Origin of the sequence: Pseudomonas sp. NA-150 (assembly GCF_044336365.1) — a bacterium.
GTDB lineage: Bacteria > Pseudomonadota > Gammaproteobacteria > Pseudomonadales > Pseudomonadaceae > Aquipseudomonas.
The window spans coordinates 581,212-637,567 of record NZ_CP172305.1 but is presented as its reverse complement, the minus strand read 5'-3'; the positions used below and the strand labels follow the sequence as shown (position 1 = coordinate 637,567).

Here is a 56,356-nt window from a genome sequence, read left to right as displayed (position 1 = left end):
TACTTTCTGGCTTCATCCGCGCTGTGTGCGGCTTACTTTGTGAAGTTGTACTGCGACACTCGCAATATTCCCACCGATAACATCCGCCTGTCGCAGAACAACATTGTTGACCCGGAAAACCGCTACAACCAGATTTTCAAGATTCAGGTCGAGTTGCCGGCGGATATCTCTGCCAAAGACCGCCAGGGCATTTTGCGTTCCATCGACCGTTGCACCGTGAAAAAGGTGGTGCAAGCCGGGCCGGAGTTTGTAATCGAGGAAGTGGAAAACCTGGACGCTGATGCCCAGGCGCTGCTGATGCCGAATCAGGGTTCAGACGCAGACACTTATATTGTCGGCAAAGACCTGCCGCTGGAGCAGACCATCGCCAATATGTCGGCCATTTTGGCGGGCCTGGGCATGAAGATTGAAATCGCTTCGTGGCGCAATATTGTTCCCAACGTATGGTCGCTACACATCCGCGATGCGCACTCGCCGATGTGCTTTACCAATGGCAAGGGCGCGACCAAAGAAGGCGCATTGGCGTCGGCGCTGGGCGAATTTATCGAGCGACTGAATTGTAATTTCTTCTACAACGATCAGTTTTGGGGGGAAGACATCGCCAACGCGGCGTTTGTGCATTATCCGAACGAGCGTTGGTTCCAGCCTGGCCCTAAAGACGAGCTGCCGGCGGAGATTCTCGACGCGTACTGCCTGAAGATTTTCAACCGCGACGGTGAGCTGCGCGGCTCACACCTGTACGACACCAACTCCGGCAATATCGAACGCGGCATTTGTTCGCTGCCGTATGTGCGCCAGTCGGACGGCGAGGCGGTGTATTTCCCGTCCAACCTGATCGAAAACCTGTACCTCAGCAACGGCATGAGCGCCGGTAATACGCTGGCCGAAGCGCAGGTGCAATGCCTATCGGAAATCTTCGAGCGCGCGGTAAAACGCGAAATTATCGAAGGTGAAATGGCACTGCCTGATGTGCCGCAGGAAGTGCTGGCGAAATACCCCGGTATTCTGGCCGGTATTCAAGGGCTGGAAGAGCAAGGCTTTCCAGTGCTGGTGAAGGATGCATCGCTGGGTGGCGAGTTCCCGGTGATGTGCGTCACCTTGATGAACCCGCGTACTGGCGGCGTGTTTGCCTCGTTCGGGGCGCACCCAAGCCTTGAGGTGGCGCTGGAACGCAGCCTTACGGAGTTGCTGCAGGGCCGTAGCTTTGAAGGCCTTAACGATTTACCGCAGCCCACTTTCGAAGGCCACGCGGTGACCGAGCCGAATAACTTCGTCGAGCACTTTATCGATTCCAGCGGCGTGGTGTCGTGGCGCTTTTTCTGTGCCAAGTCTGACTACGAGTTTGTTGAGTGGGATTTCTCTGGCCAGGGTGAAAACTCCAACGCCGAGGAAGCCGCGACCTTGTTCGGCATTCTCCAGGACATGGGCAAAGAAGCGTACATGGCGGTGTATGAGCATTTAGGCGCACCCGCTTGCCGTATTCTAGTGCCAGACTATTCGGAAATTTATCCGATAGACGATCTGATCTGGGATAACACCAACAAAGCGCTGTTCTTCCGCGAAGACATATTGAATCTGCACAGCCTGGACAATCGCGGCCTGAAAGCATTGGCCAAGCGTCTGGAAGACAGCGAGCTGGATGATTACACCGACATCACCACCTTGATCGGCATTGAGTTTGACGACAATACGGCCTGGGGTCAGTTAACGATCCTGGAGTTGAAGCTGCTGATCTATCTCGCCCTGCAGAAAGTTGAAGAGGCGAAAGAGCTGACGGAAACCTTCCTGCAGTACAACGACAACACGGTGGAACGCGGGTTGTTTTACCAGGCCGTGAATGTGGTGCTGGAAATGCAGTTGGACGAAGATCTGGAACTGGCCGATTACGAGGTCAATTTCCGCCGGATGTTTGGCAACGAACGGATGGACGCCGCGATCGGCTCGGTGGACGGCAGCGTGCGTTTCTTCGGCTTGACGCCTACGAGTATGAAGCTGGAAGGACTCGACAGGCACCTGCGCCTGATCGACAGCTACAAAAAACTGCACTCGACGCGGGCCAAGGTGACGGCTTTATCCCGTTAATCGCGCCAACACAAAAGCACCTTAGGTGCTTTTGTGTTGTTGGCGGCCAGCCACTCGTCCTGATTCATTCCCTCCCCCCGGGTTTAGTTCTTTTCACGCACTGCCAAATGGTGGTCCAGCGGCACTCGGCGCGTTGCTGGTGCGATGGCTGACCTGCGGAAACGATTAAGGTAGCCCTTAACCTGCATTTCCGGTCTGGCACGCATTTCGCTAAAAGATTGGATGCAGAAATCCAATGAGCTCATTGCTCAAACTCCCCTTGGCTTTTCGGGACGACCCGACCGTGCTGCTCCACTGGACGACCAGGTGCGGTCTTCGGGCTAAGTCGCGTCCAGACCCTGTACAAGATTCAGTTGCCCCAAGTGGTGCGCCTGACCTCACCGGCGCTCATCTCGAAGCTTATTGACGCGATCAAAGTGTCCTCGGTGGTGTCGGTGGTGTCGGTGGTGTCGGTGGTGCCACTACAACCCCGTGCCCATGAAAAGAAGCGACTCTGTGCACATACGTTTTTGCAGGTTCGCAGCAACGTGATCTGGAGTGCCCATACCTTTTAGGGAAGGCCCGTTACCTAAAGAGAATTGGTCAGCACCCCGCTGCAGGCGCTTCCATGAGCACAGACAGCTTCCAGTGGGAAGCTGAGTGTTCAATTGAGGTGTGTATGGCGAGTCAAATCAACAGTGTCGGTAAACTTAACGGCCGACGCGGTGCCGAGGTTCTTTTGGAGACCCTTGCCAGCGAGGGTGTCGAATACATCTTCGGCAACCCAGGCACCACCGAGTTGCCGCTGATGGACGCGCTGTCGACATCCCCAGGGCTGAGTTACATCCTCGCGTTGCAGGAAGCATCTGCCGTTGCAATGGCAGACGGCTACGCTCAGGCCGCGAAGAAGCCCGGTTTTTTGAACCTTCACACCGCCGGAGGCCTCGGGCATGGCATGGGCAACTTGCTCAATGCCAGCGTTGCGCATGTACCGCTGGTGGTCACCGCCGGGCAGCAAGACTCACGCCATAGCATCACCGACCCGTTGCTGCTGGGTGACCTCGTGAGCATTGCCCGCCCGGCAGTGAAATGGGCGTACGAAGTCACCCGTGCGGACCAGTTACCGGTGATTCTCAGGCGCGCCTTCCATGACTCGACGGCGGCCCCATCTGGCCCGGTGTTTCTTTCTTTGCCGATGAATGTCATGGAAGAGATGAGCACCGTGTGCATTGGTGAACCGTCCATCGTTGATGATCGCACCCTGGCAGGTTCACTGCCAAAGCTGGCGCAGCTTCTGGCCCAGGTCAAGCCGGGCCGGCTGGCATTGATTGCTGGCGACGAGATTTATCAGCATGGCGCCTCCCAGGAGGTCGTTGCCCTCGCCGAACTACTCGGCGCGCCTGTGTACGGATCATCATGGCCGTCGAGAATCCCGTTTCCGACCTCCCATGCCCTGTGGGCGGGCAACCTGCCGACGAAGTCCACGGAGATTGCTGCGACGCTGGCCAACTATGACGCCTTGTTCGCCTTGGGCGGCAAATCGTTGATCACGATCCTTTATTCCGAAGGGTCAGCGGTGCCCAAGGGGTGCGAGGTGTATCAGTTGTCGTCGGATGTCACCGACCTTGGCCGAACCTACGCCACTAAACTGTCGGTGATGGGGGATATCAGCCTCTCGCTAAAGGCCCTGTATCCGTTGCTGGCGGCAAACACCGAGGCGCAGCTGGCAGTGGTTCGCAACCTCAGGCAAAAAGCGGGCGTGCGCCGCGAAAATGTCTGGGCTGAACTCAATAACAAGGCTGATGCGGACAGTGATCTTGCAACCATTTCTCCGCTACTGGCGGCTCGCGAGGCAATGCGCGCAATCGGTCCGCGTGTGCCGATCGTGGATGAGGCTCTGGCTACCACGGCGCATATACGCAGCTTCCTGCGCAGTGGCTCCAGCGATCAGTACTCGTTTTTCCGCGGAGGTGGCTTGGGTTGGGGCATGCCTGCAGCGGTCGGGGTGTCATTGGGCCTTGGGCGCGAACCGGTGGTTTCACTGGTGGGCGACGGCGCCGCAATGTATTCGCCTCAGGCGCTGTGGACCGCAGCCCACGAACGCCTGCCGATCACGTTCATCGTCATGAACAATCGGGAATACAACGTCCTGAAAAAATTCATGAAGTCCCAGGCGCACTACCTGTCGACCCAAAGCAACCAGTACATCGCCATGGAGCTGAACGATCCGGCCATTGATTACGTGGCTTTGGCACAGTCGATGGGCGTTGAGGCCCGGCGGGTGGTGAGGGCCGGGGATGTGGCCCCGGCGGTGGCGGCCGGCATCGCCAGCGGGCGTCCGAACCTGATTGAAATCATGATCAGCAAGGACTGATGGTGGTCCCGTAACGCCCGGCACTAATCTGCGCACATGGCCTGGAAGTTACTCCGGCAGGGATTGGTATTGGTATTGCGCCAGTACAGCCACTGCTGGAGAACGGGAGGCTGTTCGACTGCCAGGAAACAAACGTTGGCCGGACTGGCGCGCTTTACCGAGCGCGGCACGAAGGCCACGCCCATTTCTTCGGCCACCAAATTGACCACGGTCTGCTGCAAATAGACCTGATACGCCACCCGCGGCTCGAAACCTGCGGCGTGACAGTGGCTGAGAATGGTGTCGTGCAGCCTGGGGGCCTGCTCCCGAGGAATCAGGATGAACTCCTCGGCAGCAAATCGCGCGGTGGTGAGTTGCGGTTCATTGGCCAGAGGATGTGATTGGCTGTAGATCAGGTCTAGCGGCTCTTCGAACAACAGCAGAGCCTCGACTTGAGGGTTTTCCAATCCGGCAAAACTGATGGCCAGATCAATTTCGCCAGCCTCCAGGGCTTCCTGCAAGGCCGGCGGGGTCATCTCCCGCAGCGTGAAGGTGACGGCGGGGTAGCGTGAGCGAAAGCGTTTTGCCAATTTAGGCAGTGTATTGAGGGCTGCATGCATGGTGAACCCCAGGCGAAACTCACCAGTCTCGCCCTTGGACGCGGCTTGCGCATTGAATTTAGCCCTGTGGACCAGGTGCTCGATTTCACTGACATCGGTCGCAAACTGCCGGCCAGACTCGGTCAAAAACACCCCTTGGGGAGAACGTACGAAGAGCGGAGTGCCCAGCTCATCTTCCAGTGAAGCGATGGCACGACTTAGCGGCGGTTGCGAAATATTGAGTTCATGGGCTGCCCGGCCAAAGTGCCGGGTACGGGCCAAGACGGAAAAGTACCGAAGTTGTGTCAATGAGATATTCATCCAGAACGGCACTTCGCTAGTCAGATGTCGAGTATTTGGGCATGCCATAGCCCTGCATGTCTATAAACGCCGCTATTTCAAACCCTGCCACGACTATTACCTTGGAAGCCGCCTCCCTCCCGGTCTTCAAGCAAATGCTCAACGCCCCGGGCGATGTGCTTGAATCCCGCCATGGCTCGGCAATGGCTGAAATCGCTGAGATGTTGGAGCTGCGAAAAAAGCGCAACGACTTCTTTGGGGGCATTAAATTATCAGTACGATTTTCCCAGGCGCATGCGGCTGCATCAATGCAGCCTGTGCCGCTGCCGCTTGGTCCAGCGGGTAAGTCGCCGCGATTGGCACCCTAAGGCTACCCGCCTCCATCATCTCCACGAGCCGCACCAAGATCTCCGCATCCAAACGCGCATAAACGGTTTTAATTCCTGGTCCCCCGTCCGCAATCGAACAGGTGCGCACGCGACTCGACCCCAATTCGGCGGTGGTTGCCAGAACTCCCTTGCCAACGCAGTCGAGCACCGCGTCGAGCCCGTTGGGGGCGAGCGCCCGTACGCGTTCCGCCATGCCGACTCCATGGGCGACCGGGAGAGCGCCGATGGATGACAGATAGTCGTGGTTTCGTAGCGATGCCGTGCCAATCACTCGAGCGCCCCTGGCTAGCGCGAGTTGCGCGGCCAATGCACCCACGCCGCCGGCAGCTCCGTGGATAAGGAGCGTTTCTCCAGGCTGTATGTTCAACGTCTGAATGATGGCGCGATAGGCTGTGAGACCCGCCAAAGGGAGGCCTGCCGCCTCCGCCCAGCTCGCGTTTTTCGGCTTCCTGACCAGCGTCTCAACGGGTGTGCTGACCCGTTCTGCATAGGCGCCATGATGGAGGATTTCCTGACGGATATAGCCGATCACTTCGTCGCCGGGCCCAAACTCGCTGACGCCAGCCCCCACGCGTTCAACAGTGCCCGCGACGTCCCATCCTGGAATAACCGGGAACCATGTGTCGGTGTGAGCCTCGCCCAGACCCGCTTGCAGCATAGGGTCGGCCGGGTTAAGCGCTGCCGCCCTGACGCGCACGAGTACACTGTTCTGGGCGACCTTCGGGTCTGGGACGTCGGTATATTCCAGCACTTCGGCACCACCGAAGCGGCGATAGACGATGGCTTTCATCTCAGTTCCTTCCTCAGAAAGCCATCGGCAGATTGTGGATAATCCGGAGCGCTTCGATCAACCACTGTCCATTGACGCGAACCAGACTCTGGCGGTAGTAACCTGACTCGATCGGGGTGATCGTGCCCTGCGCACCCGTGGCACCCTGAGGCCAGCCTGTATCGGGCCTCGCCGCACCGACAATGTTGAAGACCATGAACTGGGCGTCGACTGTTGCATGGTCGCCATCAATGTCGATTAGCAGCCCGTCGGTGGCGTTGTGGCTCCACCCCCGAGCCGGGTGCGGCTTCATCATGTGCGCGACCGCGTTGGCGATCGTCTCGCGCCCCACGAGCTCACCCATCGGCTCCAGCTTGCCCGCGTTGTTATATAGAATGTCTACACGCCCTTGGGGAGTAAAGAGCGCTGCCATTGCGACGCCATCGCGCTGGTCGTGGGCTCGGACATAGTGGGCAAGGACCTGCTGCACGGCCAGTTCTTGAGTCATCTGTATCTCCATTTCTTAAACTGTGATTTTCAAAGATACATATTCACCTCTTGATATGCAATAGTCACTATTGCATATTTAATTCCGGTTTCTAGAGAGTTCAAGGCAGACGCCACACCATGATCGACGTCAGGTTTCCGACAGCCCTACAAATAATGCTCAGCCTTGCCCTCGCCGAGGCCGAGGGCGTCGCGCAACTGAGCTCTTCTCAACTGGCCGATGGGGTCGGCGCGAATCCGAGTTTCGTGCGCAAACTGTTGCTTCCGCTTGCTGACGCCGGACTTGTTCACTCGACTTTCGGGCGCGGTGGCGGTACCCGTCTGGGTCGCCTGGCGAATCTCATTACCCTGCGCGACATCTATCGCGCCGCAATGGGCGAGAAGAGCCTTTGGACGCCTCGCGAGGTTCCTCATCAATGTCTCGTCAGTTCAAACGTCGAGAGCTTTTTCGTCAAACTGTCCGCCGAGGCAGATGACGCCGTCATGCGAGCGCTCGAACACCGAACGTTGGCTGACAGCCTTGCTGAGCTCCGGGTTATGCATGCCGCGCAGTAACGGATGCCCCTCCCCGATATCGGGGCCTTGATCTACGTCCAGGCTAATGTGATCACCCTGACGAAAATCGTAGCTGCGCGTGGTCTTTTTTACATCAGTTGGTTATAGCCAGTTTGGCACCGCCCGAGGACTCTATGCTCTGCCCGGTTACCCAACGGAAATCATCCGAGAGCACAGCCGCGATGGTGGCCCCCACATCATTCGCCTCACCGAGGCGACCCAGCGCTGTGTTGTCGACGATCCGCTGGATGGCTTGCGGATACTTGTCATAGGCGTCGTCAGCAATGCGAGTACGAGTCGCGCCCGGCGCGACCGCGTTGACGCGGATCCCGCGGCCGCCGAACTCCATGGCCATGTAGCGCGTCAACGTGGTCAGGCCTCCTTTCATCGATGCGTAAGCAGAGCCGCCCGGGCCCATACCGCTCTGATAGACCGAGTTGCTCGTCACGTTTACGATCGCGCCGCCGTCCGAGAGCACTGGAAGCAAAGCCTGGGTCAGGAAAAATGGCCCTTTGAGCAGGACACGCTGATAGGATTCAAACAGCTCTACTGTCGTGTCTTCAAAAGACGCCATCTGCAAGAAGCCCGCATTATTGACGAGGTAGTCAAAGGCAGTAGCCTTCCATTCTTGAACCAACAGTGCGATCACCTCATCCCGGAAGGTGAGGAAACTAGCGCTCACGCTGACATCGAGGCGTAAAGGAATTGCCTTGGCGCCCCTTTCCTTAACCGCCGCGACAACGTCGAGCACTCGATCTTCGTGGTTGTTAAACGTCAGGATGGAATCAACTCCACGCTCGGCGAGAGCAATGGCCGTTGCCGCGCCGATGCCTGAACTCGCGCCTGTAATGATTGCGATCTTGCTCATTAATGTCTCCCGATTGGACCGTTGTGATAGGTAGACTTTAGAGAGTCCAATCGATACGCTGAATAACCTATCGTCTCCAATACATTACGGACCGTCCTAGATATGGAACCGCTTGCTGACGTCATATCGTTGCTCCGCCCCCAGGCGGTCGCAAGCAAGCTTATGCAGGGCGCAGGCCGTTGGGGCGTGCGTCGTTCGCAAACGGCTTACGCCGGCTTTGGGCTCGTACTGAAGGGCCAATGCTGGCTGACCATCGACGGCCATGACCCCTTGCATCTCTGCGCAGGCGATTTCATCCTCATGCCTGCCGTCCCGGGCTTCACGATCGCCAGTGATCTTTCTTGCGAGATTGTTTCGCTCGACGCCCAGGCGCCACTGGCGTGTCAGGACAACGGGGCCTGGTACGGCGATCACGATCTTGAGGCTGACTTCAAGCAGCTCGGCGGCTATTTTCAATTGGATTCCGCCAACCGCAGCCTGCTTGGCGGACTGCTGCCGACCTTTATCCACATCCAGGCCTCCAATCCGGCGGCGGAACGGCTTAAGCGCACGATAGATTTGATCGTCGAGGAAGCGCTTGCCGACCGACCAGGCCGCGATCTTATCGTCGATCGACTTATCGAGGTTCTGCTCGTAGAAGCGCTGCGGTTCCGCACCGAAAGCGTTGACGCCATTGGACAACCCGGCCTCCTCGCGGGGCTGGCTGATCCGCTTCTCGCCCGAGCCCTGAGACGGGTCCACAACAACGTGGCTCACCCATGGTCCGTGGAGGAACTAGCCAGGGAAGCAGGCCTGTCCCGCTCGGTCTTCAGCGAACGCTTCACTCGCCAGGTTGGGGTACCACCGATGCAGTATTTAATCGACTGGCGCATTGCCTTAGCCAAAGCCATGCTCCAACGCGACGCCCCGCCCTTGGAAACCGTTGCGGCCGCGATCGGTTATCAATCGGCAAGCGCCTTTAGCACCGCTTTTCGACGGGAGGTTGGTAGCCCTCCCAGTCAATTCGCTCGAACCACCAATCGCCGAGAATCAACCAGTTCATCCCTATGAGTTAACTAACCCTGCGACTCAATGAAATCGAATTCCATGCCTGACTTGATAACTTCGAAACTCACGCCCGCTCCAAAGAACAGTCGAAGCATGCTTTGAGCATGCTGCCAGGACAACTCCGAGTTCTGACTGCACTGCTCAAAATACGGATTTCAATCTCAGGCATATACTTGGAGCACCCGTGTGCCCGGTAGATCCGCCTCAACCAACCAGTGAGTGCCACTGGCATTTCTCCAACGCCCGTTGGAGGCTCGATGGCACGCTCGTTTAGAATGTTACCGCCCGACAGTTTTTAATCCCGCCCGATAGCTTTTATTCTTTTTGATCATCGCTTTGAACGCTAAGCTAGGTCCATGGATGACTCAGACTATCTGCGCCTGCTCACGATCCAGGCCGAACAAGCCAACGCGTTTCTTTCCAATGCGCGAAAGTGGGAGCGTGAGCGTTGGGTTTGTGAGCGTCTGCTGCAAGGTCTGAACATCCCCCATCGCAACGAAGACTTCGCCCCCGCCGGGCAGGAACCACCGGATGTGCTGTTTCGCGACGCCAGTTTTGAAGTGTTCTTCGTGCTGGATGAAGGGCGTCGACTGAACGATGAGTGGCGCGAGGAATTGCAGCGTCGGCGCAGTGCCTTTTCCCTCAGTCAGTTAGTGCGACGCGAGGCCAAGCCAAAACGCATTGCGGCGATCGAATTATTGCAGCGCCTGGCGCCGACCTTGCGCAAAAAAGCACACAACTACCGCGAACGCGGGCTGGAATTGGGCGAACTGGATATCATCGCTTTCGCCAGCCTGAAACGTGAAGTGCTGGATTTGAATAGCTACTTTCCGCCGCCGACCGAATACCTGCGACAGGGCTGGCGCTCATTGTCGCTGGTGGGTCCGACCTTCGCCCGCGTGCTGTTTGCCCACCCGGATGCACCGGATTTTCTGCGAACCAACCTGGGACGTAGCGTGGTGTTCGATGTTGGTATCAGTTTGTGAGACTCTGGCGCTGGTTCTCTACCGTTTTTTCACGACATCCGGATTTAGACCTAAGCTTTCAGCCATCTATTTCGTCTTTTAAGGGAATTCGATGACCAGCCGCCTGAACCCTGATGATCAGCAACGTGTCGAAGAATACTTACGCGCGCCCCAGCACCAAGTCGAGCGCCGGCCTTTTCGGCCGTGGATGCTCCTGGTTCTGGTGACCGCCGTGACCGTGGGCCTTGGCCTGCTGAGCCGATTACTGAGTTATCTGACGCTATGAGCTGCCTGGCGCTCGCGCGGATAGCCGCAAGGATTCCCTAGCCTTATGAGATATCCCTATGACTCATCGTATCGTGATCGTTGGCGGAGGCGCTGGCGGTCTGGAACTGGCTACCCGTCTGGGTAAAACCCTGGGTAAACGCGGCACCGCCAGCGTGGTATTGGTCGACGCCAACCTGACGCACATCTGGAAACCACTGCTGCACGAGGTGGCCGCCGGCTCGTTGAACTCTTACGAGGACGAGCTGAACTACGTCGCGCAAGCCAAATGGAACCACTTCCAGTTCCAGCTCGGACGCATGACCGGACTCGACCGCGCCAACAAACAACTGCATCTGGCCGCGACGCAGGACGAGAACGGCAACGAGCTGGTGCCGGCGCGCAGCCTGGAGTACGACTCGCTGGTGATCGCCGTAGGCAGCACTACCAATGACTTCAACACTCTCGGTGCGGCGGAGCACTGCCTGTTTCTCGACACCCGCAAGCAAGCCGAACGCTTTCACCAGCAGTTGCTCAATCGCTACCTGCGCGCCCACGCCGGGCAATCCGATATAACTGAAGAAATCACCGTGGCCATCGTTGGTGCCGGAGCAACAGGCGTCGAACTGGCCGCCGAACTGCACAACGCGGCCCATGAACTGGCCTCTTATGGCCTGGGTCGGATCAAACCGGAAAACCTGCGCATCACCCTGATCGAAGCCGGTCCACGGGTGCTGCCTGCCTTGCCGGAGCGGATTGGCGGGCCGGTGCATAAGACCCTGGAGAAATTGGGCGTCACGGTGATGACCAACGCGGCGGTCAGTGAAGTGACGGCTGACAGCTTGATCACCGCCAATGGTCAGATAATTCCAGCGACGCTGAAAGTCTGGGCTGCGGGAATCCGCGCGCCGATGTTCCTCAAGGATCTGGACGGGCTGGAAAGCAATCGCATCAACCAGTTGCAAGTGCGCCCTACCCTGCAAACCACGCGCGATGACAACATCTTCGCCTTCGGCGACTGCGCGGCCTGCCCGCAACCGGGGACTGATCGCAATGTTCCGCCACGGGCACAGGCGGCGCATCAACAAGCGTCGTTGCTGGCAAAGGCGTTGAAGCTGCGGATCGAAGGCCAGACTCTGCCGGAATACACGTACACGGACTACGGCTCGCTGATTTCCCTGTCGAGATTTTCAGCGGTGGGTAATTTGATGGGCAACCTGATGGGCACCGTGATGCTGGAGGGTTGGCTGGCGCGGATGTTTTATATCTCGCTGTACCGCATGCACCAGACAGCGCTCTACGGGCCATTTCGCACCCTGATGCTGATGCTTAGCAGTCGGATCGGGCGCGGTACAGATCCGCGGATGAAGTTGCACTGAGTAGGAGCGGGCCTGAACGCGATGGTGGTATCTGACACACCGCTATCGCGGGCAAGCCCGCTCCTACAGGTGTTATGTATTTCAGAAACAAAAAAGGCGCCCCGAAGGACGCCTTTTTCGTTTGGCTTCAATGCGCAAAGCATCTGGCCTGTATTTTCTGATTCAAACAACACGAATCGAAAATGGTCGGGGTAAGGGGATTCGAACTCCTGACATCCTGCTCCCAAAGCAGGCGCGCTACCGGACTGCGCTATACCCCGGTGATAAAAAAGGCACCTCGTTAAAGGCGCCTTTTACTTGGGTGACGCTTGTGGCGTCACTCCCTAAGATTTAATCAAGACATCTGATCAAAAATGGTGGGTCGTGTGGGATTCGAACCTACGACCAATTGGTTAAAAGCCAACTGCTCTACCAACTGAGCTAACGACCCAAAAATGGTCGGGGTAAGGGGATTCGAACTCCTGACATCCTGCTCCCAAAGCAGGCGCGCTACCGGACTGCGCTATACCCCGATATGGCTACATCTGTAGTAAGTGGCTCCACGACCTGGACTCGAACCAGGGACCCAATGATTAACAGTCATTTGCTCTACCAACTGAGCTATCGCGGAACTATTCCTACTGATGCAACTTTTACTGCTCTGAACCCTAGCTATAACGCTTTAAATTCAGCCACTTCGACTTGTTTGCATCGCTGCGTTCGCGTCTCTGTGGCGCGCTATTCTACAAGTTTCAAAGAGGGTGTCAACCCTCAAAATTGCATTTAAGACAATGATTTGCGTTTTTTTTCACCGAGTCATAAGAACCGCCAAAACCACCGTTTCCTCAGCAAAATCATCGCAATAAAAAAAGGCCCTCTAGTCGAGGGCCCTTCTATATAGACAGCAGAATCGAATCAGGCGAAGACGATCTTGTCGTCGACCACCGATCCGGTCACGCTGGATCCCGGCAGGAACTGCCCGGAAAGGATCAACTGTGCCAACGGGTTTTCGATCCAGCGCTGAATCGCACGCTTCAGTGGCCGTGCGCCATACACCGGGTCATAACCGACAGCGATCAGCTTATCCAGCGCCTCGCTGGTCAGCTCCAGCTTTAGCTCACGCTCCGCCAGACGGCTGCGCAGCCGACCCAACTGAATCTCGGCGATGCCGGCGATCTGATCACGGGCCAATGGCTCGAAGATCACCACTTCATCGATCCGGTTGAGGAACTCTGGACGGAAGTGTGAGCTGACCGCGTCCATCACCGCCGCCTGCTGCGCCTCACGGTCGCCCATCAACTCCTGGATCTGCGTCGAGCCCAGGTTCGAGGTCATGACGATCACGGTATTACGAAAATCCACCGTGCGTCCGTGGCTGTCGGTCAGGCGGCCGTCTTCCAGCACCTGCAACAGGATGTTGAACACCTCAGGGTGCGCCTTCTCCACTTCGTCGAGCAGGATCACCGAGTACGGCTTGCGGCGCACGGCCTCAGTGAGGTAACCGCCCTCTTCATAACCAACATAACCCGGCGGTGCACCGATCAGCCGCGCCACAGAGTGTTTCTCCATGAACTCGGACATGTCGATGCGCACCATCGCCTCTTCAGTGTCGAACAGGAACTCGGCCAGCGCCTTGCACAGCTCCGTCTTACCGACACCGGTCGGGCCAAGGAACATAAACGAGCCGCTCGGACGATCCGGGTCAGACAACCCGGCACGCGAGCGACGCACGGCGTTGGAGACCGCCACCACCGCCTCGTTCTGCCCGATGACGCGCTGATGCAGCAGGCTTTCCATCTTCAACAGCTTGTCGCGCTCGCCTTCAAGCATCTTCGCGACCGGGATACCGGTCCACTTCGACACCACCTCGGCAATCTCTTCTTCAGTCACCTTGCTGCGTAGCAACTGATTTTCAGTCTTGCCGTGTTGATCGACCATCTGCAGGCTGCGTTCCAGATCGGGAATGATCCCGTACTGCAATTCCGCCATGCGGTTCAGGTCGCCTTTACGACGGGCCGCTTCCAGCTCCTGACGCGACTGTTCGATTTTCTGCTGGATCTGCGCCGAGCCCTGTACTTCGGATTTCTCTGCGGTCCAGATTTCCTCCAGATCAGCGTACTCACGCTCCAGGCGAACGATTTCTTCCTGCAGTTTTTCCAGGCGCTTGATCGCCGCTTCGTCGTCTTCTTTCTTTAACGCCTGGGATTCAACCTTGAGCTGAATCAGACGACGCTCAAGACGGTCGAGCACTTCCGGCTTAGAGTCGATTTCCATGCGGATACGGCTGGCCGCTTCGTCGATCAGGTCGATGGCCTTGTCCGGTAGTTGACGGTCAGTGATGTAGCGATGGCTCAACTTGGCCGCCGCAATGATCGCGCCGTCAGTAATCGCCACCCGGTGGTGGACCTCGTAGCGTTCTTTCAGGCCACGCAGGATCGCAATGGTGTCTTCCTCGCTCGGCTCATCTACCAGCACTTTTTGGAAGCGCCGTTCGAGGGCCGCATCCTTCTCTATATATTGGCGATACTCGTTGAGCGTGGTCGCGCCGACGCAGTGCAGCTCGCCGCGCGCCAGCGCAGGCTTGAGCATGTTGCCCGCATCCATCGAGCCCTCGCCTTTACCGGCGCCGACCATGGTGTGCAGTTCATCGATAAACAGGATGATCTGGCCTTCCTGTTTCGACAGTTCGTTGAGCAGCGACTTCAGGCGCTCTTCGAATTCACCGCGAAATTTCGCGCCAGCGATCAGCGCACCCATGTCCAGCGACAGCAGACGCTTGCCTTTAAGGCCGTCCGGCACTTCGCCGTTGATGATGCGCTGGGCCAAACCTTCAGCAATCGCGGTTTTACCCACGCCAGGTTCGCCGATCAGCACCGGGTTGTTCTTGGTCCGGCGTTGCAGCACCTGAATAGTCCGACGGATTTCGTCGTCACGACCGATCACCGGGTCGAGCTTGCCCTCTTCGGCACGCTTGGTCAGGTCGATGGTGTACTTGTCCAGCGCCTGCCGCGACTCTTCGACGTTGGGATCGTTGACCGCATTCCCGCCACGCAAGTTGGCAACGGCGTTCTCCAGGGCTTTCCTGCTCACGCCCTGCCCCAGCAACAATTTGCCGAGCTTGCTGTTTTCGTCCATGGCCGCCAGCAATACCAATTCACTGGAGATGAACTGATCGCTCTTCTGCTGTGCAAGGCGATCGGCCTGATTGAGCAGGCGCGCCAAATCCTGCGACATGTTCACATCGCCGGTCGGGTTCTGGATTTTTGGCAGTTGGTCGAGCTCTTTGCTCAACTCTTTGCGCAGGCTGTTGACGTCAAAGCCTACCTGCATCAGCAGAGGCTTGATGGTGCCACCCTGTTGATCAAGCAGCGCCTGCATCAAGTGCGCGGGCTCGATGGCCGGGTGGTCGAGGCCCACCGCCAGGGATTGGGCATCAGATAACGCTAACTGTAATTTACTGGTTAAACGGTCTATACGCATTGGTCACCTTCCTTTGAGCAGGCCGGAGCGATGGACACACCTAAATAAAGAAAACCTGCTGGATAGCCCACTAGATGCGGTCGATTCTGCAGGATTCAAGCGCCGTTTGATTGACGCAAGTCAGCTCTTATGAAGAGAAAGCGTAGTCTGACCGGCAGATGATGGCCGAACGAAGCCTCGCGGTTACCGCGAAGCGTCTTGCTCGATCCAGACCAGGGAGGCGAAGCGACCGGTGCGAGCGCTCCGGCGATAGGAATAAAACCGTGAATCGCTGACCGTGCAGAAACCACCGCCATACACCGCCGTGACCCCACAGGCCGCCAGACGCAGGCGCGCCAAGGCATAAATATCGGCCACGAATTTGCCAGGATTGCGACTGGGTACGAACGCTTCGATGGTTTCAGGGTGAGTGCTGATAAAGGCTTCACGCACTTCCGGCCCGACCTCGAACGCACCGGGGCCGATGGCCGGGCCAAGCCAGACCAGAATCTCGCTCGCCGGCACCGCCATGCGCTCGACCGTCGCCTCCAGAATGCCCGCCGCCAGACCGCGCCACCCGCCGTGGGCCGCAGCAACACGGCTCCCGGCGCGATCACAAAACAGCGCAGGCAGGCAGTCGGCGGTCATGATCGTGCAGGCAACACCCGATTGATCGCTGAAACTGGCGTCCGCTTCGACCACTTGACGAGGGTCGGCATCCGCGACCACCACACCGTGCACCTGACGCAGCCACGCCGGCTGAACGCCGAGGTTTGAGGTCAGTCGCAGGCGGTTAGCGGCCACCGCTTCGGGATTGTCATCCACATGATCGCCGAGGTTGAAGCTGTCGAACGGTGCCACGCTGACACCGCCGGCGCGGGTTGTGACGCACGATTTGACGCCGGCCGGCGCAGGCCAGTCGGGTATCAGCCAATCCGTCACGAAGGTACTCACCCGATGAACGCCTCGCGATCCTGCTTCAACAACGACAGCAGCCAGACAAAATCATCGGGCAGTGGTGATTCCCACTTCATGCGCTTACCGGTGATCGGATGATCCAGTTCCAAGAAACGCGCGTGAAGCGCCTGACGCGGGAAGTGTTTCAACGACTCGACCATGGTGGCACTGGCCGCTGGTGGAATACGGAAGCGACCGCCGTAAGCCGGATCGCCGACCAACGGGAAGTTGATGTGCGCCATGTGCACGCGGATCTGGTGGGTACGACCGGTTTCCAGCTTGACCCGCACATGCGTGTGGGAGCGGAAACGCTCGAGCACGCGGTAATGACTCACCGCCTGCTTGCCGCCTTCCATGACCGCCATGCGCTGGCGTTGCTGACCGTGACGACCAATCGGGGCGTCGATCTTGCCGCCGGCCGTGACCACACCGATGACGATGCACTCATAAATCCGGCTGACCGTACGGCTCTGCAACTGTGTTACGAGCCTTGTCTGGGCTTCAATAGTCTTGGCCACCACCATCAGACCGGTGGTGTCCTTGTCCAGACGGTGCACGATACCGGCGCGCGGCACGTTGACGATGTCTGGAAAATGATGCAGCAGAGCGTTGAGCAGCGTGCCATCAGCATGACCCACCGCGGGGTGAACCACCAAACCAGACGGTTTGTTGATCACCATGATTTGATCGTCCTCGTAAACGATATCGAGCTCAATATCCTGCGCCACCCATTCACCCTGGGCTTCCTGCTCTGCAATAAGCTGCAGAACAGCGCCACCGTGCACGATGTCACGAGGGCGCAAAACGTCCCCATCCACAGTCAGGCGGCCGTCTTTGATCCAGGCGGAAAGGCGCGAACGCGAGTGTTCGGCGAATAATTGTGCGGCGACTTGATCGAGGCGTTGACCACCCAGTTCGGACGGCACCTCTGCGCTAAGTTCTATATTTTCGGACATGACCAGACTAGAAGGCGCGAGGCCTTTGGTTTCGGCGGCGCGCTTGTGGTTAAATACGGCGTCTTTTGCCCCGGGGGTTCCGCGGGGCGCCCATCATAACAGGACGGCCACGCCCAAGACAGCCGGCCGTCATAGGGACGCAAGCCGCCATGCAAGTGAAACACCTGCTGCTGATCGCCATCCTCGCACTCACCGCTGCCTGTTCATCGAAAGAAGTCATCGACGAAAACCTGAGCGAAGTCGAGCTGTACCAGCAGGCGCAGGCCGACCTGGACAATAGTAGCTATACCAGTGCAACCAACAAGTTGAAGGCGCTGGAATCGCGGTATCCGTTCGGACGCTATGCCGATCAGGCACAGCTTGAGCTGATTTACGCCAACTATAAAAACGGTGAGCCCGAAGCTGCGAAGTCGGCGGCTGAGCGTTTTATTCGTTTGCACCCGCAACACCCCAACGTTGACTACGCCTACTACCTCAAAGGTCTGACTTCGTTTGACCAGGACGTCGGCGTGATCGCCCGCTTCGTGCCGTTGGACATGACCAAGCGTGACCCTGGCGCCGCACGTGACTCGTACAACGAGTTCGCGCAACTCACCAGCCGTTACCCGAACAGCCGTTACTCGACCGACGCCAAGCAGCGCATGATTTATCTGCGCAACCTGCTGGCAGCCTACGAAATCCACGTAGCGGACTACTACCTGACCCGTCAGGCGTACGTTGCAGCGGCTAACCGTGGTCGTTACGTCGTAGAGAACTTCCAGGAAACCCCATCCGTGGCTGATGGCCTGGCAGTGATGGTCGAGTCGTATCAGCGTATGCACCTGGACGAACTGGCTAACACCAGCCTGGAAATCCTCAAGCTGAACTACCCGAACAGCCCAAGCCTGGTCGATGGCCAGTTCGTGCCGCGGCTTGCCGAGGCCGACAACCGTTCGTGGCTGTCGAAAGCGACCTTGGGTCTGATCGAAAGCCGTCCGCCGCTGCCGCCGGGTCAAACCCGCGCCAACCAGGACGTTCTCAAGCAGTACCAGGATGCCAAGGACTCGATCCCCGCCGACCTGCTGCCAGAGAACCAGGATCAAGTGAAAGAAGAACAACACGAAGCGACTGGCAGCAACAGTACGGATCGTTCGTGGTTCAGCTACATGACCTTCGGCGTCTTCGACTGATTCAGTCGCGCTGGAAAAAGAGACCTTCGGGTCTCTTTTTTTATTCCTGATTTCTCTGCTGTGCGCCCGACAAGTCCTTGGCTACACTGCCGAATCTTCATTCGAAAAGCTGGTAGACATGGTTCGCTTATTGTTGTGGGTCGCCTTGATTGCGGCGGCCGTGTATTTCTTCAAACGCATGGGCAAAAAGCCCGAGCCGCGCAAAGGCGCACAACCGCCTGAGGCTGTCGCCGCGCCGATGGTGCGCTGCGCCCACTGCGGTGTTCACCTGCCCCGCGACCGCGCGCTGAGCCTGCAACAGCAATGGTATTGCACCCAGGCGCACCTGGAGCAAGGCCCGGGTTCACGTGACCGCTGATCGACTGTCGTTGAGCAGCGATCAGGCGCAACGCATTCTTCGGCTTTACCACCTTTATCGCCTGGCCATCGGCGTCACCCTGGTCCTGCTGATCTCCAGCAATCTGGACGGTGAGTTGTTGGAGCTGGTCAACGCCAGGCTGTTTCGCGCCGGCTGCTGGGTGTACCTGATCGTCAACATCATGGTCGGCGTGCTGCTGAACAAGCCGGAGCACTCGACGCAGATTTTCAGCCTGGCCCTGGCCGACGTCGTGATGCTCTCGGCACTGTTCTACGCCGGCGGCGGCCCGCCCAGTGGCATCGGCAACCTGCTGATCGCTTCTGTGGCCATCAGTAACGTGTTGCTGCGCGGCCGTAGTGGCCTGATGATCGCCGCCGTCGCGGCCAGCGGCATTATTTACCTGACGTTTTACCTCAGCTTCGATCGAGCACCGATCTCCAACTACTACATGCAAGCCGGTTCGCTGGGCACCCTGAGTTTCGCGGCCGCCCTGCTGGTACAGGCACTCAGCCGACGCATGCGCCTCAGTGAAACACTGGCAGAAGAGCGTGCAGCAGACGTCGACAACCTGGAAGAGCTCAACGCGCTGATCCTGCAACGGATGCGCACCGGCATTCTGGTGCTGGACGCCAAGCGCCGGGTGTTGCTGGCCAATAAGGGCGCTTTAAACCTACTGGGACAGGACCATTTAATCGGTGAAATCGACGGCTATTCCCCTCAACTGGTGGAGCGTCTGCGCCAATGGCTACTCAACCCGATGTTGCGCTCGCACAGCGTGGTGACCGCCGCCGGTGGACCGGAACTGCAACCCAGCTTCATTGCCCTGAACCGCTATGGCCAACGTCAGACTCTGATATTTCTCGAAGACCTGTCGGAAATCTCCCAACAAGCGCAGCAACTCAAGCTCGCCGCGCTGGGGCGCCTGACCGCCGGGATCGCCCACGAAATTCGCAATCCACTGGGCGCCATCAGCCATGCAGCCCAACTGCTCAAAGAATCCGAAGAACTGAGCCCGCCGGATCAACGCCTGAGCCAAATCATTCATGATCAAACCCGGCGCATGGATCTGGTGATCGAAAACGTCTTGCAACTGTCTCGAAGACGTCAGGCCGAACCGCAGCTATTGGATCTAAAGGGCTGGCTTGAGCAGTTCGTCAGCGAGGTACGCGGCGCGGCGACAGCCAATCAACGACTGCACGTAGACATCGGCACCGGCACCTTGACCACGCGCATGGACCCGGAGCAATTGACCCAGGTGATGACCAACCTGCTGCAGAATGGCTTGCGCTATAGCGGCAAATTCCACGATGTCGCTCAAGTTTGGCTAACATTACTGCACGAGCCGATCAGTGACCTGCCGATCATCGAAGTGATGGATGACGGTCCTGGGGTAGCCACCGAGCAGCTGAGCAAGGTATTCGAACCCTTCTTCACTACGGAAAGCAAAGGTACCGGTCTGGGCCTCTATATTTCGCGCGAGCTGTGCGAAAGCAATCAGGCACATCTGGATTACAGACCCCGAGACGGCGGCGGTAGTTGTTTCCGCATTACGTTCGCCCATCCGCTGAAATTGAGTTGAACATGAGCCCACGGCAAAAAATCCTGATCGTCGATGATGAACCGGATATCCGCGAACTGCTTGAGATCACCCTAGGCCGGATGAAACTCGACACCCGCAGCGCCCGCAACGTCAAGGAAGCCCGCGATTGGCTGGCGCGCGAACCCTTCGACCTGTGCCTTACCGACATGCGCCTGCCCGACGGTAATGGCCTGGAACTGGTGCAGCACATCCAGCAGCGTCATCCGCAGGTGCCGGTGGCGATGATCACCGCCTTCGGCAGCCTCGATACCGCGATCAATGCGCTGAAAGCCGGCGCGTTCGACTTCCTGACCAAACCAGTGGACCTCAATCGCTTGCGCGAACTGGTGTCCAGCGCCCTGCGCATGCACGCGGCGGAAGGCAGCGAAAACACCATCGACAAACGCCTGCTCGGCGACTCGCCGCCGATGCGCACACTGCGTAAACAGATCAGCAAACTGGCACGCAGTCAGGCGCCGATCTACATCAGTGGCGAATCGGGCAGTGGCAAGGAACTGGTCGCGCGCCTGATTCACGAACAAGGACCGCGCATCGACCGACCGTTCGTCCCGGTCAACTGTGGTGCAATTCCTACCGAGCTGATGGAAAGTGAATTCTTCGGCCATCGCAAAGGCAGCTTCACCGGCGCGGTCGAAGACAAGCCAGGATTATTCCAGGCGGCCAACGGCGGCACCTTGTTCCTCGATGAAGTCGCCGATTTGCCGCTGACCATGCAAGTCAAACTGTTGCGCGCGATCCAGGAAAAGGCCGTGCGCAGCATTGGCGGGCAACAGGAATCCGTGGTGGACGTGCGCATTCTCTGCGCCACCCACAAGGATTTGAGCGCGGAAGTGGCCGCCGGACGCTTCCGCCAGGATCTGTACTACCGCCTGAACGTCATTGAACTACGTGTGCCCTCCCTGCGCGAACGGCGGGAAGACATCCTGCAACTCGCCGACAATGTCCTGCGTCGCCTGGCCGACGGCACCGGCCAGCCTGCTGCCCGGCTCGACGCCCAGGCACTGGACACCCTGAAAAGCTACCGCTTTCCGGGTAACGTGCGCGAGCTGGAAAACATGCTCGAACGCGCCTACACCCTGTGCGAAAACGACCAGATCGAAGCCGGCGACCTGCGCCTGGCCGACACCCCGAGCACCAGCGACCCCGGCGAACCGAACCTCGCGGACATCGACAACCTGGAAGACTACCTGGAAAGCATCGAACGCAAACTGATCCTGCAGGCACTGGAAGAAACCCGCTGGAACCGTACGGCGGCGGCGCAACGACTGAGTCTGACGTTCAGGTCGATGCGGTATCGGTTGAAGAAGTTGGGGTTGGATTGAGGGGACTTCCCCCCTGTAGGAGCGAACTTGTTCGCGAGGCGGTATTTCTGAAACACCGCGGCCGGCTTCTCGCCATCAAGTTGGCTCCCACAGTGATTTGTGGCTGGACAAAAATCTACGATTGGCCCTGATTTTGTGTAGGAGCTGCCGAAGGCTGCGATAAGGCCGGAACGGCCTTCGCCCTTCAACACCTACTGCCGCTGCACGCCAGAATCGCTGCCTTCGGCAGCTCCTACAGGGGCATATGTGTTGCTTGGCAACATAGGAATCGCCTACAGATCAGAGTCAACCCGCCAATCGCCCATCCGGTGCATAAGGTGCCGCATCGATAATCGGCTCGCGCTCAAGCAGCAGGTCCGCCAGTAACTGGCAGGATGCCGGTGCCAGCACCAGACCATTGCGGTAGTGCCCACAGTTCAGCCATAACCCCGCAAAACCCGCCAACGGTCCAATGAAGGGAATGCCTTCCGGCGAGCCTGGGCGCAGGCCTGCCCAGTGGCCGACAACTTCTGCGTCTGCCAGCGCAGGTATCAGCTCCACAGCCGAAGCCTTCAGGCTTTCCAGCGCGCTGGCAGTCGGGGTTTTGTCGAAGCCTTCGTGCTCCAGCGTGCTGCCGATCAGAATGTGCCCATCGCGGCGCGGGATGGCGTACCGCCCCTTGGCGAGGATCATGCTCGGCAGGAAATCGGACGCACATTTGTACAAAATCATCTGCCCTTTGACCGGCTCGACCGGCAAATCCACGCCCAGGGTTTTCAGCAACTCGCCGCTCCAGGCGCCTGCCGCCAACACCACACGATCCCCCAGCACATCGCCGGAAGCCGTGCGTACACCGAGCACTTTGTCGGCTTCACGGATAAAGCCGCTGACTTCGCATTGCTCAAGCAGCGTCACATTCGGCAACGCCAGCAACGCTGCTTTCAGCGACTTCACCAGACGCGGATTACGCACGTTGGCGACATCAGCCATATAAATCGCCCGCGAATAACCGCCACCCATCACCGGCACAGCGTCATACACCGCCGAAACATCCACTGCGCTCAGCGGCCGGCCCAGGCGTGCCGCCCACTCCAGCGCCTCTTTCTCGTCGTCGAGATCCAGCCAGTACAGCCCGGTCTTATGCACCTCAGGATCGATCCCGGTGGATGCGAACAAACGCTCGCCCAACTGTGGATAAAAATCCTGCGACCAATGGGCCAGCGCAGTGACTGCCGGGCTGTAGCGCCACGGGTATAGCGGCGAAACAATTCCGCCCCCCGCCCAAGAAGACTCCTGCCCAACGCCAGACCGGTCGAGCACGACCACGCTTTCAACCTCTGAGGCCAGATTGAACGCGGTCAACAAACCGATCACACCACCACCAACAATGACTACCCGCTGCTTGGACATCTTGGACTCATGCTAAGAAGGAAAGGGCCAATAGCTCCAGCACTGACATGCTGTCGACGACGAATATAGACATGATCGCAGACTGCAAGAAATTGTTCGATCACGCCTTTAGCAGGGCGTAACGCTGACCTTACAGAGCGTCAAAATGCCACTGGTCTGCTGAAATGCCCGGACATCTATTACCTAAGGACTTTCGATTTGAGTAGTATCACGATATTTCGACCGCAAAAAGGAATTCTCCCAAATGGATTTCGGCTCTCGCGTCAGGCAGTTAGAAGCGCAAAGCCGCCTTCGTAGTCCACAGTACCTTGATGGGACCAGCGCTGGGTTTTCGCTGATCGAATTAATGATCGTGGTCGCCATCGTCGCCATTTTTGCGGCCATTGCGGCGCCAAACTTTGCCAGCATCCTTCATAAAAGCAGCGTGAACAGCGCCGCCAACGAACTGTATGACCTGCTTCAGTATTCTCGCAGCGAAGCGGTGACGCGGGGTAAAAGAGTCATCATCACGGCGCCTGCCGGGAACGTTGCGTCCTGGAACGGTGACATTACCGTCAGCATCGTCGGCTCCACCGTTCTGAGAGATATCGGTGCCGGCGGCCTTCGAAACGGCGTCGCGGTTGCCGCGACGGTCGGTTCCATCACCTTCTCGCCCACCGGAAATGCCTCGGCCGCTGCCTGCTTCCAAGTTTCCTACGCCTCAGACGCCAACGTCCCCACCCAATTCATCGCGGTACAAGGCAGTGGTCGCGTCACCTCGCCCTCCACCGTCGCACCGGCAACAGGAGAGTGCAATTGATCACCGGCACCTCCGCCAGATCGTCTGGCTTCAGCATGATCGAAGTATTGGTCAGCTTGCTGATAATCGTTATTGGCGTGTTGGGCATGGTCGGCCTGCAAAGTAAGGCCGTGCCTTATACCCAGGATTCAGTGCAGCGAAATAACGCGATTATGCTGGCGGATGATTTGATTGAGTTGATTCGTAGTTCCAGTTTCGATGGCACCACCAATTACAAGAGCTTTCAAAAGCCGGTCGGTTCAGCATTCCCGACACCGCAAACTTCGTGCGTTCCCACGCCCATCAGCATCCCCGATCGCCTTGGCTGCTGGGCTGCCCAGGCAGCTACGATGCTGCCGACCACCCCCAGCCAACTGTTGAACTCGTTTTATATCTGCTGGAGTACCATCCCTGGAGACGCAACTTCCGCCATATGCCCAGGCGGAAGCGAAGTAGAAATTCAACTAGCGTGGACTGTTAAGCCCGGTGCTTGCCTGGACGGTTCCAGTACCGCAACGACGTGCACCTATAAAATCAGGACACGCCTATGAAACACCTTTTGTTCGGCATCAAAAACAGCCGGCGCCAGCAACGGGGCCTGTCGCTGATCGAATTGATGATCGCGATGACTATCGGCTCTTTTCTGATACTGGGGATCACGCAAATATTTATTAGCAACCAGACCAGTTATCTGTTTCAACAAAGTCAGTTGGGCAATCAGGAAAATGGCCGATTTACCTTGGCTGTGCTGGAGCAAGAGTTGTCCAAGGCGGGCTATAGAAGCCTGCCTCGTTTCCCTTTCGCCGCCAGCAGCGGCGTGGTGACAGGCTGTAACTTTGCACAATCAACCTCCGTGTCGGCCGTGTCGGCCACATCGCTGTGCATCCAGTATCAGGCCAGCAATGCTCTGGACACAGCCTGTCAGGGCACTGCTTTACCTTCATCGGCAGCGACGCAGATCATCAAGCCCTATAACCAGGTCAATCCCGTGTTAGTGGAGAGCATTGCACTCGATACCAACACTAACTCAATAACCTGCACCACTGGCGGCACTACGCAGCAGTTGGTCACGGGAGTCAGAGATGTTCGCTTCGACTACGGCGCAGGAGATTCCGGCGGCGGCGCATCCAAAACCGTGACTTCGTTCAGTACCGCTCCTGGAGCGCTAGCCATCGGCGCCGTTCGTTACACAGCACTGCTACAAAGCAGCGGCGGCTCGACCCTCATTCGTGACACGGCAACGATCTCGCCAGCGCTGGCCAATTGGAATACGCGCTACGGCACTAACTACGTCGACAACACGAGGATTTATCAGATCGTGCAGGGAACTGTCATGATCAGGAATCAAATGCCATGACCGTTCGCACTTCATTTGAAGCCCTCGCCCTGTCCCGTAAACAATCGGGTGTGACACTGATCATCGCGATTATTTTTCTGCTGCTGATTACGTTGCTGGGCATCTCCAGCATGCGTGGAGTGACGCTTGAGTCCCGTATCACCGGCAACCTTAAAGAACAAAAGATACTGACAGAAGCTGCGGAGGCGGGGCTGCGCATTGGTGAGAACAGTATTGGCAGTGGCATTGCACCCACGGTAATCAGAACCTGTACTCCAGCAGTCTGTATGCCGTGGCAACTGTCTGATCTTATTGCGTCGACCACCAGAATTGACACGCCCGCAACTTTTACCAATGCAACTAACGTCGCCACCGTAACGAATGCGTACGATCCCACGGTGACCAAAATTCAGTGGTACGTCGTGATGCTGGGGAAACTCGGGGCACCCAGTGTGAACTCCTGCGCCTCAAGAGGCTGTGGCACCTGGTACTACGAAGTCAACGCATGCGCCTCAACCGTTTTGTGTACCAGCGATACCACGACACCGCGCATCATTCTGCGCAGCGTCATTGCCCGCACTTACCAATGAAAATGCCCTTACTGGATTTAGCTCATGATTAGTTCAAAAACCATTCAAGGCATTTTCATTGCAATAAGTGGCTTGTTGGCGCTGGGTGCTTCACCCGCCGAAGCGGCGACGGTCAGCCAGGTACCGGCGCAATTACCGCTGTTCGTTAACAATGCCGTCCCGCCACTTAATATGCTGGTGGTGGGCCGCGACCATAAGCTTTTTTTCCCTGCCTACAACGACGCCTCCGACCTGGACGGCGACGGTTCGATTGATATTCGCTACAAACCTTCGATCACCTATTTGGGTTATTTTGACTCGAATAAATGCTACACGTACGGAAATGGTTATTTCACACCGTCATCGGTAACAGCCACTAAAAAATGCTCAGGTAACTGGAGCGGTGACTACCTGAATTACCTGACTACGTCCCGAGCCGATGCGCTCCGAAAGGTACTGTATGGCGGCTATCGCTATGTCGATACGGCGACACAAACCATCCTCTCACGGGCTTACATTTCCACGGACGCCCACACGTGGGGCAAGGAATACAACAGCCCGACGATAGACGGCTACAACCTCTCTGACTACACGCCGCTCGCGAACCCAACTGGCGGCAACCGTACTTTATTTGCCAACAACAGCCAGGGAACAACCGAGTCGACTTTCCCACCACTGTTGAGAGTGCTTCCCAACATTGCCAACGTCCGTATCTATGGCTGGGTATCACGCGAGGTGTTACAAGGAGGCAATACGGTTACGAATACGAGCTTTGTTGATATCCCGGTTACGCCTAACGATTTTGCAGTAAGGGTTCAAGTGTGCCTGCCCAACCTTCTGGAGACCAACTGCAAACTTTATCCAAACGGCCAATACAAACCCACCGGCATCCTTCACGACTACGGTGAGGGTAATCAAATGTATTTCGGCCTGATCACAGGCACTTACACCAACAACCTGCAAGGCGGCGCCCTGCGCAAGGGGATGGGGAGCTTCTCCAATGAGATCGATCCGAGCACGGGAATTTTCGGCACACAAAGCGGCGGCACATATACTAAAGGCGCCATTATTGGAACGCTTGACAATATTAAGTTAAGCCCAACCTCCTGCTACATCTATACCAACTCCTTGCCCAACTCCAACTGCCCAAACTGGGGAAACCCGCTGGCAGAAATGATGTTTGAAACATTGCGCTACTTCAGCGGAACAACAGCCCCCACTTCAAGCTATCTGTCAGGCGCCGCTGACACTACGGTAGGCCTCAACGGCCTCACCACCTGGACCAACCCCTACTCAGCGTCGCCCAATGCGAATGCGGCCAACCCGACCTACCCTAGCTGCTCAAAACCGTTTGAGACGCTGGTCAGTGACGTCAACCCTAACTATGACTCTGATCTTCCGGGTAGTAGCTTTACCACCACGGCAGCGCCCTCTCCCACCACAGCGTTGCAATCATTCAGCGCATCAAGCCTGGGCTCAACGATTTGGAACAATGATGTCGGGGGCACCAAGAACATCAACATCGGCGAAACCACCACACTCAGCGATACCGCCCCGACCTCAAAATCTGCATCCAGCTTTGGTTCGATAAGAGGACTCCAGGAAGAGCCGACCAAACAAGGTACCTTTAATGCAGGGGCGGTGGCGTATTTCGCCAATACCAATCCGATTACCAGCGTCGGCAACCAGAAAGTTCAAACGTTCTCCATTGCCCTGTCATCGACTCTGCCACGAATTCAAATGCCGGTAGGTAATGGCACCATTACCTTACTGCCTTTCGGTAAAGTGGCTGGCTCTGGCGTTACCGAGCAATTCAGCGGTTTCTACATTGACTCACTCTACAACATGCAGGGCCAACCTCAGGACACGACTGTCAATGGGGGACGAGCGCAGGCTATATTCCGAGTTGTGTTTGACGATTGCGGCCAAGGTTGCGATTTTGACATGGACGCCATTGTGCTCTATACGGTGGCGGTCAATGCAGCCGGCACGCTGGATGTCACCACTCAGACCGTGTACTCGGTGTCTGGCTCTGAATCCCACATGGGCTATACGATCTCGGGTACCACTCAAGATGGTATCTATATCGAAGTCACAGGCGGTGGCAACCAGTCGAGCACTACTCGTTATTCTCTTGACACGCCCGGGACACAACTTCCAGGCTCATGCGTAGCGGTCTCCAATTGTCCAGTCTTGCCTGGCAGAAAAACAAACAGTGTCATCGTCAACGGCAGCGATACTCACACTCGTAACTTTACTGCCTCAGGCACTACCTCTATCACCAATCTGCAGAACCCATTATGGTACGCGGCCAAGTGGGGTGGCTTCGGCGATTCAAGCAACACCACCAGTAGCCTGCCAATTACCGGACAGTGGGACTCGAATGCGTCGGGCACCCCCAATAACTACTTTCTGGTGACAAACGCCTCGACGCTAAAAGCTCAATTATCAAAAGCCTTCAACCAGATCTTGCAGACCAACAGTTCAGTTGCGGCCCCTGCCGTGACCCAGTTGCTGGGCACTACCAGTTCCAACTCGGTGTACTTGAACAGTCTCAATGTCACCTTCTGGAGTGGTGACCTAACCAAATCGACCATTACCACCACTACCGTGGGAAACACGCCGACTTCATCGACTACTACCGACTGGACAGCCAGCCAGCAAATTCCCGCCTGGGGCAGCAGGAATATAATGATGGCCAACTCCGCAGGCACCGGGCTCCAGAGTTTTAGCTTTAGCAACCTGGCTAATGTGAGTTACGCGGGCGTCCAATTGCAGACAACCCTGACTTCGTCTCAAGTCGATTTCATTCGCGGCGATACCAGCAACGAGACATCCACCTTTCGCAAGCGTGCGACGCTGATCGGTGATTTGATCGACTCGGCGCCGTTAGTGGTCAGCACCGCTAGTTACCTGCCTTCGGTTGCTGAGACGCTGGACGGTAACATCGGGGATTATTCAGCCTTCCAAACCACCCAGGCCAGTCGTCGCGCACAGGTTTATGTCGGCGCCAACGACGGCATGCTGCATGCGTTTGATGCCACCACCGGGGTTGAGAAGTTCGCGTTTATTCCAACAGCCGTCATTGCCAACCTCAATGCCCTGACATCCAAGACGTATAACACGGACGCATCGTTGCACCGGTACTTTGTGGACGGCTCTCCAGTTTCAGCCGATGTTTACTTCGGCGGCGCCTGGCACACGATACTAATAGGCACATTGGGCGGTGGCGGACGCGAGATCTTTGCGCTGGACATCAGCAATCCCGACAGTATCCAGTTACTGTGGGAGTTCACTTCGCAGACAGATGCGGACCTCGGCTATACCTTCTCGACACCGGTAATCACCAAGTTGCACAACGGTAACTGGGGGGTAATCGTTGGCAACGGCTACAGCGGCAACAGCGGCAATGCCTCGCTACTGATTCTGAACGCGGCCACGGGCGCGACCATCAGCAAGCTGGCGACCTCTGTCAGTGGTAACAACGGTCTGTCTTCACCCGTGGTGCTGGATGCAGACTCCAATGGTATTGCTGACTACGTCTATGCCGGTGACCTGCAAGGCAACCTGTGGCGCTTCGACCTCATCAGCCCTGGGTCGCTGACCGCAACCGCAACCGCCAGTAACTTCAAGGTCGCGTTCGGTAATGCGCCGCTGTATAGCGCCACCGCCAGCGTCTCGAACACAGCCGTACAGTCCATTACTGCGCCACCCACTTTCGTCCAGCATCCAAGCGGCACAGGGGTGATCGTGACATTTGGCACAGGGAGATATTTCACTTCAGCGGACAAATCCAGTACCGACGTACAGACCCTCTATGGCGTGTGGGATAAACAGACCGCGGCACAATCGGCAGCCAGCACACCCAGCCTGGGCCGCGCCAGCTTGCAGGCGCAGACCATTTTGACCGAGGGACCCGCCACGTTCGGGACAACAACCCGAACGGTGCGAACGGTCAGCAGTACCTCCGTGGACTGGACCAGCAAATTCGGCTGGTACCTGGACTTCCAGGTGGGCTCCGCGCAACTGGGCGAGCGGCTGGTCGATCCACTAAGTGTTGTCGGCAGCGTTCTGTTTATTGCGACTCGCACCCCTATCTCCGATGTGTGCTCGCCTGGCGTGACAGGATGGACTTATGGTTTGGATCCGGCCACGGGGGGAAGTACGACTTTTACGGTATTCAACCTTTCCAAGAATGGCGTCATTACAAACAACGATAAACTTAACGGGACCACGGTGGTCAGTTCACTCAGCTCAGCGGCCGGTGGTTTTACCCTGATTTCCACTTCCGGTAACTCCCCGGGCAGCGCCAGTTCAACAACCAACGGGACCATTTTTAACGGCGCTGGCAGCGATAGCGTTTACACCGGTTCCCTAGGCACTGGCCGCCAAACCTGGCGCGTAATGCCATTCCCTACGAATTAAGGATTCAGTATGCGCACTAACATTCAACGACAATCAGGTTTCACCTTGATCGAACTGATGATCGTCGTCGCCATCGTTGGCATCCTCGCGGCGATTGCTTACCCGAGCTACAGAAACCACGTGCAGCATGGTTATCGGTCGGAAGGGATCGCTATGCTGACCGACACAGCTGCGCGACTGGAGCGCTTCTATGCGCAAAGCAACACCTATGCCGCGACTGACATGACGAGCCTTGGCTATACCGCCAACCCGGCTATGTCTCCGACAAGTAAATACAGTGTTAACTTCACCGCAACATCAACGACCTATACCATCACGGCAACGCCGATCGGCGTTCAGGGCAGCGACCCTTGCGCTATCCTGAGCCTCAATCAAGCTGGCACCCAAGGCACAACTTCGACCCTCACCAACTGCTTCCAATAACAACCCGATAACAAAAAGCCCTGCCTGACCAGCAGGGCTTCGTTCAAACCTTCTACCGCCCCCAACACCCTTCCGCTGGTCCCGAATTAGCCAATCGCCCCGCGTTATCCACTATAAAAATCCCGCACTTATCCCCATCCATCACCGCCCCCGCGATTGGCGTCGCAACTAACTTGAACATCCTTGCATCGCGTTCCGCTTCAACCCGATACACCTCATTGCCCGCAGTAATTTCGAGTGTCGCCGAAGGCGGTCCCACAACATCCGAATATTGCCCGTGACGTGAATAAAACCTTTCCAGTTGCTGCGCCGTATCAGAGAGTAGCCCGGTGACATCAGCGCGGTGTGCCCGCCGCACATAATCGCTGTAACTCGGGTAGGCCATCGCCCCCAGAATGCCCACGATAGCGACGACGATCAGCAGTTCGATCAGGGTGAATCCGTTCATGACACGCTCCTTCGTTCAGTGTATTTGTCGCCACATGATCCTTCGGCCAATGACATTGACACTCTCCAACACCGTGCGTGAGCTGCCTTGAATACCGATGCCGGTAATGCGGTACAAGGTCCACGGTTCTGGCTCTTCGTCCTGGCGCATGACATTGACTGGATCGAGCGTTTGAGCAAAATTCTGCACGCCATAAAAGCCACCACTGACTGCGACCCAAGTCACGCCCGATGTTGGATGTCTACCCGCTGTCGTGAGCTGAACGGCCTCTGCGGGGGGCGCGCAGGTGGTGATGCCGGGACAGCGCTCCAACGCGTAGTCCGGGTGCAGAAGTGTCGACTCGCCAATGCGTAACGCGGCCTCGGCCAATTGAAACGACTCGTTGCGCAGCTTGACGCTACCCGCGATTTTTTCCTGGAGGCTGGCATTACGCATCGAAGAGAGGCTGAGCAGGCTCAACAGAAGCAGGAAGATCAGGCTGGTCAGTAACACCATGCCGCGTTGCTGGGCTGTGTTCATTCTGATCTCACCTAACCCAGCCGATTGCGCAGTGCAGCCACGACACTGAAGGTCTGGTCTTTCACCCGTTTGCCAGGGTCTTCCAGCGTCAGCGTCAGGCGCACGCTGCGGATCAGTGAAGGGTCTGGCGGATTGTTGATGTAACGGGCGATGCCGGTGTCGTTGAGGTCATTGGCCACCCCAAACAGGACGTTGAAGGAACTAACGTTCTGGATCAGGTTGGTGATTTCTCGGGCTCGTCGGTTGTAGGTGTAGGTCACCTGGCTGATCGGAAACTTCAACGGCCCTACCCCCGAGTCTTTCTTGTTGTGCGCAGTCGCCGACGTCTCACAGTCCGAATAAAGGGTCCAGGTCGGATTGCCGTCCGTCGAACCGACGTCAGCCGTAACCAGCGTCAGTGCCTGCCTGCCACTGTCCCAGCGAATCGGGTTTTGCTGAGCCGCCGCAAAGCCGCTCCCGCTCTTATCGTCAATCGTCGCCAAACAACCAAACATCCCGACCATGCGGATTTCATGAATCAGTCTGCTCAGGGCAAATCGCGCATCCTCTTGCATGGCAGCCGAGGCGTTTTGACTCAGATGGGTGCTCTTCACGCTGATGAACAGTTGGCTGAGACCCAACATAATCAGCAGCCCCAGAGTCATTGCAATCATGATCTCGATCAGCCCAAATCCTCGGCAACGCTTGATCATGGCGCCACCCATGAATCTGCCGCGACGCGGCTTTGCAGGGTGAAGGTCTGCAAGTCTTCCACCGCATCGGCCGCCCGCGAGTCGTTCCAGGTCAAGGTGATGGTGACCGCGGCCTTGACCTTGGAGATGCTGGCATCGGCATTCGCGCCTGCAAACGCTTTGATGTTGCTGGCGAAGTCATACAGGTCCTGGTCTCGCGGCGCACTGAGGTTGCCACTGCCCGGAGCGCTGGCCAACGAGGTCAAGGTGTAGTTCGCGTCGGGGTTGGCGCGGATGCGGTCGAGCATGTCGTAGGCAATGAAACTGGCCTGGCTGTGCAACATCGCGCTGTCGCTGTACTTCAAGGCATTGAGTTGTGTCATGGCCACGCCGAGCAAGCCGACGGCAAGGATCAGCAGGGTGATCATGACCTCGATCAAGGCGACTCCGGTCTGGAAATATCCATTTCCCTGAAACATTGTGGGTCCGTCCAAAGCAATCCGTGCGCATCAGTGAAGTCGATGACCGCAAACTTGCCAGGCCCGAGACAGCACTGGTTTGTAACTTTTTTCCTGCCGCTGGGTGCCGACACAGCGACTCACATTTCCAATTATTTGCCCTCTTGGAAAGCGCTCCCAATGGGTGTCTTCTTGACGACCTCATGGCGTGCAAGGAAGCCCTACATGAATCAGGCAGGCTTGGGTCTCGTTCAATTGTTGGTCGGCATGGCCTTGGTCGCGATCCTCGCGAGTATCGCCGTGCCGGGTTTTGCTCAGGTCATTGAAACCCAGCGCCGAGCCGATGCCGCGCAACAGTTGGCCAGCGCCATTCGCTCGGCACGCACCGAAGCGATCCTGCGTAATCAGGTAGTGTGGGTGCAGGCGCTAGAGGGTGACTGGAGTCGAGGATGGAGAATCGTCGTCGAGCGCAACGACGCTGAAGACCCGGTATTGATGGAGCGAACCAGCGTGGGAAAAGTGCGCATCGTCGGTAATTACTGGGTGAGCCAACAGGTACGATTTAACGGGATGGGAGCGCCGATCAGCGCAGGCGGCGCCTGGAACTCGGGCACGCTGTTCATTTGCGAGAAAGGCAGGCCGATCAGTCATCACCAGGTGGTGCTTTCCAGTACCGGCAGGGTCAAAGTCGATAGCGGCAAAGCGGATGAACCGCTTTGCCGCTAGTCGTTTCAGATCGCGCGAACGCGCAATTCCTTGGGCATCGAGAAGGTGATGTTCTCTTCACGGCCAGCCAGTTCATCGGCACCGGTCGCGCCCCAGGCTTGCAGTTGCTGAATCACGCCACGCACCAGCACTTCCGGTGCCGAAGCGCCGGCAGTGATGCCGATACGCTGCACACCATCGAACCAGCTGCGCTGCATGTCTTCGGCGCCGTCGATCAGGTAGGCCGGGGTGGCCATGCGCTCTGCCAATTCGCGCAGGCGATTGGAGTTGGAGCTGTTCGGGCTGCCGACTACCAGCACCACGTCACACTCATCGGCCAGCTGCTTGACCGCGTCCTGACGGTTTTGCGTGGCGTAGCAAATGTCGTCCTTGCGCGGGCCGCCGATGCTTGGGAAACGCGTACGCAAAGCATCGATGACACGACTGGTGTCGTCCATCGACAAGGTGGTCTGCGTCACGAACGCCAGGCTTTCCGGGTTATTCACCTGCAATTTGGCAACGTCTGCTTCGTCTTCCACCAGGTAAATCGCGCCGCCGTTGCTGGCGTCGTATTGACCCATGGTGCCTTCGACTTCCGGGTGACCGGCGTGGCCGATCAGGATGCATTCACGACCGTCGCGGCTGTAGCGCGCAACCTCGATGTGCACCTTGGTTACCAGCGGACAGGTGGCGTCGAACACTTTCAAGCCACGGCCCGCCGCTTCAGTACGCACGGCCTGGGAAACACCGTGGGCGCTGAAGATCACGATCACGTCGTCTGGCACCTGATCCAGCTCTTCTACGAAGATCGCACCGCGTGAGCGCAGGTCTTCGACGACGAATTTGTTGTGAACCACTTCGTGGCGCACGTAGATCGGCGGGCCAAACACTTCAAGGGCGCGATTGACGATTTCGATCGCGCGGTCCACACCAGCGCAGAAGCCGCGGGGGTTGGCGAGTTTGATTTGCATGCTGTGCCTCGTAGCTACGCGCAGGAAAACAGGGCGCTGAACAGACCCGCCCGGGTCTGTTCACACTCTAAAGATTTAGAGCGCCTTGACCTCGAAGATTTCAACTTCGAAGCTCAGGGTCTTGCCCGCCAGCGGGTGGTTGAAGTCGATAGTCACTTGAGCATCGTCGAACGCTTTGACGATGCCCGGCAGCTCAGTATTGGCCGCATCGTTGAAAATCACCAGCAAGCCCTCGGACAGGTCCATGTCCTGGAACTGCGAGCGCGGGATGATTTGCACGTTTTGCACGTTTGGCTGACCGAACGCGTTCTCTGGCAAAACTTCGACGGTGCGCTTGTCTCCGGCCTTGAAACCGAAAATCGCCATCTCGAAACCAGGCAACAAGTTGCCATCACCGACCTTGAAGGTCGCCGGGGCTTTGTCGAAGGTACTGTCGACGGTGTCGCCGTTCTCCAGGCGCAAGGCAAAATGCAGGGTGACTTCCGTGTTCTGGCCAATACGCTGCTCGTTCTTCGAGCTTTGGGCCAACAACTGTTCAGTCATGAACGGGTTCTCCGGACTTCTTACTTTTAAACATATCCAGCGCCAACATGATCGCGCCCACGGTAATGGCGCTGTCAGCGAGGTTGAACGCCGGGAAATACCAGCGGTTTTGCCAGTGTACCAGCACGAAATCGATCACATGGCCGAGCACGATGCGGTCATAGAGGTTGCCCAGGGCGCCCCCTAGAACCAGCGCCAGGGCGACGGCCAGCCAGGTTTCGTTACGACCGAGGCGTTTCAGCCAGATGATCAGCACGGCGCTGACCACCACGGCGATCAGCGCAAACAACCAGCGCTGCCAGCCCGAGCTGTCCGCGAGGAAGCTGAAAGCCGCGCCGGTGTTATAGGCCAAGGTCCAGCTGAAGTAGTCCGGAATCACGACCATTTGCTGATACAAGGTCAGCGCATGCTCGAAATAGAACTTGCTGGCCTGGTCACCGACCACCACCAGCACGCTCAACCAGAGCCAGCTCAAACGGCCAAGACGAGCTGCCGCTCCCGCATTAGGCATAGTGACGAACCTCGCCAGCGCCGCTGATGTTGTCGACACAACGACCGCAGATTTCCGGATGCTCAGGATTGACCCCGACATCCGCGCGGTGGTGCCAGCAACGGGCGCACTTGGCGTGACCGGACTTGACCACTTTCAGCTTCATGCCACTGACTTCGGTGGCCACGGCGTCCGCCGGCGCATCAGCCAAAGGCGCAACAGTGGCAGTGGAGGTGATCAGGACGAAGCGCAGTTCGTTGCTCAGCTTGGCCAGGTCGGCCGCCAGCGACTCTTCCGCGTAGACAGTCACTTCCGCTTGCAGGTTGCCTCCGATGGCCTTGGCTGCACGCAGGTTTTCCATCTCTTTGTTGACCGCAACTTTCACGGCCATGATCCGCTCCCAGTAGGCGCGATCCAGCTCGATGCCTTCCGGCAGCTCGCTCAGGCCGTCATACCAGGTGTTGAGCATGACCGATTCGTTGCGCTCGCCCGGCAGGTACTGCCACAGCTCGTCCGCAGTGAAGGCCAGGATCGGTGCGATCCAGCGCACCAGCGCTTCGGAAATGTGGAACAGCGCGGTCTGGCAGGAGCGACGCGCGGTGCTGTCAGCGGCCGTGGTGTACTGGCGGTCCTTGATGATGTCCAGGTAGAAACCGCCCAGCTCCTGCACGCAGAAGTTGTGCACTTTCGAGTAGACGTTCCAGAAGCGGTATTCACCGTAGTGCTCTTCCAACTCGCGTTGCAGCAACAAGGCACGGTCCACGGCCCAACGGTCCAGCGCCAGCATTTCTTCAGCCGGGAGGATGTCGGTGGCCGGGTTGAAACCGGTCAGGTTGGAAAGCAGGAAGCGCGCGGTGTTACGAATACGACGGTAAGCATCGGCACTGCGCTGCAGGATCTGGTCGGAAACCGCCATCTCGCCGGAGTAGTCAGTGGCCGAAACCCACAGGCGCATGATGTCTGCGCCCAACGAGTCGTTGACCTTCTGCGGCGCGACCACGTTGTTCAGCGACTTGGACATCTTGCGACCGTTCTCGTCGACCACGAAGCCATGCGTCAGCAATTCACGGTACGGCGCGTGGTTGTCGATGGCGCAACCGGTCAGCAGCGACGAGTGGAACCAGCCACGGTGTTGGTCGGAACCTTCCAGGTACAGGTCCGCGCGCGGGCCGGTTTCGTGGCCCATCGGGTGCGAGCCGCGAAGGACGTGCCAGTGGGTGGTGCCGGAGTCGAACCAGACGTCCAGTGTGTCGGAGATCTTGTCGTACTTCGGCGCTTCATCACCCAGCAACTCGGCCGCGTCCATCTTGAACCAGGCTTCGATGCCTTCTTTCTCGACGCGCAACGCCACTTCTTCCATCAGCTCGACGGTGCGTGGGTGCAGCTCGCCGCTTTCCTTGTTCAGGAAGAACGGGATCGGCACGCCCCAGTTGCGTTGACGCGAAATGCACCAGTCCGGACGATTGGCGATCATCGAGTGCAGACGCGCCTGGCCCCAGGCCGGAACGAAGGCAGTGTCCTCGATGGCTTTGACCGCGCGCTGACGCAGGGTGTCGCCGGTTTCTGGCTGCTTGTCCATGCCGACGAACCACTGTGCGGTGGCACGGTAGATCAGCGGGGTTTTGTGACGCCAGCAGTGCATGTAACTGTGGCTGATGGTTTCGGTGTCCATCAGGCTGCCGACTTCGGTCAGCTTGTCGATGATGTTCTGGTTGGCCTTGAAGATGAACTGGCCACCGAAGAACTCCAGCGATTCGACATACACACCGTTGCTCTGCACCGGGCTGAGGATGTCGTCGTTGGTCAGGCCGTAGCTTTTGCTGATCACGAAGTCGTCGACGCCATAGGCCGGCGAGCAGTGAACCACGCCCGTACCAGCGCCCAGCTCAACGTAGTTCGCCAGGTAAACCGGCGACAGACGATCGTAGAACGGGTGACGGAAGTTAATCAGTTCCAGGTCAGCGCCGGTTGTGGTGGCGATCACCGAGCCTTGCAGCTTGTAGCGTGCAAGGCAGGCTTCAACCAGTTCTTCGGCCAGCACCAGCAACTTGTCGCCGACGTCGACTAGCGCGTAGGTGAACTCTGGATGGACGTTCAGCGCCTGGTTGGCCGGGATGGTCCACGGGGTGGTGGTCCAGATTACGATCGAAGCCGGTTTGCTCAGTGCAGGCAAACCGAAGGCCGCCGCCAGCTTGGCGTCATCGGCAATCGGGAAGGCAACGTCGATGGTCGAGGATTTTTTGTCCTGGTATTCGACTTCTGCTTCAGCCAGTGCCGAACCGCAATCGAAGCACCAGTTGACCGGCTTTAGGCCTTTGAACACGAAACCGCCTTTGACCATTTCAGCCAGCGCGCGGATTTCTCCGGCTTCGTTGGCGAAGTCCATGGTGCGGTACGGATTGGCCCAGTCGCCCAGCACGCCGAGGCGAATGAATTCGGCTTTCTGACCTTCGATCTGCTCGCCCGCGTAGGCACGGCACAGTTCGCGCGTCTTGTCCGCTGGCATGTTCTTGCCGTGGGTGACTTCGACTTTGTGCTCGATCGGCAGACCGTGGCAGTCCCAGCCTGGAACATAAGGTGCGTCGAAGCCCGCCAGGGTCTTCGAGCGAATGATCATGTCCTTGAGAATCTTGTTAACGGCGTGACCGATGTGAATATTGCCGTTGGCGTAAGGAGGACCGTCGTGCAAGACGAACTTTGGACGATCCTTGCCAATTTCACGCAGCTTCTGGTACAGGCCAATGCTGTCCCAGCGCTGCAGAATTTGCGGCTCGCGCTGGGGCAGGCCGGCCTTCATTGGGAAGGCGGTGTCCGGAAGATTTAGCGTGGCTTTATAGTCGGTCATTTAAGGCTCTTCATTAGCGATTAGCGCTACGTATGTTACTTGCGCCAATGGGCACGGGCGGCGGCGACATCCGCATTGATCGCCGTTTTCAGCGCCTCCAGAGAGGCGAATCGCTGCTCATCACGCAGCTTGTGGTGGAAAGCCACCGTCAAACGCCGGCCATAGAGATCACCGGTAAAATCCAGAATATGTATTTCCAGGTGGGCATTGCCATCACCTGCCACGGTCGGGCGCACGCCGATGTTAGCGACCCCCGGCCAGGCCTTGCCGTCGATTTCGGTGCTCACCAGATAGACCCCGGTGAACGGCACGCGACGACGCTTCAGTTGTACGTTGGCGGTGGGCGTACCCAACTGCCGGGCGAGTTTCTGGCCATGCAAGACGCGGCCGGCAATCTTGAACGGACGCCCCAGCAGGCGCTCGGCCAGCGCAAAATCTGCTGCTGCCAGCGCGTTGCGGATCATGGTGCTGCTGACCCGAACTTCATCGATTTCCACCGTTTGCGCGGCTTCCACGGTGAAACCCTGGGTCACGCCTGCCTGCTGCAGGAAATCGAAATCACCCATGCGATCACAGCCAAATCGGAAATCATCGCCGACTTCAAGGTGCTGTACGCCCAGACCATCGACCAATATGGTGTCGACGAACTCGGCGGCGCTGAGTTTCCTCAGGCGTTGGTTGAAGGCCAGGCATAACACCAGGTCGACGCCCTCGCCCGCCAACAGCTCAAGCTTGTCACGCAAGCGCGTCAGACGTGCCGGAGCGGTCTCGGGAGCGAAAAATTCGCGCGGTTGTGGTTCAAAAATAACCACACAGCTGGGCAGGCCCAACTCGACCGCTCGCTCACGCAGGCGCGCCAGGATAGCCTGGTGGCCACGGTGAACACCGTCAAAGTTGCCAATAGTGGCGACACAGCCCCGATGCTGGGGGCGCAGATTTTGGAGGCCTCGAACCAGCTGCATAACGCGCTTCTTGCTCATAAAGTGGCCGATTATAACCACACCACGCCCATCACGACAGGCAACAGTCCAGGGCAAAACGCATGCTTTTGCCCTCAGACGCGAAAAACCGACGAATCTGTATTACGTAATCGCGCTGCGGGCGAAGTCCTTCGGGCGAAAACCGAGCAGCAGCAACATACCGAAATAAGTCACGACACCCGCCACCACCAGTACCCCAAGACGCAGCAGACGCTCGAGCATCTGCCCCTCATCCCACGCCGGCATGAAATGCATCACGCCCAGCAATACTGCCGTCATCACCAGCACCGCGATGATCAGTTTAAACAAAAACGTCATCCAGCCCGGCTGCGGCTGAAACAGATCCTGCTTGCGCAGTTGATAAAACAGCAGGCCGGCATTGATGCACGCGCCCACGCTGATCGCCAACGCCAGGCCAGCGTGATGCAGCGGCCCAATGAATGCCAGGTTCAGCAACTGAGTAACAATGAGGGTGAAGATCGCGATTTTCACCGGGGTGCGAATATTTTGTTGCGCATAAAAGCCGGGAGCCAAGACTTTGATCACGATGATCCCGAGCAAACCGACCGAATAAGCGATCAGCGCGCGCTGGGTCATCAGCGCATCGACTGCATCGAATTTTCCGTATTGAAACAACGAAACAGTCAGCGGTTCGGACAACAGCCCCAGCGCCAGGGTGCAGGGCAGCACCAGCAGGAAGCACAGGCGCAGACCCCAGTCGAGAATCCGCGAGTATTCGTGGCGATCCTTATTGGCGTAGGTTTTCGACAGGATCGGCAACAGGATCGTACCCAACGCCACCCCGAGCACACCGGACGGCAACTCCATCAAACGGTCGGCGTAGTACATCCAGGAGACTGACCCCGCAGCGAGGAACGAGGCAAAGATCGTGTTGATGATCAGAGAAATCTGACTGACGGACACCCCGAGCATCGCTGGCAGCATCTGCTTCATTACCCGCCATACGCCGGCGTCACGCAGATTCAGGCGCGGCAGGACCAACATGCCGATCTTTTTCAGGTGTGGCAGTTGATAGGCAATTTGCAACACACCGCCCGCCAGCACCGCCCAGCCCAGCACCATCACCGGCGGGTGGAAGTACGGCGTCAGGAACACCGTGAAAATAATCATGCTGAGGTTGAGCAGGGTCGGCACGAAGGCCGGGACCGAGAACCGGTTCCAGGTATTGAGCACCGCGCCGGCCAGGGACGACAGAGAAATCAGGAAGATATAAGGAAAGGTCACCCGCAGCAGATCGGTGGTCAGGGCGAATTTTTCCGGGGTGTCGGCGAAACCGGGGGCGGTAATCCAGATCACCCAAGGCGCGGCAACGATGCCGATCAACGTCACCACCGCCAGCACCAGCGTCAACAGGCCACTGACGTAAGCCACAAAGGTACGCGCCGCCTCCTCACCCTGCTGGCTCTTGTATTCGGCCAAAATCGGAACGAAGGCCTGGGAAAAAGCCCCCTCGGCAAAGATCCGCCGCAGCAAATTGGGCAGTTTGAACGCAATAAAGAACGCGTCCGTCGCCATTCCGGCACCAAAAATACGCGCAATGATGGTGTCGCGAACAAAGCCTAATACGCGTGAAACCATCGTAATAGAGCTAACGGCGGCTAATGATCTGAGTAGGTTCATTGAAAGAGTTTTGCGCCTTAGCGAAAGGACAAGGGATTACCGCGTCCATTTATGCGATACTCCGCGCCCCAGCAGCACAGAGCCAAAGCCCGCGAGTTTACAGGTCGTACGCCGGAAATAAATAACCCAGCGACAGATCGGGACCACTCAGCGGATTGCATCATTCGCCCTTGACAAGACTTCACGTCATCGGCATGATTCGCGGCCTATTTTGTTTGCTATTTCCCAAGTATTTCGAGGAGCTCGACGGTGGCCAACTCACCTTCTGCCAAAAAACGTGCAAAACAGGCTGAGAAGCGTCGCAGCCACAACGCCAGCATGCGTTCCATGGTTCGTACCTACATCAAGAATGTAGTTAAGGCCATCGACGCTAAAGACGCTGACAAAGCTCAAGCTGCTTATGTCCTGGCTGTTCCTGTTATCGACCGTCTGGCCGATAAAGGCATCATCCACAAGAACAAAGCTGCACGTCATAAAAGCCGCCTGAATGGCCACATCAAGGCTCTGAACCTTGCTGTTGCTGCCTAAGCGATAAGCTTTTAAAAAAACCGACCCAAGGGTCGGTTTTTTGTTGTCTGCGATTTGCACGCTACACCGCTTTCGCAATTGTAGGAGCGGGCTTGCCCGCGATAACGGTGTGTCTGACACACCGCATCAATCGGATCGCGAGCAAGCTCGCTCCTACAGTGGTTACGCGTCAGTTTAACCCTGCATAACCCAACGCTCCCCCAGACCTTCAGTAATCGCCCCAGCTTCGAACCGATACGCCATCAACGCCGCAAACCCACGCCGCCCATCTATCGCAGCCGGCGCACTGGTAAAGCCGTGCTTGGCCAGGATCGACGCTTCAATCGCATCCGCTGCTGCTTTACCGACTTCAATCGACGCCATTGAATGCCCCTCATTACGGGCCAAACCTGCCGTTTGAGTCGCCGCAAGCCCCAAGGCATGCCGTGTCCGCGCCTCATCAAGCTTGAGCAAGCGCGAAGCTGCCAGCGCCGCACCCAGCACACCAACAGACGACGCAACGTTCCAGCGCTGGCGATACTCGGCACTGTCGACCGCCGCAAGAATGCGCACGGCCGCCTCAATACCGATGGCCGCCGCCGCAGCGATTTCATCTTCCGGTACCTTCAGGCTCTCGCCCAGGGCGATGACCGCCGCCAACACCGGCATTGAGATCGTCGTCTGCGTTTGATGCGCCAGCAACGCACCTAACTCCCAGGCACGCACTCGCATGTCGTTGCCCTGGGACTGCAATAAACCCGGGATCCGACCGCTAATGTCTTCTTCCAGAATCGCCACCTCCCGCGCTTGAGACACGGCCAGCCCAGCCCATAACAGCACACCCATATCGGTCAACGGCTTAACCGCAAAGGCGGCGAGCGCATCGGTAATCTCAGAATTAACCACAGTGTTATGCATGGCTCAGCTCCTTGGCTGGAACGCACAATGCAAAGAGCGAATCCAGATTGACCGCCCCGTAAAGACCCTCCACCAGTGCAGCAAGACGCTCTGCGGTTCCGGCGCCCAACAACGGATCGACCAGCAGTCGAACCTTGTCCAGCAACTCCGCGTCGGTCAGCGGTCGCGCAAGACTGCCGCGCGCGTGGTCGACGTGCGCCTTGATCGACGAACCATCCTTGAGCAACGCTTCGATGAACGCCTCGTCACGCTGCACCGAGGCGTCTGGGGCCAGGCGAATCTTCGCGCGCACCGATCGGACATCTTCCTGCACTACCCGCCAATCTTCGTACTGCGCCAACCCCACACGCTTGTCGCACAACGCAGAGGCAACCCCGTGAATCGCGCTGAATCTCGCCTGCAACCCATCACCTGGCTGAGGGTTGCCCATCAGCTCGGGCACTAGCGGATGGCAGCGCAAGGTCACGCTTTCGATCTGGTCGATGCTGTCGATCTGCGCCGACAGCATCAAACCCGCATCAATCGCCGGATGCGCAACGATGCCGCAGGGGTAAGGCTTGTAGGTATTGAACAACAGCTCCCAGCGATCGCCCATCTGACCATTCATCAGATCGAAATCAACCTTGGTCGACAGCGAGTGCGAGAAACCACCCAAGGCCTCAAAAATATCGGTCGCGGCTTTTTGCCCCAGGGCCGCAAGACGAGCGGCTGCGATACCGTTCGCCGCAGCCTTGCCAGGATGGAACGGCTTGGTCATGGTGCCGAACGCTTCGCGCTGCCCGACGAACATCGAGGCTGCGATACCGATGGCCTCGGTCAGCGTTGCCTCGTCAAAGCCCAATAAAAGCCCTGCCGTGACCGCACACCCCACCACACCGCAGGTGCCGGTTATGTGCCAACCGCGGTCGTAGTGCTCCGGGGAAATCGACACCCCCACCCGCAACTGCGCCTCGCAACCCAACGCAAACGCCCGCAACGCTTCAGCGCCGCTGGGTTTGGTTTCCGCGGCCAACGCCGTCAATACCGCCAGCACAGAGGCTGCCGGGTGAATCACCGTCGCCAAATGCGTGTCATCGAAATCATCAAGATGGCCAGCGAACCCCGTGGCCACCGCAGAAAAATGCACATCGACTCGCTCGGTACGGCCCGGTACCGACGCGACCTGAGCAACGCCCAGCTCCTGGGCAGTTGCCAGAATCGCCTCCACCCCAGGGTGCAACGATGCCCCAATCGACGTGCCGATCACATTAATCAACGAACGCCTGGCCTCTTTAGCGACCACCGCAGACAACGGTTGCTGCGCCAGCGCATATAGCCCGTGCGCAAATTCAGCGGCAATAGAACTCATTGAGACAACTCCTCAAGACGAATGCCGTTGGTTTTCGGGCCAAGCAGCCCAACCATCACGACAATCACCAACATGGCTGATGAAATCAGCACAAATACGGCAGGCACGCCTGATTGCTTCAGCAGTGCCGCCACCCAAAAACCGACAAAAATGGAACTGACCCGACTCCAGCTAAAGACAAAGCCGACAGCGCGAGCACGAATGCGTGTGGGATAAAGCTCAGCCTGGTAGGTGTGAAAAATGCCGATCAGCCAGTTGTTGGCGATAGTGACCGCACTGCCGAAGATCAGAATCAGCGCCGGCTCACGCACCATGCCGAACATCACGCCGCAGACCGCCACCACCACGGCGCAGCCGACCAACTGCCATTTACGCTGCCAGCGCTCGGCGAAGTACATGGCCCCCAACGCACCCAGCGGCGTGGCAAAAGCGATGACCATGGTGTAAAGCAGGGAATGCGTCAGGGTGATGCCTTTGGTGTAAAGCAACACCGGCACCCAGGCGCCGAAACCGTAAACGCCGAACGTCTGGAAAAAGTTGAAGATCGACAGCATCACAGTTCGCTTCAGGTAGCGGCCCTTCCAGATCTCCATCCAGGAACCGCCGGCTTCGACAGCCACCTCGTCAGCACTGATCGCCGGCACCTGTAATGGCTGCCCGGTCTCAGCAATCACTCGGCGCTCGATTTGATCGACAATCGCCCGCGCCTCTTCCACTCGCCCCTTACTTTCCAGCCAGCGCGGCGACTCCGGCAGACCACGACGAATGAACCAGACCAGCACCGAACCTGCCGACCCGATAATCATCACCCAGCGCCAGCCATCCAGACCCAGCACCGTCAACGGCACCAACAGGTAAGACAGCACCGCAACCACGGGCACCGAGGTCAGAATCACCAGAATACTGAACGCCATGTAGCGGCCTCGCGTGTGGTGCGGGGTCAGCTCAGAAATATAAGTGTCGACAGTAATCAGCTGAACACCGATTCCCATGCCGGCGAAGAAACGCCAAATATCCATGGCCTCCGGCGAGGTCTGGAACGCTGCGACAAAGGTCGCCAGCGAATAGGTGACCATCGCCACGGTAAACACCGCCCGACGCCCAAAGCGATCAGTCAGGCCACCCAGCGCCACGGTGCCGATAAACATCCCGGCGAAAAACGAGCCCAGAAAACTGGCAAACCCGTTGACGTCGAACAGGCCCTCGGTGGTCGCGCGATACAGCCCGCCGCCGATCAAACCGAGGGAAATATAGGCCGCCATAAACATTTCATAGAACTCGAACCAACCACCAATGGCGATGCGCGCTACCAGGCCACGGAAGTATCGCGTGGGTGGCAAGCAATCCAGCCGCGCCGACACCGTCGGCTCAGCCGGTGATCGCACATTTTCCTGCCGCATATTCATTTCTCAGACCCTCTTATCGTTCTTGTTTTTTTGTAGTGTCGACAGATAGAGAGCCTACTCCTTGTATTTTTGATATTTCAAGTGAATATTTTGTAAACTGTACACACTTAGCTTGATCGACGATCAACCGCCCAAGCGCGGAGCGGTTTGTTAAACTCCGCGCGATCACCGTGATCGAGGGATGTGCTTTGAGGAATCGCAATGGTTAAAAACGTCGACACGCCCGAAGAAACCGAGGACGGCGAACAGTCACCGGTGGCGGAAATCGTCGAATGGGTAACCCGTGGAATTATCGAAGGCAGGCTCAAGGCCGGTGATGACCTGAACTCAGTCGAGCTGGCGAAACGCTTTAACGTCAGCCGCACACCGGTACGTGAGGCGCTGTTTGCATTGAGCCGCGAAGGCTTGGTGGACTGGTCGCCGCGCCGCCGACCACGGGTGTCGGCCATCAATCTCAAGGACGTCCGCGAGATTTATCAACTGCGGGCCGTTCTCTATGCACAGGTTTCCCTGGCAATCATCGAGTGCGCCAGCGACGAAGACATCGAGGCACTCTGGCGCGCGCACCAGCCGCTGGCCGACGCGGCCGCCGTGGGTGATGTCGATGGTTATTTCTGGGCCAACGTGGCGTTTCGCGACGAAGAACTGCGCGTAGCCGGCAACAGAATTATCAAGGAAGTATTGGATTCGCTGCGCACGCGCACCAATCGCCTGCGCCACTTGAGCGCGACATTGCCAGGTCGATTGCAGCGCTCATGCATCGACCATCAACGGCTGTGCCAGGCCTATGCCGAGCGTGACGGAACGCTGGCGGCGGCCTTGAATCGATCGATCGTGCTGAATGCGTTGGCGGCGATTGAGTTGGCGTGGGATGCCGAAAACACATAACTCTCTGTAGGCGCTGCCGAGGGCTGCGATAAGATCGGAACGACCTTCGCGTTTTAGGGCCAATCGCAGCCTTCGGCAGCTTCTACAGGTGATTTGTACAGATCACGGCGCGGGCGCGGGCACCCACGGCAATATCGGAATCGCCGTCACCGCATTCTGCGGGCTGCCTTCGATCACGCGGTCGCTATACACCAGGTACACCAGCGTATTGCGCTTCTTGTCGAGGAAGCGCACCACCTGCATGGTCTTGAACACCAACGACGTGCGCTGCTGGAACACCACGTCGCCGTCGCTCAACGTGCCCTGAAACTTGATCGGCCCAACCTGGCGGCAGGCGATGGACGCTTCGGCACGGTCCTCCGCCAGACCCAGACCGCCCTTCACCCCACCGGTTTTGGCGCGAGAGAGATAGCAGGTCACGCCCTCGACCTTGGGATCGTCGAACGCCTCCACCACGATTTTGTCGTTCGGGCCGACGAACTTGAACACCGTCGACACCGAGCCGATTTCCTCCGCCGATGCCAGCAACGGCAGCGCCAACAACACGCCCAGCAATCCTTTCATGACTCGCATCGCAGCTCCTTCGAGGTTGTCGACCACTTACACCAGGATCAGGTTATCCCGATGCACCAGCTCCGGCTCAGCCATGAAGCCCAATACGTGGACGATGGCTTCAGATGACTGGCCGATGATTTTTTGCGCTTCCAGTGCACTGTAGTTACTCAGCCCGCGAGCGATCTCACGACCGTCCGGCGCCACGCAGACCACCATCTCGCCGCGGCGGAAGCTGCCTTGCACCAGTTTTACGCCCACCGGCAGCAAGCTTTTGTTGCCTTCAGACAACGCGGTGACTGCGCCAGCATCCAGCACCAGCGTGCCACGCGTCTGCAGATGCCCGGCCAACCATTGCTTGCGCGCTGCCAGCATGCCGCGTTCAGGCGAGAGCAAGGTGCCCAACTGCTCGCCGCTTTTCAGCCGCGCCAGCACCCGCTCAAGACGACCACCGACGATGATGGTGTGCGCACCGGAACGCGCCGCTAAACGCGCCGCACGCAGCTTGGTTTGCATACCGCCACGGCCCAACGCGCCACCGGTACCGCCGGCAACAGCATCCAGCGCCGGATCATCGGCGCGTGCTTCAAGAATCAGTTTCGCATCGGGATTGTTGCGCGGATCGGCGTCGAACATGCCGTCGCGATCGGTGAGGATCACCAGCAGATCAGCTTCAACCAGGTTGGCCACCAGTGCAGCCAGCGTGTCGTTGTCGCCGAAACGAATTTCGTCGGTGACCACCGTGTCGTTTTCGTTGATCACCGGGATCACGCCCAACTCCACCAGCGTGCGCAAGGTGCTGCGCGCGTTCAGGTAGCGCTTACGGTCGGACAAATCGTCATGAGTCAGCAGAATTTGCGCAGTGTGGCGACCATGCACGGCAAAGCTCGACTCCCACGCCTGCACCAGGCCCATCTGGCCGATGGCAGCAGCCGCCTGCAGCTCGTGCATCGCACTGGGTCGGACGGTCCAGCCCAAGCGACTCATCCCGGCGGCAACGGCCCCGGAAGACACCAGAACCAGTTCGACGCCCGCTTCATGCAACGCCACCATCTGCTCGACCCAAACACCCATTGCTGCCCGGTCTAGCCCTTTGCCATCAGCCGTCAGCAGAGCACTGCCGATTTTCACGACCCAGCGCTGGGCACCCGTCACTTTGCTGCGCATCATCTTCCAACCTTAGCCAGAGAATTTTGGTTAATACGAATTCGAAATATTAAAACGCAGATACAAAAACGCCGCTATATCGATAGCGGCGTTTAGTTTACTGCACCCGATCAGTCTCGGACGTAAATGATTTCCGGACCATCTTCATCGTCCTCATCATCGCCCCACACATCGTCATCGTCATTGACGTCAAGCACGCTCTTCACGCCAGTGCGGCGCAGGGCACGCTGATCGTCCAGCGCTTGCAGCTGGGCACGCGCTTCGTCTTCGATGTTCTGGTCCAGTTCGGCCAGTTCACGGGCGAACACCGGATCTTCAGCCAGACGCAGATTACGCTCTTCGAGGTAATTCATGATGTCGCGGCTGAGCTGCTCGGTACCGACCTTGGAAATCGCGGAAATGACGTAGACCGGACCGGTCCACTCCAGACGATCGACGATTTCCTTGACCCGCGCTTCGTGTTCTTCTTCCAGCAACTGATCGCACTTGTTCAATACCAACCAACGATCACGCTCGGCCAACGACGGGCTGAACTTGATCAGTTCGTTGACGATGATTTCAGCGTTATCCGCTGCGCTGATGTTTTCATCCAGCGGCGCCATGTCGACGAGGTGCAGCAGTAAACGCGTACGCGCCAAGTGCTTGAGGAAGCGAATCCCCAGGCCAGCGCCATCGGAAGCGCCTTCGATCAGGCCCGGAATGTCGGCGATGACGAAGCTTTTCCAGCGATCGACACTGACCACACCCAGGTTCGGTATCAGGGTGGTGAACGGATAATCCGCAACCTTTGGCTTGGCGGCCGACACAGAACGGATGAAGGTGCTTTTGCCAGCGTTCGGCAAGCCCAGCAGACCGACGTCTGCCAACACTTTCAATTCCAGCTTGAGGTCACGCTGCTCGCCGAACTTGCCCGGCGAGGTCTGACGTGGCGCACGGTTGGTACTGGACTTGAAACGGGTGTTGCCCAGACCGTGCCAGCCGCCCATGGCCACCAGCAAGCGCTGACCGTCTTTGGTCAGGTCACCGATGATTTCCTGGGTACTCGCGTCGATTACCGTGGTACCGACCGGCACACGCAGCACCAGCTCTTCGCCCTTCTTCCCGGTGCAGTCAGCGCTGCCGCCGTTGGCACCGCGCTCGGCGTCGAAGTGACGGGTGTAGCGGTAGTCGACCAGGGTATTGAGGTTGACGTCAGCGATCATGAAGATCGAACCGCCATCACCGCCGTCACCGCCGTTAGGACCACCGTTTTCGATGAATTTTTCGCGACGGAAGCTCATGCAACCGTTACCGCCATCACCAGCCTTTACTCGAATCGAAACTTCATCAACAAACTTCATAACGCACGCCTCCCGCCACAGGGACGAGCAGAACAACACAAAGACATAAGACTCTTGCAAAAATGAGCGTTGCGATACCCGATCAGAAACCAGCGACCCCAAGGGTCAGAACCACAACAGCCCGCACAAACAGTTTTGCAAGAGACTCACCGACATCTACAAACAAAAAAGCCCCGTCGCGAGACAGGGCTTTTCCAGCTACTGCGAGATTATGCCGCGACGACTACAGTCTTCGGGACAATGCTCACGTAGCGACGACCGAAGGCGCCCTTAACCTGGAACTTGATCACGCCTTCCACTTTCGCGAACAGGGTGTGATCTTTACCCATGCCAACGCCGTAGCCAGCGTGGAATTGGGTGCCGCGCTGACGCACGATGATGTTGCCCGGGATGATAGCCTGGCCGCCATACATCTTCACGCCAAGGCGTTTGGCTTCTGAGTCGCGACCGTTGCGGGTACTACCACCAGCTTTTTTGTGTGCCATGAGTCAATTCTCCTAGTGAGGAATTAGGCTGAAATTAAGCCTGAATACCGGTGATTTTGATCTCGGTGTACCACTGGCGGTGGCCCATACGCTTCATGTGGTGCTTACGACGACGGAACTTGATGATGCGAATCTTGTCGTGACGACCTTGGGAGATCACTTCAGCAACAACGGTAGCGCCAGCAACAACTGGAGCGCCGATATTCACGTCATCGCCGTTAGCGACCAACAGAACGCGATCAAAAGTAACGGATTCGCCGGTAGCGATTTCCAGTTTCTCGATCTTCAGGTATTCACCTGGGGCGACTTTGTACTGCTTGCCGCCGGTAACGATTACTGCGTAAGACATGGTGTTTCTCCGATAATCCTGCTCACCCAGCTCTTTATAGGAAGAGGTATTGGCTGGCATGGCTGCAACTGGCTGGAACGGCCCGAATGCAATTGCGTAAGGCAGGTGCTGCCCAGGAAAGTTAGGGTGCGCGATTGTACGCAAGGCTGGCACACGTTGCAAGTGCCGAAACAGCGCGCCTTGACAGGGCTCTACCCGACACCTAGCATGCCGCGCAACCCTTCTGGAGCACGTGTCGCTGATGCAACCCCAAGCCTTCTACCGCGCGGTGGCGGATGATTTTAATGCCGTTGACGTCATTATCAAGAAGCAGCTGACTTCGCGCGTGCCGCTCGTCTCCAAAATCGGCGACTACATCACCTCGGCCGGCGGTAAGCGCCTGCGTCCTTTATTGGTATTGCTGTGTGGCAAGGCCCTCGGCCGCGAAGGCGACGACGTGCGCCTGCTGGCGGCGACCATCGAGTTCCTGCACACCGCGACCCTGCTGCACGACGACGTGGTCGACATGTCCGGCATGCGCCGTGGCCGCTCGACTGCCAACGCCTTGTGGGGTAACGCGCCCAGCGTGCTGGTCGGCGACTTCCTGTATTCGCGCTCCTTCGAGATGATGGTTGAACTGGGCTCGATGCAGGTGATGCAGATCCTGTCCAAGGCCACGCGCGTCATCGCGGAAGGCGAAGTGCTGCAACTGTCGAAGATTCGCGACGCAAGCACCACCGAAGAAACCTATATGGAAGTGATTCGCGGCAAGACAGCCATGCTGTTCGAAGCCTCGACCCACAGCGCTGCTGCCTTGTGCGGCGCGACCGAAGAACAAAGCGAAGCCTTGCGCACCTTTGGCGATCATTTGGGCGTCGCGTTCCAGTTGGTCGACGACTTGCTGGACTATCGCGGCGATGCCGAGACCTTGGGCAAGAACATCGGTGATGACTTGGCTGAAGGCAAGCCAACCCTGCCACTGATCTACACCATGCGCGAAGGCACCCCGGAACAGGCAGCACTGGTGCGTCAGGCGATCCAGAAAGGCGGCCTCGAAGACCTCGAGAGCATCCGCGCCGCCGTCGAAAGCGCCGGCGCGCTGGATTACACCGCACAAATGGCCCGCGACTTCGTTGCCCGAGCCATTGCCTGCCTTGACGTACTGCCTGCCAGCGAATACCGCGATGCCTTGATCGAACTCAGCGAGTTCGCGGTCGCCCGTACGCACTGATCAACACCGCACCGCACCTCGCCTCTACAAGGTTTGCGAATTCCTTGTAGGAGCGGGCTTGCCCGCGATTGGCGCCTTGTCTGGCATACCGCGTCGTCGGGATCGCGGGCAAGCCCGCTCCTACCCCCCCACCAGCGCTAATAACAAATCGCCAACAGTCCCTTGCTATTATCGAAATAAGAATTATTCTCATTGAAACCTTTCAAGGAGAAGACCCATGACTTATTTGATCGATGCCTGGCTGGACCGCCCGCACCCCTACCTGCGAATTCTCCACCGAGAAACGGGCGAAGTCTGCGCGGTGCTGGGAGAAGAGGCGTTAGATGAGTTGCGTGATCAGGGCGATCTGGATGTCACAGGGCTGAGCTCAAGCGAACCCGGCGTGCAGAAGGAGTTGGTGCGCAGTCTGTTTCTATTTTGCTATGCCCGAGCGTTGCGCCCGACCGGGGAGTTGCACTGAGTATGGTGCCAGAACCTGTCATTGCTGAACGAATCAGGGCGATCCGTTCAGCAATCATCAGCTCATCAAGCGATGTTTACAGAACGTCCAACAGCTCGACGTCGAATACCAGAACGCTGTGCGGAGGGATGCTGCCAACGCCTTGTGCGCCGTAAGCCAGTTCGCTCGGAACGTGCAGACGCCATTTGCTGCCGGCATTCATCAGTTGCAGAGCTTCGGTCCAGCCGGCGATCACGCCACCCACTGGGAATTCAGCAGGCTCGCCACGGTCGTAGGAGCTGTCGAACACAGTGCCGTCGATCAGGGTGCCGTGGTAGTGAGTACGAACCTGATCTTCGCGGCTTGGCTTGGCGCCTTCACCAGCGGTCAATACTTCGAATTGCAGACCCGAAGCCAGCGTGGTCACGCCGTCGCGCTTGCCGTTCTCTGCCAGGTAAGCCAGACCCGCGCCAGCCGCTTGTTCAGCCTTGGCAGACGCTTCGGCTTGCATGATTTCGCGAATGACTTTGAAGCTGGCAGACAGCTCTTCCTGACCCACACGGCTTTCTTTACCGTGGAAGGCGTCAGTCAGGCCGGCCAGGATCGCGTCCAGGTTGATGCCTGGTGGTGGGTTGTCACGCAGTTGGTCACCCAACTGGCGGCCAATGCCGTAGCTGACGCGGGTTTCGTCGGTGGACAGATTAACTTCGGACATAACGCTGCTCCGCAGAGGGACGCCTAGAGAAAACCGCACGTGGGCAGACGGCGCTGCAACTCCACGGCGTGTCCAAAGACGCCCCGAATCAAAAGGGCGAGCAGCCTAGCACAAATGAACAATGGCTCCCTACTCGCAACCGTTACCAGGTTGAACGGAAGGAGATCGGCACGCGCAACGTTTGTTCGTCGACATCACGCAACCCGCACATTTCGTCGTGTACCACCGAATGCACCAGGTTGAACGGCATTTTCGGCAAGGTATGCAGCAGATCCCGTGCATGCTCGACCGAGCGCAGATGGATGGTCTTGCCATTGAAGTCATTCAACGGATGCGCCATGCCACGCACGCGGGCTTCCAGCAGATAGATGCCGCCTTCCATGGAGATCAGATTCAACTCATCGACCCTTCCCGCATGGGCAAAGGCCGTTAGTTCCTGGAGGTTCATGATTCGCCTCTCGAAGCTGTACATAACATTAGGAAATATAAGTTTTGTACAGTGGAGCGAAATCACAACGTTAAAACCACGCCGCCCGTCCACTTCCTCCCATAGGGTTAAATCGACAGGCGGCGAGTGATGGGTCAATGCTTGGTCAGTTTATCCAGATAACCCATGGCGAACGCGGAGATAACAAAGGTCATGTGAATGATCACGTACCACATGAGGTGTTGCGGGTCGATGTTCTTGGCGTCCATGAACACCCGCAACAGGTGAATGGATGAAATGGCCACGATCGACGCCGCGACTTTCATCTTCAGAGAGCTGGAGTCCATCTTGCCCAGCCAGCTGAGCTTCTCTTTGCTGTCATCGATATCCAACTGCGAAACAAAGTTCTCGTAGCCGGAAATCATCACCATCACCAGCAAACCGCCCACCAGTGCCATATCGATCAACGACAGCAGCACCAGGATCACATCCGACTCGGCCATGGAAAAAACAGTGGGGATGACGTGAAAGATTTCCTGGAAAAATTTCAGTGCCAAGGCCAACAGGCCCAGCGACAGTCCAAAATAAATCGGCGCCAGCAGCCAGCGCGAGGCGTACATCGCATTCTCGAAAAAGCGTTCCATCGATACTCACAGGGGGTTAAAAAATCGCCGGAAGTATATCAGCGGCTGATTCGGCGAAATGGCTGACGAGGCTTCTCTGGGCTGCGCCGGGCCGTTAAATAGTTACTAAACTTTGCACGATTGAAGCCCGCCGCCATTCGCCAATCACGGGCTCAGAACGTTCTTGCTGCCGTGTCGCGCTGTCACGGCCCACAGTTTTCACGGACGTGTCTTACACTTCGAGTGTTACGGCGGTTATTCAGCGGATCGATCGGGCGTCCTTGACGGGTCCGATACCTACAGGAACACCGTGAATGGATGTCAGACCTTCGCTCTCCAGCCTGGCTCTCGCCCTGACGCTGCTGATCAGTGGTTGCTCGGAAAAAACCGAGGAGCAGCAACAGGCGGCCTTCAAGGCCAAAGCCGATCAATTCGAGAAAAAGCTCGAATCCATCCAGGATCCGAAACTGAAGGAAACCGCCACCGACCTCGGCGAGTCACTGTTGATGGTCGATCGCATCCAGCTGGAAATGCAGAAAAAGCCTGTCGAAACGCAGTACAGCGAAAACAGTCTGATTCTGCTCAAGGATTATCCTGACACCCAGAGTGTCACCGATACCTACGTCAAAGACTTGTTCATCCTGCGCAAGGCCTCAGACTCCGACTATCTGACGACGCTGGAACCCAGGTTCCCCTTCGCCTTTCACTTCCCGGCCGACTTCCCGTTCCCGCAGAAACTCAGCTGGCAATCGGTGGTTCTCGACAACAAAAAAACCGTCCCCTTCACTAAGGAACGCCTGGAGGACGCCAGTCACATCCAGCTGTCACCCTCGCTGTACGACGCCAACAACCCCAACGATCTCGACCTGATCTACCCCTACGTCGACGGCGCGCCGCCGCCCACCGACAAAGACAAACCCAACCCAGTGACACTCAATGGCGAGATCCAGATCGTTACGCCGCGCAGGGTCAGCACCTTCGAGTTCTTGCCGACCGAAGTGGGCGCACGGCGCACTGATGGCAATATCAGCGTGACCTTGCTGGGCTTGAACGAGAACTACGCCGAAGTCGAGATGCAAAACAGTGTCAACCTGTCGGATGAACTGGTAGATCAGGACTTTAACCCCTTGGTCCTTCAAGCCCAGGACCGCACCCATCAGTTTCTGTCCAGGGCCGCGGGCATCACGCAGAGCGCTGAGCAACTCGCGTTCTACCAAAAACAACTCGATGCCTTGATGGCGCAAAAGCAGTACAGCGACGCCTTTCATCAGCAACAGATTGCCGACTTGCACGCCTTTAATCGCCAACTGAAAACCCATTACACCAAGGCCTACTTCAACGGCACGATCGAAAAGCTGCAGGTCAGTGTGCTGGATTATGCGCAAAGCGAGATTCGAAAAACCCAACTGAGCCTGCCCGTGCGCCAGTTCAACGAACACACGTTTGGCCTCACGGTTCAGCCCTTGTCGATGCCGGTGGTGGTCTACGACTCCGAGGCCCAGGACTTTCTCAAGAGCTACGAGATGAACGAGGAGCAACTGAGGAAAAGCATTGTCATTCGTCAGGACGTGGAAAACCCGCAAGATGCGCGCATTGAGTTCAGCCATCCGCCGACCTTCAACGAGGCGTTACTCGGCCCCGAGTTAAGCAGCGAGTCGCCGATTACCTTTTACGCCGAGGACGACGGCGGCAAACCGGGCAAAACCCTGCAACCACCCATCGACTCCTACGAAACCAATACCACGGAAGGCTACATCAGCTATGACCTGAGCCAGTTCCAGGTGCCCCCTGCCTATGCCTCCGGGACCATGCCGCTGCACCTGGCACACATTGAAAAAAGCTTCATGGACGGCGCTAACCTGCCCCAGGGGCTGACGCTGAAAGACAACGCGTTGATCATCGACCAGGCGTTGTTCCCCTCGGAGAAGTGGCGTTTTTACGGCAAAGACAGCAAGGGCAAGTATCTCAAGGAAATCCTTTCGGTCAGCCACGCCGTCAAGGAGTACAGCCCTGCCATGTTTGAGGTGCACTATTTCTATGGCAAGCCGACCAGTCTGGAAGCGTACCAACGCACCGGACTCGACACCGTGAACTATGCCTTCAAGGTCAAACTCGCCAAGCCAAGCGCTGCCAGCCTGGACGAAATCGACCAGACTGGTTCAGCAGCACCCGATGAAGCCGAGTAACAATGACGCGCTCAGAACGGAGAAGATCGCTGGCAGCGCGAGTGATCGCCGTTGATGCGTCTTAGCTCACCCTGCAAATGTAATTGCCAGATGGGCACGTCCTCGGCCACCTGATAACCGTGCAGGGATAGACTTTCAGCGATGGCCATCAATACCGACTCGGCGGCCAGCGGTCCATGAAAAGGCCCTTGAGCCTTGAGTGCAGAAGGTTGTTCACCAGACATGCCGGCAGCGAACAGTAATGTCCACATACCGTTATCCCCAGAGAGAGGGCGAATCACACATTCGATACGAGTGACGAGTCCAAGGCATTGGCGGGTAAGACAGAGGCTGCGCGACATGGCGAGCTCCTCATTTAGTACAGTGTTCGCTCCTCAAAGCGAGGGAGGAGCGCGTCAGTCCATTTGACAACTGTGTTATGTCTCCAGAATAGAAGAAAACCCGAATTCTAAAAGTCCCGTAAAGCATCGGGCGCCGAATGGTCGTCACACCACTTAGCGCCCGAACGGCACAAATCGATCAGTCCTTCTTTTTCTTGGCCATGGCCTTCAGCTCGGGCTGAAGTTGAGCCGGCTCTTTTTCCAGTTCTTCTTTGAGGTCTTCATCGCTGAGCATCTCGGCGATGTCGCGCAGGCGCTCGACCACCCGGTAGTTGACGCTGCCTTCCGGGAATTCGCCGTTCTCGTCGGGCGCACCCGCAGGTTCGCCGACCAACAAGCTCAATGCTTCGTCGGCCTGGCGCACCGCGT

Annotated in this window: 56 protein-coding genes and 4 tRNA genes (2 of these 60 running past the window's edge); 24 read left to right on the top strand and 36 right to left on the bottom strand. The window is 57.7% G+C overall.

The genetic code is table 11. The annotated features are described in order from the left end of the window. A protein-coding gene (locus ACF0H7_RS03125) for an OsmC domain/YcaO domain-containing protein (protein ID WP_397451351.1) crosses the window boundary here: on the top strand, positions 1-2,082 show its 3' portion. 123 nt of this gene lie to the left of the window's left edge; 2,082 of the gene's 2,205 nt are visible here — the last part of the coding sequence; its start codon lies off the left edge, out of view; its stop codon occupies positions 2,080-2,082. Positions 2,083-2,165: 83 nt separating this feature from the next. On the opposite strand, the gene ACF0H7_RS03120 is transcribed toward ACF0H7_RS03125, so the two are convergent. Continuing rightward, a complete protein-coding gene (locus tag ACF0H7_RS03120; RefSeq protein ID WP_397451350.1) occupies positions 2,166-2,327 on the bottom strand; it encodes a hypothetical protein in 162 nt (53 codons plus the stop codon). 108 nt (positions 2,328-2,435) lie between these two features. Here ACF0H7_RS03120 and ACF0H7_RS03115 point away from each other — a divergent pair, with 108 nt between their 5' ends. Continuing rightward, entirely contained in the window at positions 2,436-2,636 is a 201-nt protein-coding gene (locus ACF0H7_RS03115) for a hypothetical protein (protein ID WP_397451349.1), read from the top strand. A gap of 104 nt (positions 2,637-2,740) precedes the next feature. Next, entirely contained in the window at positions 2,741-4,435 is a 1,695-nt protein-coding gene (locus ACF0H7_RS03110) for a thiamine pyrophosphate-binding protein (RefSeq protein WP_397451348.1), read from the top strand. A gap of 23 nt (positions 4,436-4,458) precedes the next feature. Here the strand turns inward: ACF0H7_RS03110 and ACF0H7_RS03105 are convergent, their stop codons facing one another. The 3 genes from ACF0H7_RS03105 to ACF0H7_RS03095 form a co-directional block, all read right to left on the bottom strand. After that, a complete protein-coding gene (locus tag ACF0H7_RS03105; RefSeq protein ID WP_397451347.1) occupies positions 4,459-5,334 on the bottom strand; it encodes a LysR family transcriptional regulator in 876 nt (291 codons plus the stop codon). Between the two features lie 243 nt (positions 5,335-5,577). Then, positions 5,578-6,492, bottom strand: a complete 915-nt coding sequence (locus ACF0H7_RS03100; protein WP_397451346.1) for an NADP-dependent oxidoreductase — start codon at positions 6,490-6,492, stop codon at positions 5,578-5,580. A gap of 13 nt (positions 6,493-6,505) precedes the next feature. Beyond that, positions 6,506-6,979: a nuclear transport factor 2 family protein gene (locus tag ACF0H7_RS03095; protein WP_397451345.1), complete on the bottom strand. Its 474-nt coding sequence runs from the start codon at positions 6,977-6,979 to the stop codon at positions 6,506-6,508. A gap of 119 nt (positions 6,980-7,098) precedes the next feature. Between ACF0H7_RS03095 and ACF0H7_RS03090 the strand changes: the two genes are divergently transcribed. Further along, positions 7,099-7,533, top strand: a complete 435-nt coding sequence (locus tag ACF0H7_RS03090) for an Rrf2 family transcriptional regulator (RefSeq protein ID WP_397451344.1) — start codon at positions 7,099-7,101, stop codon at positions 7,531-7,533. A gap of 94 nt (positions 7,534-7,627) precedes the next feature. Here the strand turns inward: ACF0H7_RS03090 and ACF0H7_RS03085 are convergent, their stop codons facing one another. Further along, positions 7,628-8,401 carry an SDR family NAD(P)-dependent oxidoreductase gene (locus ACF0H7_RS03085; RefSeq protein ID WP_397451343.1) on the bottom strand — a complete coding sequence of 258 codons (774 nt, stop codon included), beginning with the start codon at positions 8,399-8,401 and terminating at the stop codon, positions 7,628-7,630. Positions 8,402-8,503: 102 nt separating this feature from the next. On the opposite strand from ACF0H7_RS03085, the gene ACF0H7_RS03080 reads away from it, so the two are divergent. The 4 genes from ACF0H7_RS03080 to ACF0H7_RS03065 all read left to right on the top strand — a co-directional run bounded on the left by ACF0H7_RS03080 (position 8,504) and on the right by ACF0H7_RS03065 (position 12,056). Next, entirely contained in the window at positions 8,504-9,451 is a 948-nt protein-coding gene (locus ACF0H7_RS03080) for a cupin domain-containing protein (RefSeq protein ID WP_397451342.1), read from the top strand. A gap of 353 nt (positions 9,452-9,804) precedes the next feature. Continuing rightward, positions 9,805-10,434, top strand: coding sequence for a DUF1780 domain-containing protein (locus ACF0H7_RS03075; RefSeq protein ID WP_397451341.1), 630 nt, complete (start codon positions 9,805-9,807; stop codon positions 10,432-10,434). Positions 10,435-10,525: 91 nt separating this feature from the next. Further along, positions 10,526-10,699 (top strand): DUF3094 family protein, encoded by a 174-nt coding sequence (locus tag ACF0H7_RS03070; protein WP_397451340.1) that lies wholly within the window; start codon positions 10,526-10,528, stop codon positions 10,697-10,699. Positions 10,700-10,757: 58 nt separating this feature from the next. Beyond that, positions 10,758-12,056: an NAD(P)/FAD-dependent oxidoreductase gene (locus ACF0H7_RS03065; RefSeq protein WP_397451339.1), complete on the top strand. Its 1,299-nt coding sequence runs from the start codon at positions 10,758-10,760 to the stop codon at positions 12,054-12,056. Between the two features lie 183 nt (positions 12,057-12,239). Here ACF0H7_RS03065 and ACF0H7_RS03060 read toward each other — a convergent pair. The 7 genes from ACF0H7_RS03060 to rluD all read right to left on the bottom strand — a co-directional run bounded on the left by ACF0H7_RS03060 (position 12,240) and on the right by rluD (position 17,407). Then, positions 12,240-12,316: transfer RNA gene (locus ACF0H7_RS03060), tRNA-Pro, on the bottom strand. 94 nt (positions 12,317-12,410) lie between these two features. Beyond that, a tRNA-Lys gene (locus ACF0H7_RS03055) sits at positions 12,411-12,486 on the bottom strand. A gap of 5 nt (positions 12,487-12,491) precedes the next feature. Then, a tRNA-Pro gene (locus tag ACF0H7_RS03050) sits at positions 12,492-12,568 on the bottom strand. A 22-nt stretch (positions 12,569-12,590) separates the two neighbouring features. Then, positions 12,591-12,666, bottom strand: a tRNA-Asn gene (locus ACF0H7_RS03045). A gap of 284 nt (positions 12,667-12,950) precedes the next feature. Beyond that, complete coding sequence (gene clpB / locus ACF0H7_RS03040; protein ID WP_397451338.1) at positions 12,951-15,515, bottom strand: ATP-dependent chaperone ClpB; 2,565 nt, start codon at positions 15,513-15,515, stop codon at positions 12,951-12,953. A gap of 183 nt (positions 15,516-15,698) precedes the next feature. Further along, positions 15,699-16,436, bottom strand: coding sequence for a peptidoglycan editing factor PgeF (pgeF, locus tag ACF0H7_RS03035; protein ID WP_397453812.1), 738 nt, complete (start codon positions 16,434-16,436; stop codon positions 15,699-15,701). Between the two features lie 8 nt (positions 16,437-16,444). Continuing rightward, complete coding sequence (rluD, locus tag ACF0H7_RS03030; RefSeq protein WP_397451337.1) at positions 16,445-17,407, bottom strand: 23S rRNA pseudouridine(1911/1915/1917) synthase RluD; 963 nt, start codon at positions 17,405-17,407, stop codon at positions 16,445-16,447. A gap of 149 nt (positions 17,408-17,556) precedes the next feature. Between rluD and ACF0H7_RS03025 the strand changes: the two genes are divergently transcribed. The 4 genes from ACF0H7_RS03025 to ACF0H7_RS03010 all read left to right on the top strand — a co-directional run bounded on the left by ACF0H7_RS03025 (position 17,557) and on the right by ACF0H7_RS03010 (position 21,856). After that, a complete protein-coding gene (locus ACF0H7_RS03025; RefSeq protein WP_397451336.1) occupies positions 17,557-18,576 on the top strand; it encodes an outer membrane protein assembly factor BamD in 1,020 nt (339 codons plus the stop codon). A gap of 118 nt (positions 18,577-18,694) precedes the next feature. Next, the gene (locus ACF0H7_RS03020; protein WP_397451335.1) at positions 18,695-18,934 is read left to right on the top strand and encodes a PP0621 family protein; all 240 of its coding nucleotides are present in this window, start codon (positions 18,695-18,697) and stop codon (positions 18,932-18,934) included. Then, a complete protein-coding gene (locus tag ACF0H7_RS03015; protein ID WP_397451334.1) occupies positions 18,924-20,513 on the top strand; it encodes a sensor histidine kinase in 1,590 nt (529 codons plus the stop codon). Before ACF0H7_RS03020 ends, ACF0H7_RS03015 begins: the two co-directional genes overlap by 11 nt. A gap of 2 nt (positions 20,514-20,515) precedes the next feature. Next, positions 20,516-21,856, top strand: coding sequence for a sigma-54-dependent transcriptional regulator (locus tag ACF0H7_RS03010; protein WP_397451333.1), 1,341 nt, complete (start codon positions 20,516-20,518; stop codon positions 21,854-21,856). A gap of 285 nt (positions 21,857-22,141) precedes the next feature. Here the strand turns inward: ACF0H7_RS03010 and thiO are convergent, their stop codons facing one another. Then, positions 22,142-23,245 (bottom strand): glycine oxidase ThiO, encoded by a 1,104-nt coding sequence (gene thiO / locus ACF0H7_RS03005; RefSeq protein WP_397451332.1) that lies wholly within the window; start codon positions 23,243-23,245, stop codon positions 22,142-22,144. Positions 23,246-23,489: 244 nt separating this feature from the next. On the opposite strand from thiO, the gene ACF0H7_RS03000 reads away from it, so the two are divergent. From ACF0H7_RS03000 to ACF0H7_RS02975, 6 genes are read left to right on the top strand one after another with little or no spacing between them, the layout of a single operon-like run. Continuing rightward, complete coding sequence (locus ACF0H7_RS03000; RefSeq protein WP_397451331.1) at positions 23,490-24,044, top strand: GspH/FimT family pseudopilin; 555 nt, start codon at positions 23,490-23,492, stop codon at positions 24,042-24,044. After that, entirely contained in the window at positions 24,041-24,574 is a 534-nt protein-coding gene (gene pilV / locus ACF0H7_RS02995) for a type IV pilus modification protein PilV (RefSeq protein ID WP_397451330.1), read from the top strand. The genes ACF0H7_RS03000 and pilV (ACF0H7_RS02995) overlap by 4 nt, the downstream gene beginning before the upstream one ends. Next, on the top strand, positions 24,571-25,380 hold the full coding sequence (locus tag ACF0H7_RS02990) for a PilW family protein (protein WP_397451329.1): 810 nt from the start codon (positions 24,571-24,573) through the stop codon (positions 25,378-25,380). The genes pilV (ACF0H7_RS02995) and ACF0H7_RS02990 overlap by 4 nt, the downstream gene beginning before the upstream one ends. After that, positions 25,377-25,949: a PilX N-terminal domain-containing pilus assembly protein gene (locus tag ACF0H7_RS02985; protein WP_397451328.1), complete on the top strand. Its 573-nt coding sequence runs from the start codon at positions 25,377-25,379 to the stop codon at positions 25,947-25,949. Before ACF0H7_RS02990 ends, ACF0H7_RS02985 begins: the two co-directional genes overlap by 4 nt. Before the next feature lie 24 nt (positions 25,950-25,973). Further along, positions 25,974-30,353: a pilus assembly protein gene (locus tag ACF0H7_RS02980; RefSeq protein ID WP_397451327.1), complete on the top strand. Its 4,380-nt coding sequence runs from the start codon at positions 25,974-25,976 to the stop codon at positions 30,351-30,353. Positions 30,354-30,362: 9 nt separating this feature from the next. Beyond that, positions 30,363-30,776: a type IV pilin protein gene (locus ACF0H7_RS02975; RefSeq protein WP_397451326.1), complete on the top strand. Its 414-nt coding sequence runs from the start codon at positions 30,363-30,365 to the stop codon at positions 30,774-30,776. 52 nt (positions 30,777-30,828) lie between these two features. Here the strand turns inward: ACF0H7_RS02975 and ACF0H7_RS02970 are convergent, their stop codons facing one another. Genes ACF0H7_RS02970 through pilV (ACF0H7_RS02955) form a run of 4 tightly spaced genes read right to left on the bottom strand, consistent with a single transcriptional unit; the run spans position 30,829 to position 32,893 of the window. Beyond that, a complete protein-coding gene (locus tag ACF0H7_RS02970) occupies positions 30,829-31,224 on the bottom strand; it encodes a type IV pilin protein (protein WP_397451325.1) in 396 nt (131 codons plus the stop codon). 15 nt (positions 31,225-31,239) lie between these two features. Continuing rightward, positions 31,240-31,743: a PilX N-terminal domain-containing pilus assembly protein gene (locus ACF0H7_RS02965; RefSeq protein ID WP_397451324.1), complete on the bottom strand. Its 504-nt coding sequence runs from the start codon at positions 31,741-31,743 to the stop codon at positions 31,240-31,242. Positions 31,744-31,754: 11 nt separating this feature from the next. Continuing rightward, positions 31,755-32,435 carry a PilW family protein gene (locus ACF0H7_RS02960; RefSeq protein ID WP_397451323.1) on the bottom strand — a complete coding sequence of 227 codons (681 nt, stop codon included), beginning with the start codon at positions 32,433-32,435 and terminating at the stop codon, positions 31,755-31,757. Continuing rightward, positions 32,432-32,893 carry a type IV pilus modification protein PilV gene (pilV, locus tag ACF0H7_RS02955; protein ID WP_397451322.1) on the bottom strand — a complete coding sequence of 154 codons (462 nt, stop codon included), beginning with the start codon at positions 32,891-32,893 and terminating at the stop codon, positions 32,432-32,434. The genes ACF0H7_RS02960 and pilV (ACF0H7_RS02955) overlap by 4 nt, the downstream gene beginning before the upstream one ends. 204 nt (positions 32,894-33,097) lie before the next feature. On the opposite strand from pilV (ACF0H7_RS02955), the gene ACF0H7_RS02950 reads away from it, so the two are divergent. Next, positions 33,098-33,598, top strand: a complete 501-nt coding sequence (locus tag ACF0H7_RS02950; protein WP_397451321.1) for a GspH/FimT family pseudopilin — start codon at positions 33,098-33,100, stop codon at positions 33,596-33,598. Between the two features lie 5 nt (positions 33,599-33,603). Here the strand turns inward: ACF0H7_RS02950 and ispH are convergent, their stop codons facing one another. The 6 genes from ispH to murJ form a co-directional block, all read right to left on the bottom strand. Further along, positions 33,604-34,548, bottom strand: a complete 945-nt coding sequence (ispH, locus tag ACF0H7_RS02945) for a 4-hydroxy-3-methylbut-2-enyl diphosphate reductase (RefSeq protein ID WP_397451320.1) — start codon at positions 34,546-34,548, stop codon at positions 33,604-33,606. A 75-nt stretch (positions 34,549-34,623) separates the two neighbouring features. Further along, positions 34,624-35,091, bottom strand: coding sequence for a peptidylprolyl isomerase (locus ACF0H7_RS02940; RefSeq protein ID WP_397451319.1), 468 nt, complete (start codon positions 35,089-35,091; stop codon positions 34,624-34,626). After that, on the bottom strand, positions 35,084-35,602 hold the full coding sequence (lspA, locus tag ACF0H7_RS02935) for a signal peptidase II (protein ID WP_397451318.1): 519 nt from the start codon (positions 35,600-35,602) through the stop codon (positions 35,084-35,086). The genes ACF0H7_RS02940 and lspA overlap by 8 nt, the downstream gene beginning before the upstream one ends. After that, the gene (ileS, locus tag ACF0H7_RS02930) at positions 35,595-38,426 is read right to left on the bottom strand and encodes an isoleucine--tRNA ligase (protein ID WP_397451317.1); all 2,832 of its coding nucleotides are present in this window, start codon (positions 38,424-38,426) and stop codon (positions 35,595-35,597) included. Before ileS ends, lspA begins: the two co-directional genes overlap by 8 nt. 35 nt (positions 38,427-38,461) lie before the next feature. Further along, positions 38,462-39,388, bottom strand: coding sequence for a bifunctional riboflavin kinase/FAD synthetase (gene ribF, locus ACF0H7_RS02925; protein WP_397451316.1), 927 nt, complete (start codon positions 39,386-39,388; stop codon positions 38,462-38,464). 120 nt (positions 39,389-39,508) lie between these two features. Beyond that, entirely contained in the window at positions 39,509-41,047 is a 1,539-nt protein-coding gene (murJ, locus tag ACF0H7_RS02920) for a murein biosynthesis integral membrane protein MurJ (protein WP_397451315.1), read from the bottom strand. Positions 41,048-41,296: 249 nt separating this feature from the next. Here murJ and rpsT point away from each other — a divergent pair, with 249 nt between their 5' ends. Beyond that, positions 41,297-41,575 (top strand): 30S ribosomal protein S20, encoded by a 279-nt coding sequence (gene rpsT / locus ACF0H7_RS02915; RefSeq protein ID WP_397451314.1) that lies wholly within the window; start codon positions 41,297-41,299, stop codon positions 41,573-41,575. Between the two features lie 174 nt (positions 41,576-41,749). Here the strand turns inward: rpsT and ACF0H7_RS02910 are convergent, their stop codons facing one another. From ACF0H7_RS02910 to ACF0H7_RS02900, 3 genes are read right to left on the bottom strand one after another with little or no spacing between them, the layout of a single operon-like run. Beyond that, a complete protein-coding gene (locus ACF0H7_RS02910) occupies positions 41,750-42,472 on the bottom strand; it encodes an MmgE/PrpD family protein (RefSeq protein ID WP_397451313.1) in 723 nt (240 codons plus the stop codon). Beyond that, entirely contained in the window at positions 42,465-43,820 is a 1,356-nt protein-coding gene (locus ACF0H7_RS02905) for an MmgE/PrpD family protein (protein ID WP_397451312.1), read from the bottom strand. Before ACF0H7_RS02905 ends, ACF0H7_RS02910 begins: the two co-directional genes overlap by 8 nt. Continuing rightward, positions 43,817-45,226 (bottom strand): MFS transporter, encoded by a 1,410-nt coding sequence (locus ACF0H7_RS02900; protein WP_397451311.1) that lies wholly within the window; start codon positions 45,224-45,226, stop codon positions 43,817-43,819. Before ACF0H7_RS02900 ends, ACF0H7_RS02905 begins: the two co-directional genes overlap by 4 nt. Positions 45,227-45,427: 201 nt before the next feature. Between ACF0H7_RS02900 and ACF0H7_RS02895 the strand changes: the two genes are divergently transcribed. Beyond that, positions 45,428-46,114 (top strand): GntR family transcriptional regulator, encoded by a 687-nt coding sequence (locus tag ACF0H7_RS02895; RefSeq protein WP_397451310.1) that lies wholly within the window; start codon positions 45,428-45,430, stop codon positions 46,112-46,114. A gap of 102 nt (positions 46,115-46,216) precedes the next feature. On the opposite strand, the gene ACF0H7_RS02890 is transcribed toward ACF0H7_RS02895, so the two are convergent. The 5 genes from ACF0H7_RS02890 to rplU form a co-directional block, all read right to left on the bottom strand. Next, positions 46,217-46,687: a CreA family protein gene (locus tag ACF0H7_RS02890; protein WP_397451309.1), complete on the bottom strand. Its 471-nt coding sequence runs from the start codon at positions 46,685-46,687 to the stop codon at positions 46,217-46,219. Between the two features lie 27 nt (positions 46,688-46,714). After that, positions 46,715-47,833 carry a glutamate 5-kinase gene (gene proB, locus ACF0H7_RS02885; RefSeq protein WP_397453811.1) on the bottom strand — a complete coding sequence of 373 codons (1,119 nt, stop codon included), beginning with the start codon at positions 47,831-47,833 and terminating at the stop codon, positions 46,715-46,717. Positions 47,834-47,943: 110 nt separating this feature from the next. Further along, complete coding sequence (gene cgtA, locus ACF0H7_RS02880; protein ID WP_397451308.1) at positions 47,944-49,173, bottom strand: Obg family GTPase CgtA; 1,230 nt, start codon at positions 49,171-49,173, stop codon at positions 47,944-47,946. Between the two features lie 209 nt (positions 49,174-49,382). After that, complete coding sequence (rpmA, locus tag ACF0H7_RS02875) at positions 49,383-49,658, bottom strand: 50S ribosomal protein L27 (RefSeq protein ID WP_048359284.1); 276 nt, start codon at positions 49,656-49,658, stop codon at positions 49,383-49,385. Positions 49,659-49,692: 34 nt separating this feature from the next. Beyond that, positions 49,693-50,007 carry a 50S ribosomal protein L21 gene (gene rplU, locus ACF0H7_RS02870; RefSeq protein WP_003230856.1) on the bottom strand — a complete coding sequence of 105 codons (315 nt, stop codon included), beginning with the start codon at positions 50,005-50,007 and terminating at the stop codon, positions 49,693-49,695. Positions 50,008-50,248: 241 nt separating this feature from the next. Between rplU and ACF0H7_RS02865 the strand changes: the two genes are divergently transcribed. Then, positions 50,249-51,217, top strand: a complete 969-nt coding sequence (locus ACF0H7_RS02865; RefSeq protein WP_397451307.1) for a polyprenyl synthetase family protein — start codon at positions 50,249-50,251, stop codon at positions 51,215-51,217. Between the two features lie 217 nt (positions 51,218-51,434). After that, complete coding sequence (locus ACF0H7_RS02860; RefSeq protein WP_397451306.1) at positions 51,435-51,677, top strand: hypothetical protein; 243 nt, start codon at positions 51,435-51,437, stop codon at positions 51,675-51,677. 76 nt (positions 51,678-51,753) lie between these two features. Here ACF0H7_RS02860 and ACF0H7_RS02855 read toward each other — a convergent pair whose 3' ends face one another. From ACF0H7_RS02855 to ACF0H7_RS02845, 3 genes are all read right to left on the bottom strand, one after another. Beyond that, positions 51,754-52,371 (bottom strand): FKBP-type peptidyl-prolyl cis-trans isomerase, encoded by a 618-nt coding sequence (locus tag ACF0H7_RS02855; RefSeq protein ID WP_397451305.1) that lies wholly within the window; start codon positions 52,369-52,371, stop codon positions 51,754-51,756. Positions 52,372-52,513: 142 nt separating this feature from the next. Then, positions 52,514-52,819, bottom strand: coding sequence for a DUF6482 family protein (locus tag ACF0H7_RS02850; protein ID WP_397451304.1), 306 nt, complete (start codon positions 52,817-52,819; stop codon positions 52,514-52,516). 134 nt (positions 52,820-52,953) lie between these two features. Next, complete coding sequence (locus ACF0H7_RS02845) at positions 52,954-53,442, bottom strand: TIGR00645 family protein (RefSeq protein ID WP_397451303.1); 489 nt, start codon at positions 53,440-53,442, stop codon at positions 52,954-52,956. A 293-nt stretch (positions 53,443-53,735) separates the two neighbouring features. Here ACF0H7_RS02845 and ACF0H7_RS02840 point away from each other — a divergent pair, with 293 nt between their 5' ends. Continuing rightward, on the top strand, positions 53,736-55,607 hold the full coding sequence (locus tag ACF0H7_RS02840) for a hypothetical protein (protein WP_397451302.1): 1,872 nt from the start codon (positions 53,736-53,738) through the stop codon (positions 55,605-55,607). Between the two features lie 11 nt (positions 55,608-55,618). Here the strand turns inward: ACF0H7_RS02840 and ACF0H7_RS02835 are convergent, their stop codons facing one another. Next, on the bottom strand, positions 55,619-55,948 hold the full coding sequence (locus tag ACF0H7_RS02835) for a hypothetical protein (RefSeq protein WP_397451301.1): 330 nt from the start codon (positions 55,946-55,948) through the stop codon (positions 55,619-55,621). 178 nt (positions 55,949-56,126) lie between these two features. After that, positions 56,127-56,356, bottom strand: partial view of a Lon protease family protein gene (locus ACF0H7_RS02830; protein WP_397451300.1) — the end only. 2,227 nt of this gene lie beyond the right edge of the window; 230 of the gene's 2,457 nt are visible here — the last part of the coding sequence; its start codon lies beyond the right edge, outside the window; the stop codon is at positions 56,127-56,129.

Coding starts and splice junctions, on each gene's coding strand:
- ACF0H7_RS03120 (WP_397451350.1), bottom strand. CDS start 2,327: ATGAGCTCATTGGATTTCTGCATCCAATCTTTTAGCGAAATGCGTGCC.
- murJ (WP_397451315.1), bottom strand. CDS start 41,047: ATGAACCTACTCAGATCATTAGCCGCCGTTAGCTCTATTACGATGGTT.
- cgtA (WP_397451308.1), bottom strand. CDS start 49,173: ATGAAGTTTGTTGATGAAGTTTCGATTCGAGTAAAGGCTGGTGATGGC.
- ACF0H7_RS03105 (WP_397451347.1), bottom strand. CDS start 5,334: ATGAATATCTCATTGACACAACTTCGGTACTTTTCCGTCTTGGCCCGT.
- ACF0H7_RS03085 (WP_397451343.1), bottom strand. CDS start 8,401: ATGAGCAAGATCGCAATCATTACAGGCGCGAGTTCAGGCATCGGCGCG.
- ACF0H7_RS02910 (WP_397451313.1), bottom strand. CDS start 42,472: ATGCATAACACTGTGGTTAATTCTGAGATTACCGATGCGCTCGCCGCC.
- ACF0H7_RS02900 (WP_397451311.1), bottom strand. CDS start 45,226: ATGAATATGCGGCAGGAAAATGTGCGATCACCGGCTGAGCCGACGGTG.
- ACF0H7_RS02975 (WP_397451326.1), top strand. CDS start 30,363: ATGCGCACTAACATTCAACGACAATCAGGTTTCACCTTGATCGAACTG.
- clpB (WP_397451338.1), bottom strand. CDS start 15,515: ATGCGTATAGACCGTTTAACCAGTAAATTACAGTTAGCGTTATCTGAT.
- ACF0H7_RS03000 (WP_397451331.1), top strand. CDS start 23,490: ATGGATTTCGGCTCTCGCGTCAGGCAGTTAGAAGCGCAAAGCCGCCTT.
- ACF0H7_RS02960 (WP_397451323.1), bottom strand. CDS start 32,435: ATGATCAAGCGTTGCCGAGGATTTGGGCTGATCGAGATCATGATTGCA.
- pilV (WP_397451322.1), bottom strand. CDS start 32,893: ATGTTTCAGGGAAATGGATATTTCCAGACCGGAGTCGCCTTGATCGAG.
- ACF0H7_RS03020 (WP_397451335.1), top strand. CDS start 18,695: ATGGTTCGCTTATTGTTGTGGGTCGCCTTGATTGCGGCGGCCGTGTAT.
- rplU (WP_003230856.1), bottom strand. CDS start 50,007: ATGTCTTACGCAGTAATCGTTACCGGCGGCAAGCAGTACAAAGTCGCC.
- ileS (WP_397451317.1), bottom strand. CDS start 38,426: ATGACCGACTATAAAGCCACGCTAAATCTTCCGGACACCGCCTTCCCA.
- ribF (WP_397451316.1), bottom strand. CDS start 39,388: ATGCAGCTGGTTCGAGGCCTCCAAAATCTGCGCCCCCAGCATCGGGGC.
- ACF0H7_RS02905 (WP_397451312.1), bottom strand. CDS start 43,820: ATGAGTTCTATTGCCGCTGAATTTGCGCACGGGCTATATGCGCTGGCG.
- proB (WP_397453811.1), bottom strand. CDS start 47,833: ATGCGCAGCAAAGTGACGGGTGCCCAGCGCTGGGTCGTGAAAATCGGC.
- ACF0H7_RS02970 (WP_397451325.1), bottom strand. CDS start 31,224: ATGAACGGATTCACCCTGATCGAACTGCTGATCGTCGTCGCTATCGTG.
- ACF0H7_RS03025 (WP_397451336.1), top strand. CDS start 17,557: ATGCAAGTGAAACACCTGCTGCTGATCGCCATCCTCGCACTCACCGCT.
- ACF0H7_RS02860 (WP_397451306.1), top strand. CDS start 51,435: ATGACTTATTTGATCGATGCCTGGCTGGACCGCCCGCACCCCTACCTG.
- ACF0H7_RS03080 (WP_397451342.1), top strand. CDS start 8,504: ATGGAACCGCTTGCTGACGTCATATCGTTGCTCCGCCCCCAGGCGGTC.
- ACF0H7_RS03090 (WP_397451344.1), top strand. CDS start 7,099: ATGATCGACGTCAGGTTTCCGACAGCCCTACAAATAATGCTCAGCCTT.
- ACF0H7_RS03075 (WP_397451341.1), top strand. CDS start 9,805: ATGGATGACTCAGACTATCTGCGCCTGCTCACGATCCAGGCCGAACAA.
- ispH (WP_397451320.1), bottom strand. CDS start 34,548: ATGCAAATCAAACTCGCCAACCCCCGCGGCTTCTGCGCTGGTGTGGAC.
- ACF0H7_RS02855 (WP_397451305.1), bottom strand. CDS start 52,371: ATGTCCGAAGTTAATCTGTCCACCGACGAAACCCGCGTCAGCTACGGC.
- ACF0H7_RS02940 (WP_397451319.1), bottom strand. CDS start 35,091: ATGACTGAACAGTTGTTGGCCCAAAGCTCGAAGAACGAGCAGCGTATT.
- ACF0H7_RS02835 (WP_397451301.1), bottom strand. CDS start 55,948: ATGTCGCGCAGCCTCTGTCTTACCCGCCAATGCCTTGGACTCGTCACT.
- rpmA (WP_048359284.1), bottom strand. CDS start 49,658: ATGGCACACAAAAAAGCTGGTGGTAGTACCCGCAACGGTCGCGACTCA.
- ACF0H7_RS02865 (WP_397451307.1), top strand. CDS start 50,249: ATGCAACCCCAAGCCTTCTACCGCGCGGTGGCGGATGATTTTAATGCC.
- ACF0H7_RS03110 (WP_397451348.1), top strand. CDS start 2,741: ATGGCGAGTCAAATCAACAGTGTCGGTAAACTTAACGGCCGACGCGGT.
- lspA (WP_397451318.1), bottom strand. CDS start 35,602: ATGCCTAATGCGGGAGCGGCAGCTCGTCTTGGCCGTTTGAGCTGGCTC.
- ACF0H7_RS03065 (WP_397451339.1), top strand. CDS start 10,758: ATGACTCATCGTATCGTGATCGTTGGCGGAGGCGCTGGCGGTCTGGAA.
- ACF0H7_RS02895 (WP_397451310.1), top strand. CDS start 45,428: ATGGTTAAAAACGTCGACACGCCCGAAGAAACCGAGGACGGCGAACAG.
- ACF0H7_RS03070 (WP_397451340.1), top strand. CDS start 10,526: ATGACCAGCCGCCTGAACCCTGATGATCAGCAACGTGTCGAAGAATAC.
- rluD (WP_397451337.1), bottom strand. CDS start 17,407: ATGTCCGAAAATATAGAACTTAGCGCAGAGGTGCCGTCCGAACTGGGT.
- thiO (WP_397451332.1), bottom strand. CDS start 23,245: ATGTCCAAGCAGCGGGTAGTCATTGTTGGTGGTGGTGTGATCGGTTTG.
- ACF0H7_RS03100 (WP_397451346.1), bottom strand. CDS start 6,492: ATGAAAGCCATCGTCTATCGCCGCTTCGGTGGTGCCGAAGTGCTGGAA.
- ACF0H7_RS02985 (WP_397451328.1), top strand. CDS start 25,377: ATGACCGTTCGCACTTCATTTGAAGCCCTCGCCCTGTCCCGTAAACAA.
- ACF0H7_RS02950 (WP_397451321.1), top strand. CDS start 33,098: ATGAATCAGGCAGGCTTGGGTCTCGTTCAATTGTTGGTCGGCATGGCC.
- ACF0H7_RS03010 (WP_397451333.1), top strand. CDS start 20,516: ATGAGCCCACGGCAAAAAATCCTGATCGTCGATGATGAACCGGATATC.
- ACF0H7_RS02990 (WP_397451329.1), top strand. CDS start 24,571: ATGAAACACCTTTTGTTCGGCATCAAAAACAGCCGGCGCCAGCAACGG.
- ACF0H7_RS02845 (WP_397451303.1), bottom strand. CDS start 53,442: ATGGAACGCTTTTTCGAGAATGCGATGTACGCCTCGCGCTGGCTGCTG.
- ACF0H7_RS02840 (WP_397451302.1), top strand. CDS start 53,736: ATGGATGTCAGACCTTCGCTCTCCAGCCTGGCTCTCGCCCTGACGCTG.
- ACF0H7_RS03095 (WP_397451345.1), bottom strand. CDS start 6,979: ATGACTCAAGAACTGGCCGTGCAGCAGGTCCTTGCCCACTATGTCCGA.
- ACF0H7_RS02980 (WP_397451327.1), top strand. CDS start 25,974: ATGATTAGTTCAAAAACCATTCAAGGCATTTTCATTGCAATAAGTGGC.
- ACF0H7_RS02890 (WP_397451309.1), bottom strand. CDS start 46,687: ATGCGAGTCATGAAAGGATTGCTGGGCGTGTTGTTGGCGCTGCCGTTG.
- ACF0H7_RS02850 (WP_397451304.1), bottom strand. CDS start 52,819: ATGAACCTCCAGGAACTAACGGCCTTTGCCCATGCGGGAAGGGTCGAT.
- ACF0H7_RS02965 (WP_397451324.1), bottom strand. CDS start 31,743: ATGAACACAGCCCAGCAACGCGGCATGGTGTTACTGACCAGCCTGATC.